General features: G+C 72.0%; 48 protein-coding genes, 3 tRNA genes and 1 pseudogene (2 of these 52 running past the window's edge). 29 read left to right on the top strand and 23 right to left on the bottom strand.

Annotated elements, in window-relative coordinates:
- The 4 genes from ACH45E_RS14325 to ACH45E_RS14310 form a co-directional block, all read left to right on the top strand.
- On the top strand, positions 1 to 374 hold the 3' portion of the coding sequence (locus ACH45E_RS14325; protein WP_361438167.1) for an ATP-binding protein. The gene continues 70 nt to the left of window position 1, outside the view; the window shows 374 of its 444 coding nt (coding positions 71-444); its start codon lies beyond the left edge, outside the window; it ends in the stop codon at positions 372 to 374.
- Positions 375 to 702: 328 nt separating this feature from the next.
- The gene (locus ACH45E_RS14320; protein ID WP_361438165.1) at positions 703 to 1,647 is read left to right on the top strand and encodes a tetratricopeptide repeat protein; all 945 of its coding nucleotides are present in this window, start codon (positions 703 to 705) and stop codon (positions 1,645 to 1,647) included.
- Positions 1,648 to 2,424: 777 nt separating this feature from the next.
- Entirely contained in the window at positions 2,425 to 2,700 is a 276-nt protein-coding gene (locus ACH45E_RS14315) for a hypothetical protein (protein ID WP_361438163.1), read from the top strand.
- Positions 2,697 to 2,942 carry a hypothetical protein gene (locus tag ACH45E_RS14310; protein WP_361438161.1) on the top strand — a complete coding sequence of 82 codons (246 nt, stop codon included), beginning with the start codon at positions 2,697 to 2,699 and terminating at the stop codon, positions 2,940 to 2,942. Before ACH45E_RS14315 ends, ACH45E_RS14310 begins: the two co-directional genes overlap by 4 nt.
- 56 nt (positions 2,943 to 2,998) lie before the next feature.
- Here ACH45E_RS14310 and ACH45E_RS14305 read toward each other — a convergent pair whose 3' ends face one another.
- Entirely contained in the window at positions 2,999 to 4,642 is a 1,644-nt protein-coding gene (locus tag ACH45E_RS14305) for a M4 family metallopeptidase (protein WP_361438159.1), read from the bottom strand.
- A 138-nt stretch (positions 4,643 to 4,780) separates the two neighbouring features.
- On the opposite strand from ACH45E_RS14305, the gene ACH45E_RS14300 reads away from it, so the two are divergent.
- Entirely contained in the window at positions 4,781 to 5,119 is a 339-nt protein-coding gene (locus ACH45E_RS14300; protein ID WP_361438157.1) for a gamma-glutamylcyclotransferase family protein, read from the top strand.
- Here ACH45E_RS14300 and ACH45E_RS14295 read toward each other — a convergent pair.
- Both ACH45E_RS14295 and ACH45E_RS14290 read right to left on the bottom strand, forming a co-directional pair.
- Positions 5,009 to 7,171: an alpha-galactosidase gene (locus tag ACH45E_RS14295; protein ID WP_361438155.1), complete on the bottom strand. Its 2,163-nt coding sequence runs from the start codon at positions 7,169 to 7,171 to the stop codon at positions 5,009 to 5,011. The two genes, ACH45E_RS14300 and ACH45E_RS14295, sit on opposite strands and share 111 nt — an antisense overlap.
- 37 nt (positions 7,172 to 7,208) lie before the next feature.
- Positions 7,209 to 9,344, bottom strand: a complete 2,136-nt coding sequence (locus ACH45E_RS14290; protein ID WP_361438153.1) for a molybdopterin oxidoreductase family protein — start codon at positions 9,342 to 9,344, stop codon at positions 7,209 to 7,211.
- 363 nt (positions 9,345 to 9,707) lie between these two features.
- On the opposite strand from ACH45E_RS14290, the gene ACH45E_RS14285 reads away from it, so the two are divergent.
- Genes ACH45E_RS14285 through ACH45E_RS14275 form a run of 3 tightly spaced genes read left to right on the top strand, consistent with a single transcriptional unit; the run spans position 9,708 to position 13,282 of the window.
- Positions 9,708 to 11,249: an amino acid adenylation domain-containing protein gene (locus ACH45E_RS14285; protein WP_361438151.1), complete on the top strand. Its 1,542-nt coding sequence runs from the start codon at positions 9,708 to 9,710 to the stop codon at positions 11,247 to 11,249.
- Positions 11,246 to 12,499, top strand: a complete 1,254-nt coding sequence (locus ACH45E_RS14280; RefSeq protein ID WP_361438149.1) for a hypothetical protein — start codon at positions 11,246 to 11,248, stop codon at positions 12,497 to 12,499. Before ACH45E_RS14285 ends, ACH45E_RS14280 begins: the two co-directional genes overlap by 4 nt.
- A 15-nt stretch (positions 12,500 to 12,514) precedes the next feature.
- Positions 12,515 to 13,282, top strand: coding sequence for an enoyl-CoA hydratase-related protein (locus ACH45E_RS14275; protein WP_361438147.1), 768 nt, complete (start codon positions 12,515 to 12,517; stop codon positions 13,280 to 13,282).
- A 297-nt stretch (positions 13,283 to 13,579) separates the two neighbouring features.
- Here the strand turns inward: ACH45E_RS14275 and ACH45E_RS14270 are convergent, their stop codons facing one another.
- Positions 13,580 to 14,257, bottom strand: coding sequence for an ElyC/SanA/YdcF family protein (locus ACH45E_RS14270; RefSeq protein WP_361438145.1), 678 nt, complete (start codon positions 14,255 to 14,257; stop codon positions 13,580 to 13,582).
- A gap of 181 nt (positions 14,258 to 14,438) precedes the next feature.
- Here ACH45E_RS14270 and ACH45E_RS14265 point away from each other — a divergent pair, with 181 nt between their 5' ends.
- The 4 genes from ACH45E_RS14265 to dnaG all read left to right on the top strand — a co-directional run bounded on the left by ACH45E_RS14265 (position 14,439) and on the right by dnaG (position 20,019).
- Entirely contained in the window at positions 14,439 to 15,245 is an 807-nt protein-coding gene (locus tag ACH45E_RS14265) for a sirohydrochlorin chelatase (RefSeq protein WP_399040700.1), read from the top strand.
- Between the two features lie 147 nt (positions 15,246 to 15,392).
- Complete coding sequence (locus tag ACH45E_RS14260; protein WP_361438141.1) at positions 15,393 to 16,700, top strand: deoxyguanosinetriphosphate triphosphohydrolase; 1,308 nt, start codon at positions 15,393 to 15,395, stop codon at positions 16,698 to 16,700.
- Between the two features lie 104 nt (positions 16,701 to 16,804).
- Positions 16,805 to 18,070: an FAD-dependent oxidoreductase gene (locus ACH45E_RS14255; protein ID WP_361438139.1), complete on the top strand. Its 1,266-nt coding sequence runs from the start codon at positions 16,805 to 16,807 to the stop codon at positions 18,068 to 18,070.
- Between the two features lie 47 nt (positions 18,071 to 18,117).
- Positions 18,118 to 20,019: a DNA primase gene (gene dnaG, locus ACH45E_RS14250; RefSeq protein ID WP_361438137.1), complete on the top strand. Its 1,902-nt coding sequence runs from the start codon at positions 18,118 to 18,120 to the stop codon at positions 20,017 to 20,019.
- A 13-nt stretch (positions 20,020 to 20,032) separates the two neighbouring features.
- Here dnaG and ACH45E_RS14245 read toward each other — a convergent pair whose 3' ends face one another.
- Positions 20,033 to 20,230, bottom strand: a complete 198-nt coding sequence (locus tag ACH45E_RS14245) for a hypothetical protein (RefSeq protein WP_361438135.1) — start codon at positions 20,228 to 20,230, stop codon at positions 20,033 to 20,035.
- A gap of 109 nt (positions 20,231 to 20,339) precedes the next feature.
- On the opposite strand from ACH45E_RS14245, the pseudogene ACH45E_RS14240 reads away from it, so the two are divergent.
- A pseudogene (locus tag ACH45E_RS14240) lies at positions 20,340 to 21,593 on the top strand (RNA polymerase sigma factor).
- A gap of 34 nt (positions 21,594 to 21,627) precedes the next feature.
- Here the strand turns inward: ACH45E_RS14240 and ACH45E_RS14235 are convergent.
- The 4 genes from ACH45E_RS14235 to ACH45E_RS14220 form a co-directional block, all read right to left on the bottom strand.
- The gene (locus ACH45E_RS14235; protein ID WP_361438133.1) at positions 21,628 to 23,556 is read right to left on the bottom strand and encodes an ABC transporter ATP-binding protein; all 1,929 of its coding nucleotides are present in this window, start codon (positions 23,554 to 23,556) and stop codon (positions 21,628 to 21,630) included.
- Positions 23,556 to 25,289 carry an ABC transporter ATP-binding protein gene (locus ACH45E_RS14230; protein WP_361438131.1) on the bottom strand — a complete coding sequence of 578 codons (1,734 nt, stop codon included), beginning with the start codon at positions 25,287 to 25,289 and terminating at the stop codon, positions 23,556 to 23,558. The genes ACH45E_RS14235 and ACH45E_RS14230 overlap by 1 nt, the downstream gene beginning before the upstream one ends.
- 139 nt (positions 25,290 to 25,428) lie before the next feature.
- Complete coding sequence (locus ACH45E_RS14225) at positions 25,429 to 26,883, bottom strand: FGGY family carbohydrate kinase (RefSeq protein ID WP_361438129.1); 1,455 nt, start codon at positions 26,881 to 26,883, stop codon at positions 25,429 to 25,431.
- Positions 26,884 to 26,992: 109 nt separating this feature from the next.
- The gene (locus ACH45E_RS14220; protein WP_361438127.1) at positions 26,993 to 27,301 is read right to left on the bottom strand and encodes a YtxH domain-containing protein; all 309 of its coding nucleotides are present in this window, start codon (positions 27,299 to 27,301) and stop codon (positions 26,993 to 26,995) included.
- Between the two features lie 157 nt (positions 27,302 to 27,458).
- On the opposite strand from ACH45E_RS14220, the gene ACH45E_RS14215 reads away from it, so the two are divergent.
- The 3 genes from ACH45E_RS14215 to ACH45E_RS14205 all read left to right on the top strand — a co-directional run bounded on the left by ACH45E_RS14215 (position 27,459) and on the right by ACH45E_RS14205 (position 27,864).
- Positions 27,459 to 27,531 (top strand) — tRNA-Asn (locus ACH45E_RS14215).
- 5 nt (positions 27,532 to 27,536) lie between these two features.
- A tRNA-Asn gene (locus ACH45E_RS14210) sits at positions 27,537 to 27,609 on the top strand.
- A gap of 178 nt (positions 27,610 to 27,787) precedes the next feature.
- Positions 27,788 to 27,864, top strand: a tRNA-Ile gene (locus ACH45E_RS14205).
- A gap of 133 nt (positions 27,865 to 27,997) precedes the next feature.
- Here ACH45E_RS14205 and ACH45E_RS14200 read toward each other — a convergent pair.
- Positions 27,998 to 28,861: a LysR family transcriptional regulator gene (locus ACH45E_RS14200; RefSeq protein WP_361438125.1), complete on the bottom strand. Its 864-nt coding sequence runs from the start codon at positions 28,859 to 28,861 to the stop codon at positions 27,998 to 28,000.
- A gap of 93 nt (positions 28,862 to 28,954) precedes the next feature.
- Between ACH45E_RS14200 and ACH45E_RS14195 the strand changes: the two genes are divergently transcribed.
- The gene (locus ACH45E_RS14195) at positions 28,955 to 29,692 is read left to right on the top strand and encodes an SDR family oxidoreductase (protein WP_361438123.1); all 738 of its coding nucleotides are present in this window, start codon (positions 28,955 to 28,957) and stop codon (positions 29,690 to 29,692) included.
- A gap of 51 nt (positions 29,693 to 29,743) precedes the next feature.
- Here ACH45E_RS14195 and ACH45E_RS14190 read toward each other — a convergent pair whose 3' ends face one another.
- A complete protein-coding gene (locus tag ACH45E_RS14190) occupies positions 29,744 to 30,247 on the bottom strand; it encodes an RICIN domain-containing protein (protein ID WP_361438121.1) in 504 nt (167 codons plus the stop codon).
- Between the two features lie 203 nt (positions 30,248 to 30,450).
- On the opposite strand from ACH45E_RS14190, the gene ACH45E_RS14185 reads away from it, so the two are divergent.
- Positions 30,451 to 32,925 (top strand): nitrate reductase, encoded by a 2,475-nt coding sequence (locus tag ACH45E_RS14185; protein ID WP_361438119.1) that lies wholly within the window; start codon positions 30,451 to 30,453, stop codon positions 32,923 to 32,925.
- Positions 32,922 to 33,413 (top strand): hypothetical protein, encoded by a 492-nt coding sequence (locus ACH45E_RS14180; protein ID WP_361438118.1) that lies wholly within the window; start codon positions 32,922 to 32,924, stop codon positions 33,411 to 33,413. The genes ACH45E_RS14185 and ACH45E_RS14180 overlap by 4 nt, the downstream gene beginning before the upstream one ends.
- Here ACH45E_RS14180 and ACH45E_RS14175 read toward each other — a convergent pair whose 3' ends face one another.
- A complete protein-coding gene (locus ACH45E_RS14175; RefSeq protein WP_361438116.1) occupies positions 33,414 to 34,067 on the bottom strand; it encodes an ANTAR domain-containing protein in 654 nt (217 codons plus the stop codon).
- A gap of 237 nt (positions 34,068 to 34,304) precedes the next feature.
- On the opposite strand from ACH45E_RS14175, the gene ACH45E_RS14170 reads away from it, so the two are divergent.
- Positions 34,305 to 34,670: an STAS domain-containing protein gene (locus ACH45E_RS14170; protein ID WP_399040698.1), complete on the top strand. Its 366-nt coding sequence runs from the start codon at positions 34,305 to 34,307 to the stop codon at positions 34,668 to 34,670.
- Positions 34,667 to 35,599 carry an anti-sigma factor RsbA family regulatory protein gene (locus ACH45E_RS14165; protein WP_361438114.1) on the top strand — a complete coding sequence of 311 codons (933 nt, stop codon included), beginning with the start codon at positions 34,667 to 34,669 and terminating at the stop codon, positions 35,597 to 35,599. The genes ACH45E_RS14170 and ACH45E_RS14165 overlap by 4 nt, the downstream gene beginning before the upstream one ends.
- A gap of 44 nt (positions 35,600 to 35,643) precedes the next feature.
- Here ACH45E_RS14165 and ACH45E_RS14160 read toward each other — a convergent pair whose 3' ends face one another.
- The 5 genes from ACH45E_RS14160 to ACH45E_RS14140 form a co-directional block, all read right to left on the bottom strand.
- Entirely contained in the window at positions 35,644 to 36,681 is a 1,038-nt protein-coding gene (locus ACH45E_RS14160) for a rod shape-determining protein (protein WP_361438112.1), read from the bottom strand.
- Positions 36,682 to 36,849: 168 nt separating this feature from the next.
- Positions 36,850 to 37,206 (bottom strand): CU044_2847 family protein, encoded by a 357-nt coding sequence (locus tag ACH45E_RS14155; protein ID WP_361438110.1) that lies wholly within the window; start codon positions 37,204 to 37,206, stop codon positions 36,850 to 36,852.
- A 79-nt stretch (positions 37,207 to 37,285) separates the two neighbouring features.
- Positions 37,286 to 38,926 carry a carboxyl transferase domain-containing protein gene (locus ACH45E_RS14150; RefSeq protein WP_361438108.1) on the bottom strand — a complete coding sequence of 547 codons (1,641 nt, stop codon included), beginning with the start codon at positions 38,924 to 38,926 and terminating at the stop codon, positions 37,286 to 37,288.
- Positions 38,919 to 40,367 carry an acyl-CoA synthetase gene (locus tag ACH45E_RS14145; protein WP_361438106.1) on the bottom strand — a complete coding sequence of 483 codons (1,449 nt, stop codon included), beginning with the start codon at positions 40,365 to 40,367 and terminating at the stop codon, positions 38,919 to 38,921. The genes ACH45E_RS14150 and ACH45E_RS14145 overlap by 8 nt, the downstream gene beginning before the upstream one ends.
- Positions 40,368 to 40,437: 70 nt before the next feature.
- Positions 40,438 to 41,544, bottom strand: a complete 1,107-nt coding sequence (locus ACH45E_RS14140; RefSeq protein ID WP_361438104.1) for a MerR family transcriptional regulator — start codon at positions 41,542 to 41,544, stop codon at positions 40,438 to 40,440.
- 148 nt (positions 41,545 to 41,692) lie between these two features.
- Between ACH45E_RS14140 and ACH45E_RS14135 the strand changes: the two genes are divergently transcribed.
- Both ACH45E_RS14135 and ACH45E_RS14130 read left to right on the top strand, forming a co-directional pair.
- On the top strand, positions 41,693 to 42,589 hold the full coding sequence (locus ACH45E_RS14135; RefSeq protein WP_361438102.1) for a hypothetical protein: 897 nt from the start codon (positions 41,693 to 41,695) through the stop codon (positions 42,587 to 42,589).
- A 110-nt stretch (positions 42,590 to 42,699) separates the two neighbouring features.
- A complete protein-coding gene (locus tag ACH45E_RS14130; RefSeq protein ID WP_361438100.1) occupies positions 42,700 to 43,530 on the top strand; it encodes an SDR family NAD(P)-dependent oxidoreductase in 831 nt (276 codons plus the stop codon).
- Between the two features lie 18 nt (positions 43,531 to 43,548).
- On the opposite strand, the gene ACH45E_RS14125 is transcribed toward ACH45E_RS14130, so the two are convergent.
- Entirely contained in the window at positions 43,549 to 44,115 is a 567-nt protein-coding gene (locus tag ACH45E_RS14125; RefSeq protein ID WP_361438098.1) for a hypothetical protein, read from the bottom strand.
- A gap of 131 nt (positions 44,116 to 44,246) precedes the next feature.
- Between ACH45E_RS14125 and ACH45E_RS14120 the strand changes: the two genes are divergently transcribed.
- Both ACH45E_RS14120 and ACH45E_RS14115 read left to right on the top strand, forming a co-directional pair.
- A complete protein-coding gene (locus ACH45E_RS14120) occupies positions 44,247 to 45,020 on the top strand; it encodes an IclR family transcriptional regulator (protein WP_361438097.1) in 774 nt (257 codons plus the stop codon).
- The gene (locus ACH45E_RS14115; RefSeq protein ID WP_361438095.1) at positions 45,017 to 45,862 is read left to right on the top strand and encodes an SMP-30/gluconolactonase/LRE family protein; all 846 of its coding nucleotides are present in this window, start codon (positions 45,017 to 45,019) and stop codon (positions 45,860 to 45,862) included. The genes ACH45E_RS14120 and ACH45E_RS14115 overlap by 4 nt, the downstream gene beginning before the upstream one ends.
- Before the next feature lie 51 nt (positions 45,863 to 45,913).
- On the opposite strand, the gene ACH45E_RS14110 is transcribed toward ACH45E_RS14115, so the two are convergent.
- On the bottom strand, positions 45,914 to 47,143 hold the full coding sequence (locus tag ACH45E_RS14110; RefSeq protein ID WP_361438093.1) for an MAB_1171c family putative transporter: 1,230 nt from the start codon (positions 47,141 to 47,143) through the stop codon (positions 45,914 to 45,916).
- A complete protein-coding gene (locus ACH45E_RS14105; protein ID WP_361438091.1) occupies positions 47,140 to 47,715 on the bottom strand; it encodes a toxin-antitoxin system, toxin component family protein in 576 nt (191 codons plus the stop codon). The genes ACH45E_RS14110 and ACH45E_RS14105 overlap by 4 nt, the downstream gene beginning before the upstream one ends.
- A 235-nt stretch (positions 47,716 to 47,950) precedes the next feature.
- Between ACH45E_RS14105 and ACH45E_RS14100 the strand changes: the two genes are divergently transcribed.
- Complete coding sequence (locus ACH45E_RS14100) at positions 47,951 to 49,471, top strand: alpha-N-arabinofuranosidase (protein ID WP_361438089.1); 1,521 nt, start codon at positions 47,951 to 47,953, stop codon at positions 49,469 to 49,471.
- Between the two features lie 22 nt (positions 49,472 to 49,493).
- Here the strand turns inward: ACH45E_RS14100 and ACH45E_RS14095 are convergent, their stop codons facing one another.
- Positions 49,494 to 52,460 carry a beta-galactosidase gene (locus ACH45E_RS14095; RefSeq protein WP_361438087.1) on the bottom strand — a complete coding sequence of 989 codons (2,967 nt, stop codon included), beginning with the start codon at positions 52,458 to 52,460 and terminating at the stop codon, positions 49,494 to 49,496.
- A 73-nt stretch (positions 52,461 to 52,533) separates the two neighbouring features.
- Between ACH45E_RS14095 and ACH45E_RS14090 the strand changes: the two genes are divergently transcribed.
- Both ACH45E_RS14090 and ACH45E_RS14085 read left to right on the top strand, forming a co-directional pair.
- Entirely contained in the window at positions 52,534 to 52,992 is a 459-nt protein-coding gene (locus tag ACH45E_RS14090; protein WP_361438085.1) for an Rrf2 family transcriptional regulator, read from the top strand.
- Between the two features lie 155 nt (positions 52,993 to 53,147).
- Positions 53,148 to 53,798, top strand: a complete 651-nt coding sequence (locus tag ACH45E_RS14085; RefSeq protein WP_361438083.1) for a DUF4360 domain-containing protein — start codon at positions 53,148 to 53,150, stop codon at positions 53,796 to 53,798.
- Between the two features lie 58 nt (positions 53,799 to 53,856).
- On the opposite strand, the gene ACH45E_RS14080 is transcribed toward ACH45E_RS14085, so the two are convergent.
- The gene (locus ACH45E_RS14080) at positions 53,857 to 54,645 is read right to left on the bottom strand and encodes an intradiol ring-cleavage dioxygenase (protein WP_361438081.1); all 789 of its coding nucleotides are present in this window, start codon (positions 54,643 to 54,645) and stop codon (positions 53,857 to 53,859) included.
- Between the two features lie 213 nt (positions 54,646 to 54,858).
- Between ACH45E_RS14080 and ACH45E_RS14075 the strand changes: the two genes are divergently transcribed.
- Complete coding sequence (locus tag ACH45E_RS14075; RefSeq protein ID WP_361438079.1) at positions 54,859 to 55,818, top strand: arabinan endo-1,5-alpha-L-arabinosidase; 960 nt, start codon at positions 54,859 to 54,861, stop codon at positions 55,816 to 55,818.
- An 18-nt stretch (positions 55,819 to 55,836) separates the two neighbouring features.
- On the opposite strand, the gene ACH45E_RS14070 is transcribed toward ACH45E_RS14075, so the two are convergent.
- Positions 55,837 to 56,831, bottom strand: the 3' portion of a protein-coding gene (locus ACH45E_RS14070; RefSeq protein ID WP_361438077.1) for a histidinol-phosphate transaminase. The gene runs 778 nt beyond the window's last position; only the last 995 of its 1,773 coding nucleotides appear in the window; its start codon lies off the right edge, out of view; it ends in the stop codon at positions 55,837 to 55,839.

Below are 56,831 nucleotides of genomic sequence, written 5' to 3'. Positions count from 1 at the left end.
TCCCCAAGAGCGTCACCCTCGCCCGCCGGCGCGTCCACCGCCTCGTCACCGACTGGGGGCACCCGGAACTGGCAGCCGACATCGCCCTACTCGTTTCCGAGTTGAGTGCCAACGCCGTACTGCACGGATGCCTCCGCGACCGGCTCTTCCGTGTCGAGCTTGGCCTGACCGAACATGCGGTACGCGTGTCTGTGTCCGACCCGAAAGGCGAGTCGCTGCCGAGCCCGCGAGTTGCGTCGCAGGACGAGATGTTCGGCCGAGGTCTGCTCATCGTGCGTGAGGTCGCCGACCGGTGGGGTGTGGAGCAGCTGATCGTCGGCAAGTCGGTGTGGTGCGAGTTGGATGTCGTACCCCGGAGTGGCCTCGCCGGTTAGGTGGCGGCAGCGCCCCCCGGTCGCCAGCGGCCAGGGGCTCCCTGGATGGCTCTCGGTCGGCTCTTCTCCTCACACCGCAGCGCGGTGATCAGCTTTCGGACCTGCCGCGGGCTCAGCCAGGTGAATCGGGCCATCCAGGACGGTCCGACGCCGCAATCGCCCCCCCCCCGCACAACAAGATCACAGCATCGTGTCCAGGGAGCCATGGGGGACGGCCGACAGACGGCCGGACCAGGGATACCCTCGGACGATGTCGAATCGGGCAGTAGCAGCTGGAATAGGTCTCGCGCAAGTGATGGCGCACTGCGGGGGCAGCCCATCAGCAGCCGTGCACTATCTGGCGGGGGCCATCGCCGCCGCACCTGAGAACCCGGAGCCCTATGCGGTTCTCGCCGAGTTGTGGAGGGACAAGCCGTCGGAGCTGGCCGAGGTCGTTCAGGGTGCCGACTCCTTGAGGACGGTACTGGCGCAGTCGTACATCAGCTTTCTTGAGGACGACATGAACGGCGCGGCGCTGGCGATCGGATCGGTCACGGGTGTGCGACCGGACATCGCATGGGCCAAAGCCCCCTGGTTCAGCGACTTACGATTCCTCGGTGGGGTGAGTGCCGAGACGCTGGCCGAGGCCGCGATGCGGACGATGGACTACGGCCATGATCTGAACACCGAAAGCATGCGGGAGCGATTCCGGCCCTGGTTCCAAGCCATCGAGGCGGTCGCTGCCCGCCAGCCGTTGCCGGAGGCGTTGGCCAAGATGGCGATCTTGCTGCGGGCATGCGGTCTCACCGATGCGTCGTTTGCCCTCTGCGACCAGGCGGACTCCGTTGAGCGGATCATGCTGACGGAAGTTGTGCGAGCGGGCACGTGGCGCAAGCTGGGTGATCTTCAGCAGACCGCGGCGGCGTTCGAACGCGCTCTTGCCCTGGACCCGGCCAACTGGTCGCTCTGTCTCGACCTGGCCGATGTGCGTGCTGAGCAGGGCGACTTCACCTCTGCGGTCCGGCTGGTCGATCAGGGGATGAGATACGAGCCGGCCGAACTCTCACTTCGCGCGGCCGGGGCTGCCTACCGTGCACGACTGACCGGCTCGCGCGCCGATCTGAGCGAACTCATCGAACTGGCGCCGAATCTGCCGAACGACTCGTACCGGGACCTGCTGATTGACCACGCGTGTGCCGGTCCCGCGCTGCCTGCCGAACTCGTGGCTACGGCCCGGCGCATCCAGAGCAGCAGCTCTAGCCGGCAAGCGCCCACCGGCACGACCGGAGCCTGAGTTCCGGCGCGGCTGCCACGACAAGGGCCCGACGGCGTCAACGCCTTGATGCTTTGCGCCGTGACCACCACGGAGGGCCGCAGGCCCCACGCCTGCCTGCCGGTTGTCACCGAGAGCGCGAACGGCGGACCGGAGCACCAACCGGCCGGTGACCGTCGGCACTCCCCCCTTGTTCATTCAGCAGAGTTGAGGCCTATGATCACCAGCAAGGCGGGGTCGTAGCACAGAGGTAGTGCGCCGCGACATCATCTCGGAGGACGTCGGTTCGAATCCGACCGCCCCGCCCCTCTCAGGACGACGCCTGCGACTGAACTTGAACTCGTGATGTCGGGCCGGGCTCATGCGTTTTGGGACGGCTGCCCTACGATCCCGTGCTTACCAACTGCGCGGCGACGATCGCCATGAGCTGCTGCAAGACGGCGAACGGCAGCGTTTGTGTCCCGTCGAAGAAAACCTCCGTCGGCTGCTTCTCCCCGGGGGCGTAGGTGAGCCGAGACCGCTGGCCCGGCTTGTAGCAGGCCATACCCCCCATCGACACCCTTCCCGAGCCCTGCTCTCTGACCCGAACGACGTGCAGCCGGCAGATCCAGCCCCCAGGTCCTGCACGCGGCGGGTCATTTACCGCCCGGCCTCGTCCCTTCAGCCTCCGAGTGCGTCGGAACCTAGCCGATGAGGATGCTCTCCGGGATGCGGCATGGGCGGTTGCGCGCACGCCAGCGGGGGTGAACCTCTGTTGATCCAGCTGCCCGAGGCCGCGGGCCGTCCTACGCTGCTGGTGTGACCGCTGCATACGACTACGAGGACATGCACCACCTGGTGGACCGGCTCACCCCGACCCAGGTGCGACGCCTGCGCCTGCTCGTCACCCAGGATGAGGAACTGTCCCAGGTTGCCCGGTCGCTGCCGGCAGTCGACGCGAACGAGGGCGAGGAGTCGGTCCCGGCCGGGCTGCTGGCACTGATCGGCAGCGTGAATGGTCCAGAAGATCTGGCTGAACAGCACGACGACTACATCCGCGAGCGGATGCGCGAGCGCTTCGCCGACTCGGTGTGATCGCCACAGTCCTGGACACCGGACCCCTGTCTGCGGCGTTCAATGCGGCCGACCGGCGTCACCCGGAGTGCGCCTCCCTGCTGACGTCGCTGACCGGCCGCCGTCTGTTGCCCAGCCCGGTCATGACCGAGGTCTGCTGGCTGCTGGAGCGCTGGCCCCAGGTCGAAGCGGCGTTCCTCGCCGAGGTCGCACGGGAACATTCGAGCTGGTCCACCTCACTCCTGCCCGCTGCCGGGCTCTGAGTCCACGACGGACAGGCCGGCGCTCCCCGGAACAGGGAACGCCGGCCTGCACCGGCTCAGTTCACGTTGACCGCGCTCCACGCCGCCGCCACCGCGTTGTACTCCGTGCTGCCCGCGCCGTAGAGGTCCTTCGCCGCGTTGAGGGTCGCCGTGCGGGCGCCCGCGTAGTTGGTGGAGGACGTCATGTAGACGGTCAGGGCGCGGTACCAGATCTTGCCGAGTTTGTCTCGGCCGATGCCGGTGACCGTGGAGCCGTTGGAGGTGGGGGAGTCGTAGCTGACGCCGTTGATGGTCTTGGCGCCGCTGCCCTCCGCGAGGAGGTAGGCGAAGTGGTTGGCTACGCCTGAGGAGTAGTGGACGTCCAGGTTGCCGACCGAACTGCTCCAGTAGTCGGCCGAGTTGCCGTCCTTGGACGGCTTGTCCATGAAGCGGAGGGCCGCCTTGCCGAAGCCGGACTTGACGATCTTTTCGCCGATCAGGTAGTCGCCCTTGTCGGTGGGGTTGTTGGCGTACCACTCGACCAGCGTGCCGAGGATGTCGGAGGTGGCCTCGTTCAGGCCGCCGGACTCGCCGGAGTAGGTCAGGGCGGCCGTCTTGGAGGTGACGCCGTGGGTCATCTCGTGGCCGGCGACGTCCAGGGCCACCAGCGGGCCGAAGGTCGTCCCGTCACCGTCGCCGTAGGTCATGCAGAAGCAACTGTCGTCCCAGAAGGCGTTGTTGTAGCTGTTGCCGTAGTGGACGCGGTTGTACGAGCCCTTGCCGTCGCCGGCTATGCCGTTGCGACCGTGGACGTTCTTGTAGTAGTCCCAGGTCTCGTTGGTGCCGTACTGGGCGTCCACCGCCGCCGAGGAGCGGTCGCTCGTGGCCCCCGTGCCCCAGTGGTTGTCGGCGTCCGTGTACAGCGTGGCGGGGGCGCGGCTGAAGCAGATGCCGAAGATGCACAGGTCGGTCTTGTTCTCGGCGTCGCCGGTGTAGGTGTTGCCGCGGGTGGGGTCCTTCAGCTGGTACGAGGACCCGGACTGCGTCGACTCCAGCGGGACCGTACCGCTGTAGAGGGACTGGCCGTCGCCCGTCGCGGTCTCGATGCTGTCCCAGGCGTCGATCTGCGCGCCCGTGAGGGCGTTGGTCAGGACGGTGCGGGCGACCGGGTTGCCGAGCGAGTCCTTGCCGACCGCGTTGGTGCGCCAGGCCAGTCTGGGGGTGCCGTGCAGGGCGTCGACCACCAGCTCCGGCTTGGCCTTCAGCTGGCGGAGTGTTTCGCCCAGGTTGGCGGCGCGCAGCGCGTTCACCGCGAGGTCGGCGGCCTTGGGGGCGGAGACCTTCGGGGTGATGGAGGGGAGGGATATCGCGGCGCGCGTGGCTCGGTCGGCGCTGCGGTATGTGCCGGTCGGGGTGAGGTGGACTACGAAGTCTCCTCCCAGGACGGGGAGTTGGCGGTAGGTGCGGTCGTAGCGGACGTGCTGGGTGCCGTCCTTGTCTACGATCACGTCCCGGACCGCGGTGTCCTGGGTGGAGGTGAGTCCCAGGCCGGTGGCGTGGGCGAGGAGCGCCGACGCCGCGTTCTCGATCGCGGTGGCCCGGGTCGGTCTGCCGTCGGCGTGCGCGGCGGGGGAGAGCGCTGCTGCCAGCAGCGTGGCGGTCGTGGCGGCGATGCCGGCCGTGGCGAGACGGGATCCTCGGTGATGCCGTGTCCGACTCATCGGTCTCCTTGGGAAGGCGCCTGGAAGGCGTGGGGGTGGCGCGCTGTGTCCCTGAGATTTAAGGGCCGTCGACATGTCATGTCCATAGCGCCCACGAGGAGATGTGTGCGGAGTCGGAGGGGGTACAGAATCGTTTCTGTGACCTTGCCGTTCTTCGTCTACGGAACCCTGCGCCCCGGCGAGGGCAACCATGACCTGTACCTTCGCGGCCGCACCCGCTCGGAGGAGCCCGGCCGCCTCCCCGATGCGGTGCCCGAGGAGTACGGGCGGCTCCTGCGCGAACCGGACCGGCTGGAGGAGTACGCCCCGGGCGACCCGCGGAACCTCTACGAAGGGGTCGGCCGGAACGTCCTACGCGCCGACGGCTCAACCGTCCGCGCCTGGATCTACCTCGCCGCGCCCCCCGTCGCCGCCCGCCTCCGCGCCCGCGGCCGGCTCATCGCGGGCGGGGACTGGCTGGCCCGCGACATGCGTTAGGCGTGCCAGGAGCATTCCCGGCGCCTCCGGCAGCCGTACCCGCAGCCCCGCCCCGTCCCAGGCGGCCGACGCGCCCGCCCCGGCCGCGTGCAGTACCTCCACCCGCACACCGTCATCAGCCAAGTCGCTCAGCGGCAGCGCGAGTTCCTCAGCCTCGCCCCTGCGCCACACCGACACGTACGTCGCCCCCGTCGCCCCCGTAGTCCGCAGCCCCAGCGCCACCCACTCGTCCCCCCACCCCGGCAACCCCAGTGGCCAGAAGGGGACCGCGCCCGGCAGATCACTCCGGATCGCCTTGTAGGCCCCCACCGCCCGGCGCACGAGCTCCAGTTGACGAGGCGTCATACGGTCCAGGTGGCCGGAGAGATGGACCCGCCCCAGCAGCGCCGTGCCCATCGTGAAGCCGATCTGCCCATCCGTGAACTCCGGCTGCGGGTACGCCCACACCGCCCCCTGCTCCGGCGGTACCGCCGTCGGCGCGGCGGCCGCGATCGGCGGGTAGCGGAGGGGGTCCTGCTGGTCGGAGGTGGACTGGAGCTGGGTGACGGACAGGGACGCGCCGTCCATGCGCATTCCGCCGGACGCGCAGTTCTCGATGACCAGGCCCGGGTGGCGGTCCAGGAGGGCGGACACCCAGTCGCGCCAGGCACGGGTGTGGCCGAGCAGGCCCGGGGCCGAGGTGGTGATGTTGTAGTCGAGTTTGAGGTAGCCGACGCCCCACGCGCCGACGATGCGGTCCACGGCCTCGTCCAGGTGCGCGCGGGCGGCCGGGTGGGTCAGATCCAGCTGGTGGCGGCCCTGTTCGGTGACCCGGGTGCCGTCGTCGTGGCGCAGGAACGCCGCGTCCGGCAGCTCGGCGGCGACCGGGCTGCGTACCCCGACCACCTCCGGCTCCAGCCACAGCCCCGGCACCATCCCGCGCGCCCGGATCCGCCCCAGCACCTCCTCGATCCCGCCGGGGAAGCGCCGCGGGGCCGCCTGCCACGCCCCGACGCTGTCCCACCAGCCGCCGTCCTCGTCGTCGTACCAGCCGGCGTCCACGCAGAAGTACTCGGCACCCGCCTTGGCCGCCGCGTCGACCAGCGGCAGCAGCTTCTCGGTCGTCGGGTCGCCCATGAGCGTGTTCATGTAGTCGTTGAAGATCACCGGGAGCCGCTCGTGGTCCGGGTGCGGGCGGCGGACCCGGCGGCGGTACGACGTCAGCGCGGCCAGCGCCCCGTCGAAGCCGTCACCGAGGGCCAGGGCGGCGTACTCGGACGCGAACTCCTCGCCGGGCGCGAGGACTTGGCGCCAGCCGTGGTCGTCGTACGACGGGCCGCCCATCCCGATGTACGTCCGCCCGGCCGACTCCCCGGCGTCCCAGGACCAGCCCCCCGCCGACTCGACCTGCCACAGCCAGGTCCGGCCGTCCGTACGGTCGGTGAGCGCGCCCATCGCCAGGTGGCCGTCGGTCGGCCAGCTGCCCCGGCCGGTCAGCCGCAGGGCCGCGCGGGCGTCGTGCTCGTGCACCGCCCGGCCGAAGTCGGGTACGGCGGCCCGCAGCGGCTGGGCGGACCAGCGGCACTCGGCGAGCCAGTCGTTGCGGGCGAGATGGGCGTCGAGCACGTCGGGGGAGGGGAGCCCGCCCAGTAGCAGGCTGCCGGCGGCGCGGACGGTGACGGGGACGCGGCCGTCGTTGCGCAGCCGTACCCGGGAGCGCAGGACCGGGACGCCGTCGGGGGAGGAGTACTCGGCGAGCACCGTCAACCCGCTCTCCAGGTCGTGGAGTTCGACCGTGAGGCGGTGCCATCCGTCGTCGCCGTAGGTCGCGTGGTGCGCGCGGTGACGCAGCCGCGCGCCGAGCGCCGTCCCCGTGAAACGCGGCCCGGACCAGCCGGTGCCCGCGCCGAGCAACGTCACGTCGGCGAGCGGCAGGCCCTCATAACCCTCGTACGGGACGTCCGGATCGCCCGGTCGCGCCACGCGCAGCAGCCGGGGCGGGCGGTCGCCGCCCAGGCCGACGTCGACGGTGAGCGCGGAGTGGCCCCAGCGGAGGGCATCGCCATGGATCATGGCGGACCCCTACCCACCTGGCCTCCGACAGCACCGCCTACGGCCGCACAGCCTCCACCGTCCGCACAGCCTCCACCGTCCGCACAGCCTCCACCCGCACCGCGCACGACTTGAACTCGGGCATCCGCGAGGTCGGGTCGAGCGCGGGGTTGGTGAGGGTGTTGGCGCGGCCCTCGCCCGGCCAGTGGAAGGGCATGAACACGGTGTCGGGGCGGATGCCGGTGGTGATGCGGGCCGGCGCCACCGCACGGCCGCGCCGCGAGACCACGGCCACCGGGTCGCCCTCGGCGGCCCCGAGCCGGGCCGCCAGCCTCGGGTGCAGCTCCACGAACGGGCCGGGAGCGGCGGCGTTCAGCTCGGGCACCCGGCGGGTCTGGGCGCCCGACTGGTACTGGGACACCACCCGGCCGGTGGTCAGCAGCAGCGGGTACTCGTCGTCCGGTTCCTCGGCCGCCGCCCGGTGCGTCACGGCGGCGAACCGCGCGCGGCCGTCCTCGGTGGCGAACCGGTCGAGGAAGAGGCGGGGGGTGCCGGGGTGCGCGGCCCCCTCCGCCGCGGGATCCACAGCCCCCTCCGGGCAAGGCCAGAACACCCCGTTCTCCTCCGCCAGCCGCCCGTAGGTGATCCCCGAGTAGTCCGCGGGACCGCCCGCGCTCGCCCGGCGCAGCTCGCCGAAGACCTCCTCGGGGTCGGTCGGGAAGCCCTTCTCCACGCCCAGCCGGGCGGCGAGCCCGTGCAGCACCGAGAGGTCGCTGCGGACCCCGTCGGGCGGGGTGACCGCCTGCCGCCGCAGCAGCACCCGGCCCTCCAGACTGGTGGTCGTGCCGGTCTCCTCGGCCCACTGGGTGACGGGGAGTACGACGTCCGCGAGCGCCGCCGTCTCCGACAGCACGACGTCCGCCACCGCGAGGAAGTCCAGCGACCGCAGCCGCTCCTCCACATGTGCGGCGCGCGGCGCGGACACCACCGGGTTGGAGGCCATCAGCAGCAGGGCCTTGATGTCCGTGCCCAGCGCGTCCAGCAGCTCGTAGGCGCTGCGGCCCGGGCCCGGCAGGCTGTCGGGGTCCACGCCCCACACCTCGGCGACGTGCCGCCGCGCGGCCGGGTCGGTCAGCTTGCGGTAGCCGGGCAACTGGTCGGCTTTCTGGCCGTGTTCGCGCCCGCCCTGCCCGTTGCCCTGCCCGGTGAGGCAGCCGTACCCGGACAGCGGGCGGCCCGCGCGGCCGGTCGCCAGGCACAGGTTGATCCAGGCGCCCACCGTGTCGGTGCCCTTGGACTGCTGTTCCGGCCCGCGCGCGGTCAGTACCATCGCGGTCTCCGGCTCGCAGAACAGCCGTACTGCTTGCCGGAGTTGTGGAACGGACACCCCCGTGATCCGCTCCACGTACTCCGGCCAGTGCGCCATCGCCGCGGCCCGCGCCTCCTCCCAGCCGGCCGTGCGCTCCCGGATGTACTCCTCGTCGGTGCGGCCCTCGGCGACCACCAGGTGCAGCAGGCCCAGCGCCAGCGCGAGATCGGTGCCGGGGCGGGGCGCGAGGTGCAGGTCGGCCTGCTCGGCGGTCTTCGTGCGGCGCGGGTCGACGACGATCAGCGTGCCGCCGTTGTCGCGGAGTTCACTGAAGAAGCGCAGCGACGGCGGCATGGTCTCCGCGAGGTTGGAGCCGACCAGGATCACGCAGCCCGTCTTCGGGATGTCCTCCAGCGGGAACGGCAGCCCCCGGTCGAGGCCGAACGCCTTCGTGCCCGCCGCGGCGGCCGACGACATGCAGAAGCGGCCGTTGTAGTCGATCTGCGAGGTGCCCAGCACCACCCGCGCGAACTTGCCGAGCGCGTACGCCTTCTCGTTGGTCAGCCCGCCCCCGCCGAACACCCCGCACGCATCGGGACCGTACGCCGTACGCGCCGAGGCGAGACCCGCGGTGATCCGGTCCAGCGCCTCCTCCCACGAGGCGGGCACCAGCTCGCCCCCGGACCGCACCAACGGCGAGGTCAGCCGCACCCCGGGCGACAGCAGCGCCGCGGCCGTCCGCCCCTTGCCGCACAGCGCCCCCCGGTTCACCGGGAAGTCCGGCCGCTCGGTCACCTCGACGCCCCCTCCCGGCGCGGGGGTCACATTCATCCCGCACTGCAGGGCGCAGTACGGGCAGTGGGTGGGCGTCGAGGTGGTCTTCATAGCACCCAGCGTGCTTCGCACGTGTTACGTGCCGTGACGGCTCCCTGTTACACGGCCGGGACGGCGACCTCCCCGCCGCGGCGGGGCCGCGGTGAGGCACACACCCGCCCACCCCTGAGTCGTCGCGGAGGGTACAGAAGTTGCCGTCGTGACAGAAGACGTCACATCTGTCGCATTCCGTATCATAGTTGGCCGATCGCACCTGGTTGAGAGTTGAAGAATCGCGGCTACAGTCGTCCCCTGCGCACGACCCCGCACGGCTTTTCTCGGCACATGGGCCGGCTCCGATCCTGCCGCCGTCACCCGGACGGTCACCCGGACCCGGCTCTCTCCCCTCGAAACAGCCAGGAGGTCTCCCGAGCCATGCCTCTGCGCCACCTCACCCCCCGCGACCAGCAGCTCTTCTGGCAGTACGGCCGCGGCCCCGCCGTATCCGTCCCCGACCCGCTCGTCCACCGCGCCATCGAACGGCAGGCGGCCGTCCGCCCCGACGCCCTCGCCGCCGAGCACCAGGGCGCGGTCATCACCTACGGCGAGCTCGACCGCGCGGCCGACGCCCTCGCCGCCCGTCTCGTCCGCGAAGGCGTACGTCCCGGCGACCACGTCGGTCTCTTCGTCCGCCGCTCCATCCCGATGCTCGTCGGCCTGCTCGCCACCCTGAAGGCGGGCGCCGCCTACGTCCCCCAGGACATCGGCCTCACCCCCCGTCCCCAGCTCGCCCACGTCGTCCGGACGGCACGGACCCGGGTGATGCTCACCCACCGGCGACACGCCTCCCGCGTCCCGGTGCCGCCCGGCCATCGTCTGATCACCCTGGACGAACCGGAACCGGAACCGGAACCGTACGCACCTGGACCCCTGGTCCGCGCGGCCCCGCCCGCCCCCGACGACGGCTGCTACGTCCTGTTCACCTCCGGCACCACCGGACACCCCAACGGCGTGAAGGTCACCCACCGCAACGTCGCCAACCTCCTGCTCACCGAGCCCGGCGGCCTCGGCGTCCGCCCCGGCGACCGGGTCCCCCAGCTGCTCAACATCGCCTTCGACATGGCCGCCTGGGAGATCCTCGGCTGCCTCACCCACGGGGGCACCCTCGTCATCCGCGGCAAGGACATCGCCGCCGCGGCCCGCACCGCCGACGTGCTGATCGCCACGCCCACCGTGCTGTCCGGCATCGACCCCGAGGCCTGCCCGCGGGTGCGTACGGTCGCCGTCGCCGGGGAACCGTGCCCGCGCCCCCTGGCCGACCTGTGGGCGGGCCGCGCCGCCTTCCACAACTGCTGCGGCCCCACCGAGGTGACCATCGTCAACACCATGCGCCGCCACGACCCGGCCGCCGCCCTGCTGACCATCGGCACCCCCACCCCGAACAACACCGTGTACGTCCTGGACGCCGACCGCAGACCGCTCCCCATCGGCGAGGCGGGCGAGATGTGGGCGGGCGGCACTTGCGTCTCCGCCGGCTACCTCGGCAACGACGAGCTGACCGCCGAGCGGTACGCCCCCGATCCCTTCCTCGGCGGGGGCACACGGATGTTCCGCACCCGGGACCTCGGCCGCTGGACCGCGGACGGCGAGCTGGAGCACCTCGGCCGCACGGACGACCAGGTCAAGGTGCGCGGTTTCCGCGTCGAGCTCGACTCCGTCTCCTCGGTGCTGGAGTCGGTGGAGGGGTGTCTGCGGGCGGTGACGCTGAAGCGGGACGCGCGCAGCCTGGTGGCGTTCGTCTGCCCGGCCGGCATCGATCCCGAGCGGGCCCGGCGCGCGGTGGCGGACGCCCTCCCGTACTACTGCGTCCCCTCGGACGTCTTCCCGCTGGCCTCGCTGCCCGAGACCGACCGCGGCAAGATCGACAAACAGGCTCTGCTCCTACTGGCCGAGGAGCGCCAGGGGGTGCTCCGATGACCACGGCACCCGTGGCCGGGGTGCGGGACGTCCCGCTGCCGCCGGTCACCCCGGGACCCAGGCGGCTCCTCAAGCACCCGCTCCTGATGCACTACAACCGGCTGGCGGCACTCGTCGTCGCCGTCAACCTGGCCTGGGCGGCCGCGCGGTGGCCGTTGCCCGCCTCGTCGCTCGGTCACGCGGCCCTGGCGAACCTCGCGCTCGCCGTCCTCGTGCGCCAGCAGTACGTCGTCAACCTCATGTTCCGGCTGGCGACCCGGCCGCCGACCAGCTGGCCGCTGAAGGTGCGCTGGACGCTGGGCAAGGTCTACCACTTCGGCGGACTGCACGTGGGCGGGGCACTGGCGGGTACGGCGTGGTTCCTGGCCTCGGTGCTCGCGGAGCCCGACGGGCCCGCAAGGGCCGTGGCCCTGGCACTGACCGGCCTGCTGGCCCTCGTCGTCGCGACCGCGGTGCCCGCCTTCCGCTCCCGGCACCACGACCTCTTCGAGAAGGTGCACCGCTTCGGCGGCTGGACCGCCCTGCTGCTGTTCTGGGCGCACACCCTGCTGTCCGGCGCCGGACCGGTCCCCGTGGCGGTGCTCGCCGTGGTCACCTTCAGTGTCGCCCTGCCCTGGCTGCGGCTGCGCAAGGTCGATGTACGGATCGAGCGCCCCTCCCCGCACGTCGTACTGGCTCGCTTCGACCACGGTGAGACGCCCTTCGCGGGCTCCTCGACCGCGATCAGCCGCAGCCCGCTGAAGGAGTGGCACTCGTTCGCCAACGTGCCGTCCCCCGCGGAGCCCGGATTCCGGCTCACCATCTCCCGCGCGGGCGACTGGACGGGCTCCTTCATCGACGACATGCCCTCACAGGTGTGGGTGAAGGGCATCACGACGGCCGGGGTCGCCAACATCGAGACGCTGTTCAGAAAGGTCGTGTACGTGGCCACGGGCAGCGGCATCGGCCCCTGCCTGCCGCACCTCCTGGCCGCCGAGGTCCCGTCCCGCCTGGTCTGGGCGACCCGCGATCCCCGGGCGACCTACGGCGACGCGCTCGTCGACGAGATCCTGGCCGTCCAGCCGCACGCACTCGTCTGGGACACCTCCCGGCACGGTAAGCCCGACATGGTGCGGCTCGCCTACGCGGCGTACCGGGACTTCGGGGCCGAGGCGGTCATCTGCATCTCGAACAAGAAGCTCACCTGGCAGGTCGTGCACGGTCTGGAGCGGCGTGGGATTCCGGCGTACGGCGCGATCTGGGACTCGTAGAGGAGACCGGTGGAGATGGACAGTCTGAAAGTGGAACACCACGGCCGTGTGGTGACCGTACGGTTGCACCGCCCGCACGTCCGCAACGCGCTGAACTCCGCACTGCTCACCGAACTCCTGGGCGTCCTGCGCCCGTTGGACAAGGACCCGGCCGTCGGCTGTGTGCTCCTCACCGGTTCGGGCGAAGTGTTCAGTGCGGGTGCCGACATCAGGGAGATGGCCGGGAGGACGGCCGTGGAACTGGCCGCGGAGGACTACTTCGGGGCATGGGAAAAGTTCGCGGACCTCCGTACACCGAAGATCGCGGCTGTGGGCGGGCTCGCCCTGGGCGGTGGTTGCGAGCTGGCGATGATGTGCGACCTGGTGATCGCCGGGGAGTCGGCCGTCTTCGGCCAGCCGGAGATCAGGCTCGGTGTGATCCCGGGCATCGGCGGCACCCAGCGCCTGACCCGGCTGGTCGGCCGCGCCAAGGCCATGGACCTCGTCCTCACCGGCCGCTCGATGGACGCCCGCGAGGCGGAGAGCTGCGGCCTGGTCTCCCGCGTGGTCCCCGACGACCAGGTCCTGACCGAGGCCCTGGAGGCCGCCGCCACCATCGCCTCGTACTCCCGCACGGCCGTCACCGCGGCCCGCGACTGTGTCGACCGGGCTCTGGAGACCGGCCTGCGCGACGGCATCCGCTACGAACGCCGCGTGTTCCACGCCCTGTTCGCCACGGAGGACCAGAAGGAGGGCATGACGGCGTTCCTGGAGAAACGCCCGCCGCACTTCACGGGGCGCTGAAACCCGTCGGCGGGGTCGGGTTCACGTGCCGCCTGGCGGGGTCCCGGCGTCGCTCCGGGGCCGGGACGGCGCGGGCCGCACGAACGGCAGGCCAGGACGGTCGAGGTCCGCATCCGGTCAGCGTGCGGGACGAGGCACGATCCAGGGGGCGCCCGGAGTGAGCCGGGTGCACCGCCAGGGCCTGTCGTCACATTCCCGTCGTCGCCGAAGGGCGGCCCCGCGGCGTCGTGGGGGCAGACGGGAATGTGACGACACCCCCTAGTGCTCCGCGAGCGCTCCGCCTGGCCCGCCGCCGCCTCACCGCCCGCTCGCCAGTGCCCGCTCCACCCCCTGCTCCTTCGGGCCGAGGAAGCGGGGGTCCGGCTTGAAGATCGCGTCCAGGGCCGCCTTGCCGGCGGCGAAGATCTCGCGGGTGCCGCCGTAGTACCAGGTGACGTCGTGCCTGGCGTCGACGCCGACGCCGTAGGAGTCGATGCCCGCCGCCTCGCAGAGGGCGACCGCGCGGCGGATGTGGAAGCCCTGGCTGATCAGGACGGCCCGGTCGACGCCGAAGATCCTCTTCGCGCGGACGCAGGAGTCCCACGTGTCGAAACCGGCGTAGTCGCTGACCACGCGGGAGCCGGGAACACCCCGCTCGGTCAGGTACGCGCGCATGGCGTCCGGCTCGTCGTAATCGTCCCGGCTGTTGTCGCCGGTGACCAGCACCACCTTCACCCGCCCCGCCCGGTACAGCTTCACCGCCGCGTCCAGCCGGTGCGCGAGGTACGGCGACGGCTCCCCGTCCCACAGGCCCGCCCCGAACACGACGGCGACATCGGCGCGCGGCACGTCCCCCGTAGCGCGCAGCCGGTCCGCCGTCGACACGAACAGCCAGGTCACCGGAAGCAGCGCCAGCACGCACCCGGCCATCACGGCCTGCACCAGCCGCCGCCGTCCGGCACGGGTCCGCGGCAGGCGCGGTCTACGGATCTTCACGCGGGTCCCCCTTGTCCGTCCCGACGAGGAGGACGCGTCGAACAGTGATCCGGTTCGCCTCACACGGTCCGGGCGCACGCGGTGAACCCACGGAAAATACCCGTGACGGCCGTGCAACGAGGGCGCAACCTCCTGCCGTCAGGATCGTTCCATGACGGACCTCGACAGCACGGCGGACATCATGGCGGGCATCAGCAGCCGGCTCGCCGGCCAGCTCAGCCTCGTCTCCCTGGACGGCAGGCGCCGCCCCGGCCCGCCCGCCCTCGTCCTGGTGGGACACGGCAGCCGCGACCCGCGCGCGCTGCGGACGGTCCTCGCCCTGATGGAGCGGGTACGGGACCTGCGCCCCGGCCTGTCGGTGCGCCTCGGCCACATCGAGCTGAACGAGCCCCTGCTCCCGGACACCCTCGCCGCCCTCGGCGACGCCCCGGCCGTGCTCGTACCGCTGCTGCTCAGCCGCGGCTACCACGTCAAGCAGGACATCCCCGAGATGGCCGCCGCCACCGCACGCACGCGCGTGGCCGCACCGCTCGGCCCCCACCCGCTCCTCGTGGAGACCCTGTACGACCGCCTGCTGGAAGCCGGCTGGCACACCGGCCCCGACGACACCACCCGCCGTTCGAGCGGAGTCGTACTCGCCGCCGCCGGCTCCCGAGACCCCGACTCCGCGGCCGACACCCGCCGCACGGCCCGCCTCCTCGCCGACCGCCTCGGCGTACCCGTCGTCCCCGCCTACGCCTCCGCCGCGACCCCGACCGTCCCCGCCGCCGTACGCGCCCTCGCCGCCCGAGGCCGCCCCCGAGTCGCGATCGCCTCCTGCTTCACGGCCCCCGGCCGCTTCGCCACCCAGTGCGCGGAGGCGGCCCCCTGGATCACCTCGGCCCCCCTCGGCGCCCACGAGGCAATGGCCCGCCTGGTCCTGCACCGCTACGACCAGGCACTGTCCACCCCGGCGACCCTGACCAATCCGGCACTGGCGTCAGCTTGAAAGCGGGGGCCAGGCTCGCCCACCTAGGGGCGCGGGGAACTGCGCGACAAGCCACGAACAACCCGCACCCGCCACACAACAAGACTCGGCAGACGCCTGGGCACCCGGAACCCCCCGATTGTCACCACCGCCCCGTACTGTCGAACCATGGAAGGCACCGCAAGCAGAGGCACCGCAGGTAACGGCACCGCACCCCTCGACGGCTACGACCCGGCGTCAGCCGACCGCTGGGCCCCCGAGCCCGACAAACGCCCCGGCCGCACCGCCTTCCAGCGAGACCGCGCCCGCATCCTGCACAGCGCAGCGCTCCGGCGGCTGGCCGGCAAGACCCAGGTCGTCACCCCGGGCGCGCCCAACCACCCGGCCTGGGACGCCAGCCCCCGCACCCGTCTCACCCACTCCCTGGAGTGCGCCCAGGTCGGCCGCGAGCTCGGCGCGGCCCTCGGCTGCGACCCCGACCTGGTCGAGGCGGCCTGCCTCTCCCACGACCTGGGCCACCCTCCCTTCGGCCACAACGGCGAACAGGCGCTGAACGAGTTCGCGGACGACTGCGGCGGCTTCGAGGGCAACGCCCAGTCCCTCAGGCTCCTCACCCGCATCGAGCCCAAGCGGTTCACCCCCGAGGGCTCCGTCGGCCTCAACCTCACCCGCGCCGCCCTCGACGCCGCCACCAAGTACCCCTGGCCGCGCGGCGCCCACCCCACCGACCCGGCGTCGGGGAAGTTCGGGGTGTACGAGGACGACCGGCCGGTCTTCGACTGGGTACGCAAGGACGCCCCCGGCACGCTCACCTGCTTCGAGGCCCAGGTCATGGACTGGGCGGACGACGTGGCGTACTCGGTGCACGACGTCGAGGACGGCCTGCACGCCGGCCACATCGACCCGGCCAGCCTGCGCGCCGAACCGGAACGGCAGGCGGTCTTCGCCGTCGCCGTCGGCAGGTACGTGCCCGCCGGCACCGACCCCGCCGAACTCGCCGACGCCCTCGACCGCCTCCTGGCCCAGGAGTGGTGGCCGCACGGCTACGACGGCACGGCGGTCGCCCAGGCCCGTCTGAAGGACGCCACCAGCCAGCTCATCGGCCGCTTCTGCCTGGCCGCCGAGGGCGCCACGCGCCGGACGTACGGCACCGGCCGCCTCACCCGGTACGGCGCCGAACTCGTGGTGCCGCGCTCCGCACGCATGGAGTGCGCGGTCCTCAAGGCGGTCGCCGACCAGTACGTGATGCGCCGCGCCGAGCAGGAGCGGCTCCGCGCCGACCAGCGGATCGTCGTCGCCGAACTCGCCGAGGCACTCACCGCCCGCGCCCCCGAAGGGCTGGACCCGCAGTTCCGCTCGCTCTTCGACGCGGCGGACGGCGATCACGCCCGTAAACGCGTGATCGTCGATCAGATCGCTTCCCTGACCGACGCGTCGGCCCGCTCGTTGCACGCGAGACTGACGGGGCGCCCGTGAGAAGAATGTGACCCTCCGTGGCCTGATCGGGCCACTCCCCCTTCCCGCATCACGCTCAGTGCGGGAGGCTCCCATGTGGCGGCATCTTTACGAGGAGGCATCAAGTGGTCGACGCGGACCAGACGTTCGTCATCGTCGGAGGAGGGCTGGCCGGCGCCAAGGCGGCCGAAACGCTCCGGACGGAGGGCTTCACCGGCCGGGTGATACTGATCTGCGACGAACGCGACCACCCCTACGAACGCCCGCCGCTGTCCAAGGGCTACCTGCTGGGCAAGGAGGAACGCGACAGCGTCTTCGTGCACGAACTCGCCTGGTACGCGCAGAACGACATCGAACTGCACCTCGGCCAGACCGTCGACGCCATCGACCGTACGGCGAAGACGGTCCGGTTCGGTGACGACGGCACCCTCGTGCACTACGACAAGCTGCTTCTCGCCACCGGCGCGGAGCCCCGCCGCCTCGACATCCCCGGCACCGACCTCGCGGGCGTCCACCATCTGCGCCGCCTCGCCCACGCCGAGCGGCTCAAGGGCGTACTCGGCTCGCTCGGCCGGGACAACGGGCACCTCGTGATCGCGGGCGCGGGCTGGATCGGCCTGGAGGTGGCGGCGGCGGCCCGGGAGTACGGCGCCGAGGTCACCGTCATCGAACACAACCCGACCCCGCTGCACGGCGTGCTCGGCCCCGAGCTCGGCAACCTCTTCGCCGAGCTGCACCGCGAGCGCGGGGTCCGGTTCCACTTCGGGGCCCGGCTCACCGAGATCGTCGGCCAGGACGGCATGGTGCTGGCCGCCCGTACCGACGACGGCGAGGAGCACCCCGCGCACGACGTCCTCGCGGCCATCGGCGCCGCGCCGCGCACCGGGCTGGCCGAGGCGGCGGGGCTGGAGATCGCCGACCGCGCGCACGGCGGCGGCATCGTGGTGGACGGGCGGCTGCGCACCACCGACCCCGACATCTTCGCGGCCGGCGACGTCGCCGCCTTCCCGCACGCCCTCTTCGACACCCGGCTGCGGGTCGAGCACTGGGCCAACGCCCTCAACGGCGGCCCGGCGGCGGCCCGCGCGATGCTCGGCCAGGACGTCATCTACGACCGCGTCCCCTACTTCTTCACCGACCAGTACGACCTGGGGATGGAGTACAGCGGCTGGGCGCCGCCGGGGTCGTACGACCAGGTGGTGATCCGGGGGGACGCGGGCAAGCGGGAGTTCATCGCGTTCTGGGTGAAGGAGGGCCGGGTGCTGGCCGGAATGAACGTGAACGTGTGGGATGTCACAGAGCCGATCCAGAAGCTGATCCGTTCCACGGCCCCGGTGGACACGGAGGCGCTGGCCGACCCGCACGTACCTCTCGACAGCCTCGCCCCCTGACCCCTCACGGGGCCGGAACTGTCACACACCCCACGTAGAATTCACGCGTGGCAGGACGGATCAACGACGAGGACGTGAAGGCGGTACGGGACGCGGTCCCGATCGACTCCGTCGTGTCCGAGTACCTCCAGCTGCGCAACGCGGGCGGCGGCAACCTCAAGGGCCTCTGCCCGTTCCACGACGAGAAGTCGCCGTCCTTCCAGGTCAGCCCGAGCAAGGGACTCTTCCACTGCTTCGGCTGCCAGGAGGGCGGCGACACCCTCACGTTCGTGATGAAGGTCGACCACCTCTCCTTCTCGGAGGCGGTCGAGCGCCTCGCCGCGCAGGCCGGCATCACCCTGCGCTACGAGGAGGGCGGGTACAACCCGTCCCACCAGCGCGGCGAGCGGATCCGCCTGGTCGAGGCCCACAAGATCGCCGCGCAGTGGTACGCGGAGCAGCTCGCCACCAGCCCCGAGGCCGAGACCGGCCGCGTCTTCCTGGCCGACCGCGGCTTCGACCAGGCCGCCGCCGTCCACTTCGGCGTGGGCTACAGCCCCCAGGGCTGGGACCACCTCACCCGCTATCTGCGCGGCAAGGGCTTCACCGACAAGGAGCTGCTCCTCTCCGGCCTCTCCCAGGAGGGCCGCCGCGGCCCCATCGACCGCTTCCGGGGCCGGCTGATGTGGCCCATCCGGGACATCGGCGGCGAGGTGGTCGGCTTCGGCGCGCGCAAGCTGTACGAGGCGGACAACGGCCCCAAGTACCTCAACACGCCCGAGACGGCGATCTACAAGAAGAGCCAGGTCCTGTACGGCATCGACCTGGCGAAGAAGGACATCGCGAAGGCCAGCCGCGCGGTCGTCGTCGAGGGCTACACGGACGTCATGGCCTGCCATCTCGCCGGAGTGACCACCGCCATCGCGACCTGCGGCACGGCCTTCGGCGGCGAGCACATCAAGATCCTGCGCCGGCTGCTGATGGACAACGGCAGCGCACGCGTGATCTTCACCTTCGACGGCGACGCGGCCGGGCAGAAGGCGGCCCTGCGCGCCTTCGAGGACGACCAGAAGTTCGCCGCCGAGACGTACATCGCGATCGCTCCGGACGGCATGGACCCCTGCGACCTGCGCCTGGCCAAGGGCGACGAGGCGGTGGCCGACCTGGCCGAACCGCGTACCCCGCTCTTCGAGTTCGCGCTGCGCCAGATCGTGAGCCGCTACGACCTGAACACCCCGGCGGGGCGGGCCGCCGCCCTGGACGAGGCGGCCCCGATCGTGGCCCGCATCAAGAACAGCGGCGCCCAGCACGAGGTCGCCGTCGAGCTGGCCGGGATGCTCGGCATCCTCGACACCCAGTTCGTGGTCAAGCGGGTCGCCCAGCTCGCCCGTTGGGCCCGCGACCGCGGCGGCCGGGGCCCGGCGCCGGCGGCCCCCCAGCGTCCCCCGCAGGAGTACGCGGCCGTACGGGCCCCTTCCGGCCCCGCGCTGAACCTCCGCAACCCGGTGTACGCCACGGAACGCGAGCTGCTGAAACTCGCCCTCCAGCGGCCGGAGCTGGTCTCCCCGGCCTTCGACGCGTACGGGATCGACGAGTTCACCGCCCCGCCCTACGCGGCCGTACGCCAGGCCATCATGGACGCGGGCGGCGTCGAGTACGGCACGCAAGACTCCCAGGAGTACCTGGTCCGCGTCCGCGAGGCGGCCCCCGACGACGCGGTCCGCGCGATGGTGACCGAGCTGGCAGTGGAAGCGATCATGCGCCGCACGGTCGACGAGCCCTACGCCGGCGAACAACTCGTCTGGGTCCGCCGCCGCGCCGTCGACCGCCGCATCCACGACATCCAGAGCACCCTCGCCCGCCTCGGCACCGGCGGCGACCCGGCCCACCTGGCGGCCGTACAGAACGAGTTGTGGGTCCTCCAGCAGTACGGCCAGACACTGCGGGTGCAGGGCGCGGCGGCGCTGTAGCGACAGCTCGCGGCTACTGCTCGGTGCGCGTGATCCCCAAGCGCTCGAGCAACTGCCGCTGCCCGGCGACGAGGGAGCGAAGCAGCCCGCCGTGCTGGAGCTGCGTCTCGCGCATCGCCCGGACGAACTCCATGTCGTGGCGGCGGGTCACCACCTGCTGCTCCTCCACCTGGCCGACCAGCCCCTCCAGCCGCTGCCGCAGCTCGCCCATGCCGCCCCTCCCATCCCACCACGCCCGGTATTCACCGGGGAAACGACCTGGATAACCATCCCGTCACGACCCGGATGCAAAAAGTCACCGCACGCCCCTCGTGGCGGTGATGTGTCTTACCCCACACTGGGGTGCGGTGCCTGAGTCCTCGGAGCGCGGCTGATCCGTCCCCCACGGATCGCGCTCCCCGCGGTTCCACTCAGCAGCGATCACCCTGGAGGTCGCCCCCGTGCAGACCCAGACCCTCACACAGACCGACAGCACCGACAGCACCGCGACGGACGAGCCGCCGGACGCCGAGAGCGAGGTCTTCGCGGTGGTGCCGCCGCAGAGCCGTGCCGCGCACCACCCGGAGACGGAGCCCGAGCCCGAGCACGAGCCGGAGGGCGCGGCCGAGCCGGCGGAGGCGCCCGTCGAGGCCCCGGCGGCGGCCGCCCGCGCGGACACCAGCGCTCCCTCCTCGGACCTGTTCCGCCAGTACCTGCGCGAGATCGGCCGGATCCCGCTGCTCACCGCGGCCGAGGAGGTCGAGCTGGCCCGCCGGGTCGAGGCCGGGCTGTTCGCCGAGGAGAAGCTGGGCAGCACCCCCGGCCTGGACGACCGGCTCGCCCTCGACCTGGACCGGCTGGTCGTGATGGGCCGCATGGCCAAGCGCCGGCTCATCGAGGCCAACCTGCGGCTCGTCGTGTCCGTCGCCAAGCGGTACGTCGGACGCGGCCTGACCATGCTGGACCTGGTGCAGGAGGGCAACCTCGGGCTCATCCGGGCCGTGGAGAAGTTCGACTACGCCCGCGGCTACAAGTTCTCCACGTACGCCACCTGGTGGATCCGCCAGGCCATGTCCCGCGCCCTCGCCGACCAGGCCCGCACCATCCGCGTCCCCGTGCATGTCGTCGAGCTCATCAACCGGGTCGTACGGGTGCAGCGGCGGATGCTCCAGGAGCGCGGGTACGAGCCGACCCCCGAAGAGGTCGCCGCCCACCTCGACCTGCCGCCCGAGCGGGTCGGCGAGGTGCTCCGCCTCGCCCAGGAGCCGGTGTCGCTGCACGCGCCCGTGGGGGAGGAGGACGATGTCGCGCTCGGTGACCTGATCGAGGACGGCGACGCGGCCTCACCCGTGGAGTCGGCGGCGTTCCTGCTGCTCAGGGAGCACCTGGAGGCCGTACTGTCCACCCTCGGCGAGCGCGAGCGCAAGGTCGTACAGCTGCGCTACGGCCTCGCCGACGGCCGCCCCCGCACCCTCGAGGAGATAGGGCGCATCTTCGGCGTGACCCGGGAACGCATCCGGCAGATCGAGTCCAAGACCCTGAACAAGCTGCGGGACCACGCCTTCGCCGACCAGCTGCGGGGCTACCTGGACTGAACGGGGCCGCCCGCGAAGGCGGCCCCCGGTGCGCTCAGTCGACCTCGGCCACGGCCTCCGCGAACTGCGCCTTGTACAGCCGTGCGTAGGCACCGTCCGCGGCGAGCAGCTCCGCGTGGGCGCCCTGTTCGACGATCGAGCCGTTCTCCATGACGAGGATCGTGTCCGCGTCCCGGATCGTCGACAGCCGGTGCGCGATCACGAAGGACGTCCTGCCGTGCGCCAGCTTGGCCATGGCCTTCTGGATCAGCACCTCGGTACGGGTGTCGACGGAGCTCGTCGCCTCGTCGAGGACCAGGATCACCGGGTCGGACAGGAACGCCCGCGCGATGGTGATCAGCTGCTTCTCACCGGCGCTGACCCCCGTGCCCTCGTCGTCGATCACGGTGTCGTAGCCGTCGGGCAGGGTGCGCACGAACCGGTCCGCGTGGGCCGCCCGCGCCGCCTCCTCGATCTCCCCGCGGGTGACCTCGCGCGACGCGCCGTACGCGATGTTCTCCGCGATGGTGCCGCCGAACAGCCAGGTGTCCTGGAGCACCATGCCGATCCCGGAGCGCAGTTCGTCGCGGGACATCTTCCGGATGTCCACACCGTCGAGGGTGATGCGCCCGCCGGTGACGTCGTAGAACCGCATGAGCAGGTTGACCAGGGTGGTCTTGCCCGCTCCGGTCGGGCCGACGATCGCGACCGTGTGCCCGGGCTCCACCTTCAGCGACAGGTCCTCGATCAGCGGCTTCTCGGGGTCGTACCGGAACGCCACGTGCTCCAGCGCCACCCGCCCGCGCAGCTCCGCGGGCTTCTCGGCCGCCACCGGATCCGGCTCCTGCTCCTCCGCGTCCAGGAGTTCGAAGATCCGCTCGGCCGAGGCGACGCCCGACTGCACCAGGTTGGCCATCGAGGCGACCTGGGTCAGCGGCATCGAGAACTGCCGGGAGTACTGGATGAAGGCCTGCACATCGCCGATGGACAGCGAGCCGGACGCCACCCGCAGACCGCCGACCACGGCGACGAGCACATAGTTCAGGTTCGACACGAACATCATCAGCGGCTGCATGACCCCGCTGTTGAACTGCGCCTTGAACGAGGCCTCGTACAGCGCGTCGTTCTCCTCGGCGAACTGCTTCGCCGACTCGTCCTGCCGTCCGAACACCTTCACCAGGGTGTGCCCGGTGTACATCTCCTCGATGTGCGCGTTCAGCTTGCCGGTGGTGCGCCACTGCTGCACGAAGTGCGGCTGCGACCGCTTGCCGACCCGGGTGGCGACGACGAACGACAGCGGCACCGTGACCAGGGCGACCAGGGCGAGCAGCCAGGACACCCAGAACATCATCACGAGCACGCCGATGATGGTCAGCAGCGAGTTGATCAGCTGGCCCATCGACTGCTGGAGCGTCTGGCCGATGTTGTCGATGTCGTTGGTGGCCCGGGAGAGCACCTCGCCGCGCTGGCGCCGGTCGAAGTACGACAGCGGCAGCCGGGACAGCTTCGTCTGCACGTCCTCGCGCATCCGGTACATCGTGCGGTTGACGGCCCGGTTGACCAGCCGCGTCGCCACCGCCATCAGCAGACCCGCCACGAGGAACGTACCGAGCGCGAGCAGCAGGACCTGGCCGACGGCGTCGAAGTCGATGCCCTTGCCCGGGGTGAAGTCGGTGCTCTTCAGCATGTCCGCGACGGAGCCCTGGCCCCGGGCGCGCATGCGGTCGAGCACCTGCTCCTTGGTGGCCCCGGCCGGCATCTGGCGCCCGATGATGCCCGAGAAGACCAGGTCGGTGGCCTTGCCGAGGATCTTCGGGCCGATCACGCTGAGGCCGACGCTGACCACCACGCACAGCAGCAGCGCGTAGATGGTGAGCCGTTCCGGCCCGAACCGGGCGACGAGCCGCTTGCCCGAGCCCTTGAAGTCCATCGAGCGCTGGTCCGGGCCGCCCCCGGCCATCATGCGTCCCATGGGCCCTGCCATCAGGCGGCCTCCGCTTCCGTCAGCTGGGAGAGCACGATCTCCCGGTAGGTCTCGTTGTCCGCCATGAGCTCGTGGTGCCGGCCCGTGCCGACCACCCGGCCCTCGTCCAGGACCACGATCCGGTCGGCTTCCCGGATGGTCGCCACGCGCTGGGCGACGATCACGACGGTCGCCTCGGCGGTCTCCCGGGCCAGAGCCTTGCGCAGCGCCGCGTCGGTGGCGTAGTCGAGCGCGGAGAAGGAGTCGTCGAAGAGGTAGATCTCGGGGCGCTGCACGAGCGTACGGGCGATGGCGAGCCGCTGGCGCTGGCCGCCGGAGACGTTCGTACCGCCCTGCGCGATGGGCGCGTTCAGCCCGCCCTCCAGCTTCGAGACGAACTCCTTGGCCTGCGCGACCTCCAGCGCGTGCCACAGTTCCTCGTCGGTGGCGTCCGGGTTGCCGTACCGCAGGTTGGTGGCCACCGTGCCCGCGAACAGGTACGGCTTCTGCGGGACCAGGCCCACCGTCTTCGCCAGCAGCCTCGGCTCGACCTCCTGGACGTCGACGCCGTCGACGAGCACCGCGCCCTCGGTCGCGTCGAACAGCCGCGGGACCAGCCCGAGCAGTGTCGACTTGCCGCTGCCGGTGGAGCCGATCACGGCGGTGGTCTCGCCCGGCCGGGCCACCAGTTCGACCGCCTTGAGCACCGGCTCCTCGGCACCCGGATAGCGGAAGCCCGCCCCCCGGATCTCCAGATGGCCGTGCCGGCGCAGCTCCGTGACGGGAGCCGTCGGCGGCACCACGCTGGAGTCGGTGTCGAGGATCTCCTGGATGCGCTCGGCGCACACCTCCGCGCGGGGCACCATCATGAACATGAAGGTGGCCATCATCACGGACATGACGATCTGCATCAGATAGGCGAGGAACGCGGTCAGGTCGCCGATCGCCATTCCGCCGCTGTCGATGCGGTGCGCGCCGAACCACACGACCGCGATCGACGACACATTGACGACCGTCATCACGATCGGGAACATCAGTGCGAGCATCCGCCCGGTGGCCAGCTGCATCTCGGTGAGATCGCCGTTCGACTTCCGGAAGCGGTCCGCCTCGTACTCGTCCCGGACGAAGGCGCGGATGACGCGGTTGCCGGTGATCTGCTCGCGCAGCACCCGGTTCACCGTGTCCAGGCGCACCTGCATCGACCGGAACAGCGGGCGCAGCCGCCGCACGATCAGGGTGACGCTGATGCCCAGCACCGGCACGACCGCCACCAGCACCCCGGACAGTGGCACATCCAGCCCGAGCGCCAGCACGATACCGCCGACACACATGATGGGCGCCGACACCATCAGGGTGAACGTCATCAGGGCCAGCATCTGGACCTGCTGTACGTCGTTGGTCGTACGCGTGATGAGGGAGGGCGCGCCGAAGTGACCCACCTCACGCGAGGAGAAGGACTGCACGCGGTCGAAGACGGCGGCCCGTACGTCCCGGCCGAGCGCCGCCGCGGTCCGGGCGCCGTAGTACACGGCCCCCATGTTGCACACGACCTGTGCCAGCGAGATGCCGATCATCAGGGCGCCGAAGGAGAGGATGTAACCGGTGTCACCCTTCACGACACCGTTGTCGATGATGTCGGCGTTCAGGGTGGGCAGGTAGAGGGTGGCGCAGGTCTGCAGGAACTGCAGCAGCACCAGCACGGCGATGGGTTTCTTGTAAGGCCTGAGACAGGCCCGAAGAAGTCGTATGAGCACGCTAGGTCTCTCGGGGTCGGCGAAGGGGGCGTTCGGTTGCCCTTGGCCCCCATCGTCGAACACTCCACCCGCGTTACCTCAACCGATTAAGCCAACAGCGGTCCTCAAGCGACCCTGAAAATGTGGCGCGTTGTCACCCTTATGGGCGAAATGCCCCGGGGTGGGTCTGTTCCCGTACCGACACGAACTGCTGTCGTACGGCCTGCCCCACCGCCAGTTCCTCACCCGGGTCCAGCACTTGCGCCGCCGCGCCCTGCCAGGCCGGCGGGGTGCGCGGGTCGAGGGTGCCCTGCGACACGCCGAGCGCCCACGCGGCCTGCCGGGCGGCACCGATCGCCGCGTAGTCGGCGGGCTGCGGTACGACGACCTGCGCGCCGAACAACGAGGGCGCGGCGGCCTGCACGGCGGGCAGTTCGGCGGCCCCGCCGAGCAGGAAGATCCGCCGTACGTCCACGCCCCGGCCGCGCAGTACGTCGAGCGCGTCCGCGAGCCCGCACAGCATGCCCTCGAACGCGGCCCGCGCCAGATGCTCGGGCTTCATCGACTCGCGCCGCAGCCCGGCCAGCGTGCCGGCGGTGTGCGGGAGGCTGGGCGTCCGCTCGCCCTCCAGATAGGGCAGCAGCACCAGGCCGTGGGACCCCGGCGTGGACTTCATCGCCAGATCGGACAGGCTCTCCAGGTCCGGCACGCCGAGGAGTTCGGCGGTTCCGCGCAGCGTCCGTACCGCGTTCAGGGTGGTCACGACCGGCAGGTGCATGCCGGTGGCGTCGGCGAGCGAGGTGATCATCCCGCTCTGGTCGACGAGCGCCTCCGGGTGGACGGCCATCACCGACCCCGAAGCCCCCAGGGACACCACGGCGTCCCCGAGGCCCAGCCCGAGACCGAAGGCGGCGGCCATCGTCTCGCCGGTCCCGGCGGAGATCAGCAGCCCCTCCGGCGTCGTACCGGCCGCGTCGGACGGGCCGATCACCTCCGGCAGCATCGCCTGGTGACCGAGCGCCAACTCGACCAGATCCGGCCGGTAGCCGCCGGTGGCCGCGGACCAGTACCCGGTGCCTGAGGCCCCGCCGCGGTCGGTGGTCCGGCGCACCGGCCGCCCGAGCAGCTGCCACACCAGCCAGTCGTGGGCCTGGAGCAGGACGGCGGTCCGACGCGCGTTCTCCGGCTCGCTCTTGGCGAGCCAGCGCAGCTTGGTGACGGGCTGCGCGGCCTGCGGAACGCACCCCACCGCCTGCGCCCACGCCTCGCGTCCGCCCAGCGCGTCGATCAGATCGGCCGCCGCGACCTGCGCCCGCTTGTCGCCGCCGACCATCGCCGGGCGCACGGTGGCGCCCTGCGCGTCCAGGGGGACCAGCGCGTTCTGCTGGGCCGACACGCCGATGGCCTGCACGCCTTCGAGCAGCCCGCCGCCCGCCGCCTCCCCGAGGGAGAGCAGCCAGGCCTGCGGGTCCACGTCGCTGGTCCGCGGCCCGCCTTCCGGCATGTCGAGCGGATGCGGCGCGTATCCCTGGCGCAGCACAGCGCCCGTGTCCGTGTCGCAGACCACGATGCGAGTGAAATCGGGCGAGCTGTCCAACCCGGCGACTATCCCCATGCCTTCAATTTTGCCGTAGCGCTGCGCCTGCTTTGGCCGTGGGCGGGTTCTCGCCGTGGGGTTGACGGTCGCCGCGCCCGGCGCTCGGGGCGGCGGCCAGGAGAAACCGCTAGGTGTCGCTGGTGCCCCAGTCGTCTTCCGGGGTGGCGGTGTGGCCGTTGTGGTGGCGCAGGGAGCGGACTCGTTGGGCCACCGACTCCGGGACGCGGTCGCCGACCTTGTCGCTGACCGAGTGCAGGGCCTTGCCCGCGAACTGGCGGCCTTGCTGGGCGGCGGTCTCGGCGGTGTTGCGGACGGCGGGGTTCTGGGCGATCTGCCGAGCGGACTTCTTCAGCGTCTCGTAGCGTTCGCGTCCGGCCCTCGTGCCCAGGACGTAACCCAGGGCGAGTCCGACGACGAACGTCAGCCGGTAGCGCATACGACCACCCTTCCCATGCGTAGCTCTCTCGTGCGGCGACGGCGCCGGGGAGTACCGATTGGCGGAGCACCCCCCTGCTTGCGCTAATGTATGTGTCGCAGCGAGCGGGCGCCTCCTGGCGAATACCCAGGCCGGTACGTTCGATGCAACGAGGCATTCCTCCGTAGCTCAATTGGCAGAGCAGCCGGCTGTTAACCGGCAGGTTACTGGTTCGAGTCCAGTCGGGGGAGCTCGGTCCTCCGTAGCTCAATTGGCAGAGCAGCCGGCTGTTAACCGGCAGGTTACTGGTTCGAGTCCAGTCGGGGGAGCATGCTGAACGAGGACCCCTCAGGGGTCCTTTTTCATGTCCGGGGGAACCGCCGCGCCCGTGCCCGAGTCCTCAAGGTCATGAAGGGCCGCAGGAAGCCGCCCCTCCGAGGCAGGAGATCGTATGAGCGGCTATGCTGCGGCAGACGGCGCGCACACATGTACGCGACACGCCGCTATGGGGCGGTAGCTCAGCCGGTTAGAGCAGCGGACTCATAATCCGCCGGCCGTGGGTTCGAGTCCCACCCGCCCCACCACCGCGAGTCGGCGCAGGAACGTTTTCACCTGCGCCGACTTTGCGCTTTCCGGGGGCCGGACGCGGGGAGCGACACGCCGGAACGTATCCGCCACGCGCGAGCTGGAGGCCTTCTCGGGTCGGGGTGCTGATGGTCACAGCCGTGTGGCCGTGCGGATCAGCCCGGCGAGGGCGAGCGAGCGGCTGTGCGCGGGCCAGGCGATGTGGGTGACCACGGGGGGCGCGTCGGTCAGGGGGACGGCTGCGTGCTCGGCCCACAGCCAGGCGCGGGCGGAGTCGGGCATGACGGCCATGGTGCGTCCGAGAGCGATCAGTTGGGCCAGTTGCGTCTGGTCGTGGACTTCCGGGCCCGGGCCGGGTGGGTAGGTGCCGTGGCGGGGCCAGCGGGCGGGCGGAAGACCGGGGACGTCGCTGACGTCGGCCAGGGACAGAGCTTTGTGCGCGGCGAGGGGGTGCCCGGCGGGCAGGACGGCGATCTGCCCCTCGGTCATCAGTTCCTCGCTGTCGAACCCGGCGAGGGAGTTGAACGGCGTGTGCATGAGCGCCACATCGGCGCGGCCGTCGCGCAGCATCTCCTCCTGCTCGCACATGCCGCTCGGCAGCACCTCGATCTCGGCGGCGTCGGGCTCGGCCGCGTAGGAGCCGAGGAGCTTCTGCAGCAGCTCGTGGGCCGCGGCGGCCTTCACCGCCAGCACCAGGCGGCTGCGGGGGCCGCCCGGGCTGTCGGCCCCACCGGCGCGACGGGTGCGGCGGGCGGCTGAGATGGTCGCGTCGAGGGCTGCGCGGCCCTCGTGCAGCAGTACCTCTCCGGCGCCGGTCAGCAGGACGCCGCGGCGGTTACGTGTCAGCAGCGAGACACCGAGGCGCCGCTCGAGCTGCTGGATCGCCCGGGACAGCGGTGGCTGGGCCATGCCGAGGCGTTCGGCGGCGCGGCCGAAGTGCAGTTCCTCCGCGACGGCCAGGAAGTACCTCAGCTCGCGGGTCTCCAAGGTGTCCACAGCCACAGCGTACGTCGGTGATACCCGCCGGGTATGACAGAGCACCGTATCGGTGTTGGCTGCACCGCTCCGCCGCGGGCGAACATCAACGGCATGAGCGAAACGAGGACCGCGCTGGTGACCGGCGCGAACAAGGGAATCGGGTACGAGATCGCGACCGGGCTGGGCGCCCTCGGGTACCGCGTGGCCGTGGGGGCCCGCGACGAGGCCCGGCGCGAGTCGGCCGTCGAGAAGTTGCGCGCCGCCGGGGTGGACGCGTTCGGGGTGCCGCTGGACGTGACCAGCGACCGGAGCGCCACCGATGCCGCGCAGCTGATCGAACGGCGGGCCGGGCGCCTGGATGTCCTGGTCAACAACGCCGGCATCTCAGGAGAAATGGGTCCGGGGTGGGAGCAGGATCCGACCGCGCTCGACCTCGACGTGGTGCGCACGGTTGTGGAGACCAACGTCATCGGTGTCATCCGGGTGACCAACGCGGTGCTGCCGCTGCTGCGGCGCTCGACGTCGCCCCGCATCGTCAACGTCTCCAGTTCCGTCGGCTCCCTCACCCGGCAGGCGGACCCGGACATCGAGATCGGCCCCGTCATGGCGGCCTACGCGCCGTCGAAGTCGTTCCTCAACGCCGTCACCGTGCAGTACGCCCGGCAGTTCGCCGGAACGAACATCCTGGTCAACGCCGCCTGCCCGGGCCTGGTCGCGACCGACTTCACCGGCTTCCACGGGTCCCGCACTCCGGAGCAGGGCGCAGTCACGGCGATCCGGCTCGCCACGCTGCCCGACGGCGGCCCGACCGGTTCGTTCTTCGAGGACGACGGCGTCGTCCCCTGGTGACACGCTCAGCGCGAGGCGGCGGTGCGGCTCGCCGCACCCAGGCGCGACTCGTCAGTAGTAGAGCGTCGACCAGCTCTGCTGCGGTTGGTTGTTGCAGTCCCATAGCTGCACCTTGGTGCCGTTGGTGCCGATCGTGTTGAGATCCGCGTCGACACAGCGGTTGCTGTACCGGCTGACGACCTGGTGCGTCGCGCTTGTGGTTCCCCCGGTGATGGTCCACTTCTGCTGCAACTGATTGTTGCAGTCCCACAGTTGAACCTTGGTGCCGTTCGCGCCGATCGTGTTGAGGTCCGCGTCGAGGCATTTCCCGTTCTTGGAGCTGCGAATGGTCCCGTCGCCGTACAGAACCCAGTTCTGTTGCGCGCTGTTGTTGCAGTCCCACAGTTGAACCTTGGTGCCGTTGGTGCCGATCGTGTTGAGGTCCGCGTCTACGCAGCGCCCGTTCTTCGCACTCCTCCAGGTGAAGATCGGGTGACTGGCCGCCTGGGCGGGCCCGGTTCCGGAAGCAGCCAGCAGCGCGGCCAGGCCGCACGCGAGTGCGAGTTTTCTGATCATGATTCCCCCCAGAATCGGCCTTGGATCGCGAGATCCGAGTTATCGCAAGGTTATGCGCGCATCAGCGCGACTTGGGTGGAATGATCGAATAATTATGTTTTTCTACTTTTGATGAATTACTGTCTCCGGACAAGACCAGCTGTTGACACCGGCGATCAGCCGGGTACTCGGGGGTCGCCCGCAGGAGGCTCCGGAGGTGCGCGATGGACGGGTCCGTGGACCGGATCGCCGAGCCCTGGGGTGTGCGTACGCCGTACGGGCCGGGCGCGGGCTGGCCGGTGCGCACCGACACGCACCTGGCCGCCGGGGTCGGCGAGGACGATGTGGAGCGGTGGGTGCAGGCCGCCTCGCTGCTGCACTCCGGTGGGGACGCCATGGACATCGCGGTGCGCGGCGGGCGGATCGTCGGGGTGCGGGGGCGGGCCGTGGACCGGGTCAACAAGGGGCGGCTCGGGCCCGTGGACCTGTTCGGGTGGCAGGCGGGCGCCTCCCCGGACCGGCTCACCCGGCCGCTGGTGCGGGAGGGCGGGCGGCTGGTGGAGAGCGACTGGGACCATGCCATGGGGCGGGTGGTGAGCCGCAGCAAGGAACTGCTCGACGGGCGCGGACCCGGGTCCATCGGCTTCTACACCACCGGGCAGCTGTTCCTGGAGGAGTACTACACCCTCGCCGTCATCGCCCGGGCGGGCATCGGTACCCAGCACCTGGACGGCAACACCCGGCTGTGCACCGCGACCGCCGCCGAGGCGCTGAAGGAGACGTTCGGCTGCGACGGGCAGCCCGGGTCCTACACGGACGTGGACCACGCCGACGTCCTCGCCCTCTTCGGGCACAACGCCGCCGAATCACAGGCCGTGCTGTGGATGCGGATGCTGGACCGGCTGGACGGGCCCGAGCCGCCCCGGCTGGTCTGCGTGGACCCACGGCCCACACCCGTGGCCCGCCGCGCCACCGTGCACCTCGCGCCCCGGCCCGGCACGAACGTCGCCCTGCTCAACGCCCTGCTGCACGAGATCATCCGGACCGACCGGATCGACCACGAGTTCGTACGGGCCCACACCGTCGGATACGAGGAGCTCGCCGCCCGCCTGCGGGACTGCACCCCGGGGTGGGCCGCACGGATCTGCGACGTACCCGCCACGGCGATCGAGGAGGCCGCCGAGATCCTCGGCGGTGCCGAGCGGCTGCTGTCCACCGTGCTCCAGGGCGTCTACCAGTCCCACCAGGCCACCGCCGCGGCCGTCCAGGTCAACAACCTGCACCTGATCCGCGGCATGCTGGGCCGCCCCGGCGCCGGGCTGCTCCAGATGAACGGGCAGCCCACCGCCCAGAACACCCGCGAGTGCGGCGCCGGCGGAGACCTGCCGGGCTTCAGGAACTGGCAGAACGACGAGCACGTCGCCGAACTCGCCCGGCTGTGGAACGTCACACCCGAGTCCGTCCCGCACTACGCCCCGCCCACCCACGCCATGCAGATCTTCCGCTACGCCGAGCAGGGCTCCGTGCGCATGCTGTGGATCACCGGTACCAACCCGGCCGTGTCCCTCCCCACCCTGTCCCGCATCCGGTCCGTCCTCGAACAGGAGCGTCTGTTCACCGTCGTTCAGGACCTGTACCTCACGGAGACGGCCCAGCTCGCCGACGTCGTGCTGCCCGCCGCCACCTGGGGGGAGAAGACCGGCACCTTCACCAGCACCGACCGCACCGTGCACCTGACGGAGAAGGCGGTCGAACCGCCCGGCGAGGCCCGCCCCGACCTCGACATCCTCCTCGACTACGCCGCCAGGATGGGCTTTCGCGACCAGGACGGCGGCCCGCTGATCACCTGGAAGGACCCTCAGTCGGCGTTCGAGGCCTGGCAGCGGTGCAGTGCCGGACGGCCCTGCGACTACACCGGCCTGAGCTACGACCGCCTGCGCGGCGCGTCCGGCATCCAGTGGCCCTGCACCCCCGCCGCCCCCGACGGCACCGAACGCCTCTACACCGACGGCATCACCTGGGCCCACCCGGACCACTGCGAGAGCTACGGCAAGGACCTGGTCACCGGAGCCCCCGCCGAACCGGCGGAGTACCGCGACCTCAACCCCGACGGCAAGGCGGTCCTCAAGGCCGCCGAGTACCTCCCCCCGCACGAGGTCGTCACGCACGACTACCCGCTCCAGCTCACCACCGGACGCACGCTCTACCACTTCCACACCCGCACCAAGACCGGCCGCGTCCCCCAACTCAACACCGCCGCACCCGAGATGTGGGCCGAACTGTCCACCGCGGAAGCCGCCGCCCGAGGGCTCGCGGAAGGCGACCTGGTCGAGGTCACCACTCCCCGCGGCGCGGTCCGCGCCCGGCTGCGCGTCACCGCCATCCGCGACGGCACGGTGTTCCTGCCCTTCCACTACGGCTACTGGGACACCCCGGCGGGGCACCGGCCGCCGGACCGCGTCACCGGCCGGGCCGCCAACGAGACCACGGTCACCGACTGGGACCCGGTCTCCAAGCAGCCGCTGTTCAAGACCGCCGCCGCCCGCGTCCGCCTGTTCGCGCACGGCGACGGCACACCCGCACCCGCCCCCACCACCACCGCCTCCGCACCGGCCCACCCGGACGGCGTCCCGCCGACCGAGGGCGGACCCCAGGCACACGCCACCCACACCGGGGACCGGCGGGAGGACCGGCCATGAACGGCATCACCCTCACCCTGCGCGCCCTGCACCACGGCGAGCGCAAGCTGGAGAAGGACCTGCTGGCCGCCGCCGAACGGCACCACACCGAGCACGAGTTCCACCACGTCGCGATCGACCTCGCCGACTGGTCCCACCAGCACCGGGCCCGGATCGCCGAGACCGGCCACCACTACGGCCTGGACATGTCGAACACACCCGGCCAGCCGGCGTACGGCATCATGGCCACCCTCCGCGAAGTGGCCGCCGACACCCTCACGCGCCGCCCCGAGACCGGACTGCTGCTCCTGCACGACCTGCACGACCTCTGCCTGACCGCCTCCGGCAACTCCCTCTACTGGGAGATGCTCGCCCAGGCCGCACAGGCCACCAAGGACACCCGTCTCCTCGGACTCGTCGCCGCCTGCCACCCCCGGACCCTCAGGCAGATCCGCTGGGCCGACTCCATGATCAAGACCCTGTCACCGCAGCTGCTCACCAGCCAGTGATCACCGGTCGGCGAGGTGGTGGGTGAGCGCCGCGCGCAGGGCCCCGCGCAGGCCCTCCGGGAACGGCGGGCCGTCGGCCGTGGTGCTGGCCGTCACCGCCTCCGCCACCGTGTGCAGCTTGGTGTTGGACAGCTGGGAGGTCTCCCGCAGGATGTCCCACGCCTGGTCGGACGTGCAGGCGTGGGTGGCCATGAGAACGCCCCGGGCCTGGTCGATCAGCGGACGGGACGCGATCGCCCGGCGCAACTGGCCTATCTCCTCCTCCAGGAGGTGCATCCGCTCCGCACGCTCCCGCGACACCGCCGAGGAACCGGGAGCCTCCGAGGTGTCCAGTCCCGCCAGTTCCAGGATCCGGCGCGGCTGGCCGTTCCAGGCGGTGGCCGAGACCGGGACGCCGTGGCGCCGGCCGTACCCGTTCAGGACCTCCAGGAACTCCAGCCCGGCCGTGTCCATGAAATCCACCGCAGACATGTCCAGCTCCACCCCGTCGACACCCGTCGGCAAGGCCGCCAGCGCCGTGGCGAGGATGTCGGCGCAGCCGTGCACGAGTTCCCCGCGGGGAGTCAGCAGTGCTGCCCCGCCCGTCTCCGTACGGGAATCGATGACCAGTGTGGCCGGCCGCCGGGAAAGAGGCGCGCGTGCCGCTGTGCTCATGTCTCCGCCCTAGTTCGTCCCGGACAGTGGTCACGCGGATGCACCGCGTGTGCGCCATGCCAAGGCGCAACTCAGAGTGCGCGTGCCCCCAGTGGGTCCGGGGTACACCTGGTGCGGAGTGAAGAAAGAGAAGATGCGGGTGGAACCGGCGATTTCCAGCGGTGCGGGGGATCGGGGCGGTGGCGACGGCGCATACTGGGAACTCGTGGTCCTGAGCACCGAGGAGACGGCGTGAGCATCCCCGAGCCCGCGCGACACGGCCCGCCCGGCAGACCCGCGCCGCCCGCACAGGTGCCGCAGCTGCGGGTCCGTCCACTGTCCGGACGGATCGGCGTACAGGCGGTGGGCGAGGTCAGCCTGACCACGCGCGGGATCTGGGAACGCGCACTGGAGCAGGCTGTTCGCGAGGACGAGGACGTGTACTACTTGGAACTTTCCGCGGTGACGTTCGTGGACGTCGCGGGTGTCGACGCGCTCGCGGGCGCCGCCCAGCGGCTCCGCGACGGCCGCCGGATCGTCGTCGACCGGCCGCCGCCCGCCCTGCCGCGCCTCCTGGAACTGTTCTGGCCCGGCCTCCGGACGATCGAGGTGTCGAAGTCATGACCGCCGTGGCCGAACCCTTCGTGCACCCCGCGCTGTTCTACGCGGACGAGCGGCAGTACCTCGCGGGCACGGTCCCCTTCATCCGGGACGGGCTCGCCGGCGGCGAACCGGTCGCGGTGGCCGTCCCCGGCGAGAACCTGCGGCTCATCCAGGACGAACTGGGCGCCGACGCCGCGTCCGTGCGGTTCCTGGACATGCGCGAGGCCGGGCGCAACCCCGGCCGCATCATCCCCGGCGTGCTGCGCGCCTTCGCCGACAGCCAGCCGCCCGGGCGGCGGGTCCGGATCATCGGCGAGCCGATCTGGGCGGGCCGCAGCGCCACCGAGTACCCCGCCTGCGTCCAGCACGAGGCGCTGATCAACGCGGCGTTCCAGGACCGCGCGGTCACCATCCTGTGCCCGTACGACACCGTGCGCCTCGACGAACAGGTCCTCGCGGACGCGTACGCCACCCACCCGACCGTCATCACGGCCGGCGCCACCGGCGGCCGGGACAGCGACACGTACGCCCCCGACGCCGTCGTCGCCCGCTACAACGAGCCGCTGCCGAACGCCCCCGACGGACTGTCCTTCGACTTCCGCGAGGAGACCCTCTCCGAGGCCCGGCACACCGCCACCGCCGAGGGCGCCCGGCTCGGTCTCACCGGCGTACGCCTGGAGGACCTGGCGCTGATCACGGCCGAGCTGACCACCAACAGCGTGGTGCACGGCGGCGGTTCGGGCCGGCTGCGGGTCTGGGCCGAGGACGCGTACGTCGTCTGCGAGGTACGCGACAAGGGCCGGCTGACCGACCCGCTGGCCGGCCGCCGGCCCGCGAGCCGCGATCAGCGCGGCGGCCGCGGCCTGCTGCTGGTCAACCTGGTGGCCGACCTGGTACGGCTGCACACCGGGGCGGACGGCACCACGATCCGCTGCTACCTGACGCGGTAGGCGGCACGCCCGGCGACCTCCTCGGCGGCATCCCGGCGGCACTCTCAGGCGGCCAGCGGATCCAGCACCAGCGGCTCGATGCTGCCCTCCAGCATGGCGCCGATGCCCTGGATGGCGCACATGTCGGGCCGCTCGGCGATGTGCACCGGCATGCCGGTCGCCTCGATCAGCATCCGGTCGAAGCCGGGGAGCAGCGCGGAGCCGCCGACCATCATGATCCCGCGGTCGCCCAGGTCGGCGACCAGGTCGGGCGGGCAGTCCCGCAGCACCTTGCCGATGCCGTCGAGCACGGCGGTCAGCGGCGTCTGGATGGCGTTGCGCACGGCGGCGGTGTCCACCCGCACACTGCGGGCGAGGCCCGTGACCACGTCCCGCCCGTGGATCTCGGTGGACGCCGGGCCGCGCTCGGTCAGGCCGCTGCCGGACAGGGCGAGCTGCAGCGGCCGTACGGACTGGCTGGGCAGCATCAGCGCGTGCGCGTGCCGCAGGTGCTGCACGATCGCGTGGTCGACGGCCTCACCGCCCACCGGGATCCGCTGGGCCGTGACGATCGACCCCAGGGACAGCACGGCCACCTGCGTCGCCGCGGCCCCGCACACCATGACCATGGTCGCCTCGGGCCGCTCCACCGGCAGCCCGCACCCCACGGCCGCGGCGATCAGCGTGTCCACCAGCTCCACGCGCCGCGCACCCAGCCCGACCAGCGTCTCGATCGTCGCCCGCTGGGCCAGCGGATCGGCGTCGTGCGGGGTGCAGGCCGCCGCCCGCAACCGGGGCCTGCGGCGCAGACTGCGGCGCATCTTGTCGCCGAGCAGATGGCGCAGCATGCGCTGGGCCATCTCGACGTCGACGACCGTACCGCCGGACACGGGCCGTACCACCCGGATGTAGTCCGGCGTCCGCCCCGTCATCTGCTCCGCGAACTCGCCCACCGCGATCAGGGAGCCGCTACGGGTGTTCACGGCGGCCACGGACGGCTCGTCCACGACGAGCCCCGGGCCCTTGACGTACACACGGGTGCGGGCCGCTCCCATGTCCACGGCGAAATGGCAGCGGCGCAACTGCTCCAGACTGACGATCACGGCAGATCCTTCCGAGCGCGCGGGCTTCCTCAGTGCATCCTGCGCGGGCACGGGGGGCGGGCGCCTTTTGGAGGGGGCCGGGTGGGGGTGCGGCCGAACGGGGGGTTGTGGGCGTCCGCCCGGCGTGTCGGCGGGACCGGGCCGCCGGGCGTGCCCGGCGGCCCGGGCTCATGACCGGTCGGTGGGCTCCGCCGATCCCTGTGCTTCCTGGCCCGGCGTCCAGCTCAGCCGGACCACCAGCTGCGCCTCCGCCGCGCCCTTGGCGATCACCGCCCCGGCCTCCGCGCTCAGCTTCACGCCGAACTCCAGTTCCACGGAGTCGGGCCGCAGCGCGCCGTCCCGGAAGACCCGCAGCGCGGACTGGGCCGCCGCGCGCACACCGTCCAGGGCACTCTCGAAGGTGCGGGCGGTCTGCGCGGCCGGTCCCTCACCGCGGGACACGAGCCGGGACCCGGTCGCCGCCTCCGCGGTCTCCACGACGACGACGGCGCCGTCCTCGGTCCTGAACTCCACCAGCCTGTTCATGGCGTCGCTCGCCCCCCCCCGGTGCGCTGATCCCACGTCAACTCCATTGTGGCGGAAGGAGCCCGGCGGCGTCCCCGGTTCAGGGGTGATCCACGATGCCCCGGATCACCCCCAGCTCCAGCAGGTCCTGCGGCCGGATGCGCAACTGCTCGGCGGTCGCCTCCACCTCCTCCGGCGGGCGCTTGAGGATCGCGGCCGCCAGCTCCGGGGCGATGACGGAGAAGTAACTGTCCGGGGTGGCCCAGGTGTTGCCGGGCGCGGCCAGCGCGAGCGCACCGCCCGAGCCGCCCTCGCCGACGACCAGGGTGGTGACCGGGACCCGGGCGGCGGCCACCGCGCCGAACAGGTCCGCGATCGCCGCGCCCGCGCCCTGCCGCTCGGCCTCGGCGTCGTTCGCCGCGCCCGGTGTGTCCACCAGCGTCAGCACCGGGATGCCCAGCCGGTCCGCCAGCCGCACCAGCCGGGCGGCCGTGCGGTATCCGGCGGGGCGGGTGGCCGTGCCGGTCTGGGCGGCGTAGGCGACGGTCCGGCCGTCCCGCTCCCCGAAGCCGCACAGCATGCCGTCCGGGTCGGCCCCGCCGCAGCGGTCGCCGGAGAGGGCGGCCCGGCGCGTGAAGTGGGCGTCCAGATAGGCCTGGGCACGGGGCCGCTCGGGAGAGCGGGCCCGCTGCACGGCGGCCCAGCCCGTGCGGGGGAGACCCGTGATGCCGAGCGCGGAGGGGACGGAGGCCGGCTGCGCGTGGGCGGGGGGAGGCGGGGGCGCGGTCTCGGGGACCGGCTCGGCGTGGGCCGGTATGGCCGGGGCCGGCGGTCGCGTGGCACGGGGTTCACCCTCGGCTCCCGCCGCGGATACGCCGGAAGTCCCCGCGATACCGGGGGAGTCGGGCGTACGTGCGGCGCTGGGCGTGCCCTGGACGTGGGGAGCATCCGGCGCGCCGTGGGCACCGGAAGAGCCGGGTCCACCGGAAGCGCCTGGTGCGCCGGAGCCCCCGGGCTGTCCGGGCGGCCCGGGCTGCGTCCTCCGCGTCGCCGGTCCGCCGGTCAGCAGCCGCAGCCACAGGCCCAGTACCCCCCGCAGCTCCGCCGGAGGCACCACCGCGTCCGCGGCTCCCGCCGCCACCTGGGCCTCGGCCGTGTATGCGGTCGGGTCGGTGTCGGGTGGGCGGACGCGGGAGCCGGCGAAGCCGATCTGGGCGCCGGGGAGGGCGAGGATCACGTCGGCGCCGGCGCCGAGGGTGGCCCAGCCGCCGCCGGTGGTCGGGTCCCGCAGCACGGCGATCTGCGGCAGGCCCGCCTCGCGGGTGAGCACGGACTGGCGGGCCACGCGCTGGAGTTGGGTGAGGGCGAGCATGCCTTCCTGCATCCGGCTGCCACCCGTCGCGACCAGCGGTACGACCGGGAGCCGGTGCTCGCGGGCGTGGGTGTACGCCGCCTCCAGCCGGTCGCCGGTGCGTACGCCGAGCGAGCCGCCGAGAAAGCCGAACTCGAACGCGATCAGCACGGCCCGGGCGCCCTCGACGCTCCCGGTGCCGCACACCACGGACTCCCGCTCGCCGGTGCGTGCGGCGGCGCGGGCGCGCGAGGCGTCGTACCCCTGCCAGGAGAGGGGGCCGTCCGGCTCGGACCCCCGTATCGGGGGTATCGGATACGGGAGTTCGGTGAAGGTGCCCTCGTCGGTGACCAGGTCGAGCACCGCCCGTGCCGACAGGCGTTCAGACATCGCCCAGCGCCCGCTTCATGATCTTCCCCATGTCGTTGCGGGGCAGCGCGTCCAGATGGCGGACCACCCGGGGACGCTTGTGCGGAGCCAGGCGGCGGGCCACGTGATCGGCCAACTCCTCCGTGGACGGCGGCTGTCGCGGGTCCGCCGGTACGATCCACGCCACGATCCGCTCGCCCAGGTCGGGGTCCGGCTCCCCGGTGACCGCCGCCTCGCGTACCCCGGGATGCTCCAGCAGGGCGTTCTCGATCTCGCCCGCGCCGATCTTGTAACCGCCGCTCTTGATCAGGTCGGTGGCCTTGCGGCCGACGATCCGCACGTACCCGTCGGGCTCGCGCACCGCGACGTCCCCGGTGCGGAACCAGCCGTCGGCGGTGAAGGCGGCGGCGGTGGCGTCGGGCCGGTTCAGGTACCCGGTGAACAGGTTCGGGCCGCGCACCTGGATCTCGCCGACGGTCTCCCCGTCGTACGCGCCCACCTCCGTACCGTCCTCCTCCACCAGCCGCAGCTCCACGCCCGGCAGCGGCACGCCGACCGTCCCGGCGCGCGGCTCGCCGTCGGCCCGCACGCTGGTGTTCATCAGGGTCTCGGTCATGCCGTAGCGCTCGATCACCCGCCGCCCGGTCGCCGCCGCGATCCGCTCGTGGTCGTGCACCGGCAGCGCGGCCGAGCCCGACACCAGCAGCCGGGCCCGGCCGAGCGCCTTGGCCAGCTCCGGGTCGGCCGGGAGGGCCTCGGCGATGCGGTGGTACATCGTCGGCACCCCGAACAGCATGGTCGCGCCCTCGTTCAGCTCCCGGGTCACGCCCTCGGTGCCGAACCGCCCCAGGTGCCGTACCGAGCCGCCGCGCCTGAGCGGGCCCAGGATGCCCAGCACCAGCCCGTGCACATGGAACAGCGGCAGCCCGTGCACCAGCACGTCGTCCCCGGTCCACTGCCAGGCGTCGGCCAGCGCGTCCAGGGTCGTGGCGATCGCCCGGCGGGGGATGACCGCGCCCTTGGGCGGGCCGGTGGTGCCGGAGGTGTACACGATCAGCGCCGGGTCGCCCTCGGGCGTACGGTCCTCGGGGACGGCCGCGCTGCCGTGCACGTCGATGTCCACCCGTTCCAAGGCGGCGACGGCGGCCGGGAGTTCGGCGCCCGGCGCGGCCAGTACGAGCGCGGGCGCGCTGTCGGAGAGGATGTGCGCGAGCTCCTTCTCACCCGACTTCGGGTTCAGCGGCACCGCGGCCACCCCGGCGAGCAGCGCGCCCACCACCCCGACCGCCGTCTCCAGTTCCGGCGTCGCCCAGACCGCGACCCGGCGGCCCGCGTCCCGGACCCGCTCGGCCACGGCCCCCGCCGCGGCACCCAGTGCCCCGTACGTCAACGCCCGGTCGCCGAACCGCAGGGCGACACGCTCGCCCGGACCGCCCACCAGGGCCGGAAAGAGGGAGGACACGCGGGACACTCCTTAAGCGTCGGGGGCTTTCGGCACCAACACCCCCTTCCTACACCAGGCCCCTCGCGTCCTACACCAGGCTTCCCGCCTCCGCCTCCACCACGTCGGCCACCACGCAGCTCACGTTGTCCGGGCCGCCGGCGGCGTTCGCCGCGTCGATCAGGGCGTGCGCGGCGCGCTCCGGGTCCGGGCCGTCGGTCAGCAGGCGCCGTATCCCGTCGTCCGGTACGACACCGGACAGGCCGTCGGAGCACAGCAGGTAGCGGTCGCCGGGCCGGACGTCGTGCAGCCGGAGATCCGGGGTGGCCGGGGACGCGCCGCCGTTCAGGGACTTCGCGAGGAGGGCGCGCTGCGGGTGGCTGGCGGCCTCCGCCGGGGTCAGCCGGCCCTCGTCGATCAGGGACTGCACCACGCTGTGGTCGTGGGTGATGCGGAACAGCTCCCCGTCCCGCAGCAGGTAGGCGCGGGAGTCGCCGATGTGCACCAGGGCCAGCCGGGAGCCCGTCCACAGCAGCGCGGTCAGGGTGGTGCCGACCTCCTCGGCCGCGCCCGGGGAGCTGCCCGCCGCCAGGTCCTGGAGCGCCTGGTTCGCGCCCTGCACGGCGTCCTCCAGCAGGTTCAGCACCCCGCCCGCCGACAGGTCCGCGCCCTCCAGGGACTTCAGCGCGTCCACGGCCGCGCCGCTCGCCGGCCCGCCCGCCGGGCCGTAGCCGTCGGCCACCGCGAGCAGCCGCCGGCCCGCGTACACGGTGTCCTGGTTGGCGGGCCGGACGTGACCGGTGTCCGTGCGGGCGCTGTAGCGCAGTTCGAGCATGGTTGTGTCCTTCCTCGGTTCCGTCTTCGACAGGCCGACCGACAGGTGGTCGACCAGGAACGCGGCGAGGTCCCGCCGTACCGCCGTCTCCGCCTCGACCCGGGCCCAGTAGGCCCGGATCTCCCGCGCGGCCTCTTCCGGAGGCAGGGCGCACACCTCGCGGATCCCGGCCAGCGGCATCCCCAGCCGCCGCAGCCAGGCCACGAGCCGGGCCCGCTGGAGCTGTTCGGCCGCGTAGTAGCGGTAGCCGGTGCCGGGGTCGACCCGGGCGGGCCGCAGCAGCTCCAGCTCGTCGTACAGCCGCAGCGCCTTGGGCGACAGCCGGGACGCCCTGGCGAAGGCGCCGATCGTCAGCATCTCCATGTGCACCTCGAAGTCCTCCGGGTCCTCCGGTTCCCGCCACCGATGCTGGGGCTTACCCGAAGGGGAAGGTCAACGGCCTGTTTCGGTCGCGGCGGAGATTGTTAGCCTGCGGGGGCCGCTGTCCCCCTCCGCCCCGAAGGAGCCCGCCGTGTCCCGCATCGCACTCGCCACCTACGACCCCGGAGCGGAGCCCAGCAAGGACCGTGATCTGCCGGGGCTGGTGCGGGCCCTGCGCGCGGCCGGGGCCGACGCGGTGGCCGCCCCCTGGGACGACCCCGACACGGACTGGGGCGGCTTCGACCTGGTCGTCATACGGTCGACCTGGGACTACAGCTGGCGGGCCGAGGAGTTCACGGCCTGGGCCGAGCGGTGCGCCAAGGTGACCCGCCTGGCCAATCCGGTCCCCGTCGTGCGCTGGAACACCGACAAGCGCTACCTCGGCGACCTCGCGGCGGCCGGCGTGCCCGTGGTCCCCACCCGTTACCTCGCACCCGGCGACGCGGTCACCGCGGACAGCCTTCCCGCCGACCACGACTTCGTCGTGAAGCCCACCTTCGGCGCGGGCGCCCGGTTCGCCGCCCGGTACACGCCCGCCGAACGGGAGACGGCCCTGCGGCAGCTCGCCCGGATGCACGCGGAGGGGCTGACCGCGATGGTGCAGCCGTACCTGACCCACATCGACGTCAGCGGCGAGCGGGCGCTCCAGTTCTTCGGCGGCCGGCTGCTGCACGCCAGCCGCAAGCGGGCGGTGCTGGCGGCCGGCACGGCCTACGACGCGGACAAGGTGGCCCACCCCGACCTGGAGCCGTGGACCCCGACCCCGGCCGAACTCTCCGTCGCCGAGCGGGCGCTGGCCTCCGTACCGGACGCGCCGGAGTTGCTGTACGCGCGCGTGGACCTGGCCGACGGGGCGGACGGGAAGCCCCGGGTGATGGAGCTGGAGCTCGTCGAGCCGAACCTGTTCCTGTTCCTGCACCCCGGATCGCTGCCCCGCGTGACGGAGGCGATCCTGGCGGCGGCCGGCGCGGACTCCGTGCAGGGGTAGCCGGCGACCGCGTCCTCCGCCCGGGCGAGCCAGGTGGCGCGGGTCCCGGGCATGCGCGTCCATGGTGTCGAGAGGCAGGACGCGAAAGGCAGGACGCACGAGGAGCCGCCGTGAACAGGGTGTGGCTGGTGACCGGGGCGAACAGCGGCCTCGGGCGGGCGATCGCCGAGGCGGCGGCCGGCGCCGGTGACGTGGTGGTCGGCGCGGTGCGGCGCCCGGAGGCGATGGACGACCTGGTCGCGGCTCATCCGGGCCGGGTGGAGGCGCTGCGCCTGGACGTGACCGACGTGGCCGCGGCCGAGACGGCCGTACGGGACGTCGTGGCGCGGCACGGGCGGATCGACGTACTGGTCAACAACGCGGGCCGCGCCCATGTCGGGGCCGTCGAGGAGACCACCGACCGGGAGCTGCGTGACCTGTTCGACCTGCACGTCTTCGGCCCGGCGGCCCTGGTGCGGGCGGCGCTGCCGCACATGCGGGAGCGGCGCTCGGGCGCGATCGTGCAGATGAGCAGCATGGGCGGAAAGGTGGCCTTCGCGGGGGGCGGGGCGTACTGCGGGACCAAGTTCGCGCTGGAGGGCATGTCCGAGGCGCTCGCCGACGAGGTGCGGGAGTTCGGCATCAAGGTGCTGATCGTGGAGCCGGGGGTGTTCCGGACCTCGATCTTCGAGACCGGGCGGGTCGGGGTCAGCGCGGACAGCGGGGTGTACGCGAAGGCGAGCGAGATCCGCGGCTTCTTCGCCGCCGCCGACGCCACCCGGCCCGGCGACCCGGCCAAGGCGGCGGCCGTCGTCCTGGCCGCGCTGGAGGCCGAGCCCACCCCGCTGCGGCTGCCGCTCGGGGAGGACGCGGTGAGTACCGTCCTGGCCCACCTGGAGCAGGTCCGCGAGGACGTCACCGGCTGGGAGAAGCAGGCCAGGGCGACGGCGTTCGACGCCTGACCCGCACGCGGCTCCCGCTCAGCGGTCCGCGCCGGCGACCGCCGTCCGCTGCAGCAGCCCCCAGGTGAACTCGGCGACCACCTCCCTGGGGACGCCGCTTGCGTCGGGGGCCGTGAAGGCCAACCCCCAGCGGGTGGGGGCGGTCCCCTCCAGGGGGCGGGCGGGGGCGAAGGCGCGGGCCGCCTCGTCGACCGTGCAGGACCAGGGGGTGAGGTCCTCGACGGTCCGCAGGGCGGGGGCCTCGGCTCCGGGGGCGCGCACCAGCCACTCGTTCCAGACTGCGCCCTCGGGCGAGACCATCACCTCGAAGCGCAGGCCGGGCCAGAGGGGGAGCGGCCACTGCCAGACCCGGCACTCCAGGTCGCCGACGGTGCGCTTGCCCTCGGACTGCGGGGGGCCGAGGACGGAGCGGTATCGGGAGGCCGCGGAGCGGGACCGGGGGGAGCGGACCATCGCCTGCCAGCGCTTGTTGGTCTCCCGCATATCGGCGACCGAGACGCCCAGTTCGTGGCGGGCGGCTTCGACCAGGTCCGGATTGTGGTCGGCCATGCGGCGCAGCAGCACCAGCTGGAAGTCGAGATCCATGGGATCCATGGTGCCCGTACCGTTCTCGCCCATTGCCCAGGAAACCGTGGATGACTAGCCTGTGTTCGTCATGCCGATCGTCTGTTGAAATCTCGAACGCAGACGCTGAGACCCAAGGGAGGGGGCCGGACATGGGACGCCTCGTACCTGCCGTGACCCGGGCTCTCGACATTCTCGAGCTCTTTCTCGACGGGGACGGGACGCTCTCCGCCCCCGACATAGTGCGCAAGCTGCAGCTGCCGCGCACCACCGTGCACGAGCTGGTCACCACGCTCGCCGCCCGGCAGTACATCGTTCCCGTGACCGGTCAGCCCGGACGCTACCGGCTCGGTGTACGCCCGTACCAGCTCGGCAGCCGCTACGCCGAGCAGCTCGACCTCGCCGCCGAGGGCCAGCAGGTGGCCCGCTCGGTCGCCGAGACCTGCGACGAGACCGTACACGTGGCGATCCTCGAGGCCACCGACGTCATCTACATCGCCAAGGTCGACTCCACGCACGCGGTGCGCATGGTGTCGGCGGCCGGGCGCCGGCTGCCCGCCCACTGCACCTCGGTCGGCAAGATGCTGCTGGCCTCGCTGCCCGAGCCGGAGCTGGGCGCGCGGATCCCGGACGGCACCGAGCTGGCCGGGATGACCCCCAACAGCATCACCGATCCGGTCGCCCTGCGCGAGGCCCTCGCCGAGATCCGGCAGCGGGGGATCGCGGTGGAGAACCGCGAGTCCAACCCGGACGTGTCCTGTGTCGCCGCGCCGGTGCGCGACCGCACCGGGCAGGTGGTGGCCGCCCTGTCCATCTCCGTGCCCATGATCCGCTGGAGCGAGGACCGCCGGGACGAGCTGGAGCAGCTCGCGGCGAAGGGCGCGGCGGAGCTGTCGGAGCGGCTCGGGCACCGGAGCGTGGCATGACGGCGTACGAGGTCGCGATACGGGCCGAGGCGGAGCTCGGTGAAGGACCGACCTGGGACGCGGCCACCGGCCGGCTGCTCTGGATCGACATCCTCCAGTCCCGGGTGCACACCTACGACCCCTCGTCGGGCCGGCGCACGGTCCGTACGACGCCCCAGCACGTGGGCGCGGTCAAGCCCCGGGCGGGCGGCGGCCTGGTCCTCAACCTCCGGGACGGCGTGGGCCTGCTCGACCCCGACGGCGCCTTCGGCTGGCTGCACCACGAACCGGTCCCCGGCCGGCGTGCCAACGACGCGGCGGTCGCGCCCGACGGGTCCCTGTGGGCGGGCACCATGCGCTACGACGAGGCCACGGGCGGCGGCACGCTGGCCCGGTTCGCGGCGGACGGTGCCGTGACGACCGTGCTGCCGGACGTGACCGTGAGCAACGGCACGGGGTGGAGCCCGGACGGCGGCCTCCTGTACTACATCGACACCCCCACGCGGCGGATCGACGTCTTCGACTTCGACGGGGAGCGGGTGTCCGGGCGGCGTCCGCTCGCGGAGATCGAGGAGGGCGCCGGTTTCCCCGACGGGCTGACGGTGGATGCCGACGGGTGCGTGTGGGTGGCGCTGTGGGACGGCGGGGCGGTACGCCGGTACACGCCGGGCGGTGAGCTGGACCGGGTGATCTCGGTGCCGGCCCCCCGTACGACCGCCTGCGCCTTCGGCGGGGCCGACCTGACCGACCTGTACATCACGACCGCCCGGACGGGGCTGGCGGCGCCGGATCCGTTGTCGGGGTCGGTGCTGGTGGTGCCGGGAGCGGGGAAGGGGCTGGCACAGCCGGCGTTCGCGGGCTAGCGGGGTCGCCGCTGCCGCTCGTCGCCCGAGGACGACGGTGCTGGCGAGCGGTCACTCGTGTGCGTGCACGCTCGCTGCCGGGGCCGTGGCTCGCGTGCGGACCGCGTCGAGGGTGTCGGGGTGCCGGAGGGCCCGGGAGACGGCCCCGATCTCCTGGAGCAGGATCGTCGTGTCGGGGAAGTCGGCCGGCTCCGACGGTTCCGGTGTGCGGCCGCGGGCCTCGACGGCGTCCAGGACGACCACCGCGGCGGCCAGTGCCCGGGCCTCGTCCGGCGGGTGGCCGAGGGCGAGCGCGGCGTCGTACGACCGTCTGCCCAGGCAGGTGTCGACGCGCCGGGCCAGCGGCAGCAGCGCGTCCCGGATGAACGTCTCCCGGCGGGTCAGCCGCAGTTCGGGCGTGGCGCGCAGCGTCAACGGCACGCCCTCGCCGCTCACGGTCCGCATCAGGTGGTACAGCGGCCGCAGCTCGCGGTGGGCGAGCCGGACCCGCCAGCGGTCGTGCAGGTACTGGCCGGCGTGCGGCAGGATGAAGCCGACGGCGGTCAGGATGGCGGACAGCGAGGCCACCAGCGGGGCGAAGTTGGTGCTCAGCCAGTCCAGGTCGTGACCGGTCCAGCGGGCGGCGACGGCGACCAGCTTGGACCAGCCGAAGACCAGGTTCAGCACATAGCCGGCGCCGAGCGACTTCAGCCCCCAGCGCAGTCTGGCGTCGAGGCCGTCGGTGTGCGCCCAGTTCCAGATCAGCCGGGATGTGATCAGGCAGGCCACGGAGTGCGCGACGAGGTAGAGGACGATCTCCTCGCGCATGAACGGGGTGTCGGCGTAGTACGTGTCCAGGTCCCGCAGCCGTTCCACGGGCGCGTCGGCGAGCGCGAACAGCACCCAGAGCGCGACGATCACCCCCGAGTAGACGGAGATGACCCAGCGCATCGCGCGCCGGGTCTCCGCCGAGCGGTCGGACAGCCCGTTGCGCCAGGCGATGATCAGCAGCAGGCAGGAGCCGCAGAACGCGGTGATGAGCGAGTAGCACCAGGGTGCCGAGATGTTGGGCACGCCGGCCAGCCGGTTGACCCGGGCGATCGTCGACGGGGTGCAGAAGACGAACACCGCGCAGGCGAGCAGCAGCAGTCCGCCGACCGCGCGCAGCAGCGGGTCCCGCCACAGCCGGATGATGGTGGGCAGTTTGATCGCCAGGGCGGCGGTGAGCACGGCGGTGGGGATCCAGAAGGAGATGTACAGCTCCCCCAGGAGTCGGGAGGGGGCCAGCGAGGGCAGGGTCACCGGGCCGTTCCTCCGCGCCCTCGGTAGCCCAGGGTGCGCTGGACGGGGTCGAGCGGGGCGCCCGGGCCGTCGCCGGAGACGTACGGCCGGAACAGGGTCGCCAGCCGGTGCCCGAAGTCGTCGGCCTCGGCCTCGTCGGCCTGCCGGGAGCCGTTGCGGGCCGCGACCGTGAGAGCGAGGTCGCGCCAGCCCGGGGCGTCGGCCAGGGCGCGGGCCGCCGCCGCCCCCACCCGGTGGTGGTGCCGGTGGCCGGCGTGCAGATGCCACAACTCATGGCCCAGGATGACCAGTTGCTGCACTGCTTCGGCCCGCTCCTCCACGATGACCAGGTCGAAGTCCTGGAACTCCACCCACAGACCGGTGACTTCTATCTCGTCGGGGAAGCGTTCGAAGCGCAGCTCGACGGGGCGCCCGCCCCGCCGCGCGCTCATCTCCTCGCACAGCGCCCGGCACAACTCGCGTACCCCGGAAGGGGCGTCGGGGCGGTCGCGGACCGCGCGGGCGAGGTCGGCGGCGAGGCCGCGCATCGCCGAACCGGGCCGAAAGCGCCGGAGTGCGCCCGCGATGTCCATCGCTCCCCCTTCGCACCGCCGGACGGCGGCTTGTCCGAGATTACGCGTTCGGATGTGTCCGCGTCATGGGCTCGCGCGACCGTGGTTCAACCGGGAACGATCGAAAGCGAACGCCGCCAGATGCTGTCGTACCCATTGACGTGAGGGCGCTTCGATTTTACGGTCCGTTCGAGGTTACGAGCGATATTCGACATTCCGAACAGACCTGAGCAGGTCCGTTCGGCGAAAGGCCCCCATGAGCAACCGCACCGCCCGCTTCACCCTCGATCCCGCCTTCACCGTCGGCGAGGTCGACCCCCGTCTCTTCGGATCCTTCGTCGAACACCTCGGCCGCTGCGTCTACACGGGCATCTACGAGCCGGGACACCCCTCGGCCGACGCCGACGGCATCCGCACGGACGTCCTCGACCTCGTCCGTGAACTCGGCGTCACCGCCATCCGCTACCCCGGCGGCAACTTCGTCTCCGGCTACAAGTGGGAGGACTCGGTGGGCCCGGTCGAGGACCGCCCCCGCCGGCTGGACCTGGCCTGGCACTCCACCGAGACCAACCGCTTCGGCCTGGCCGAGTACATCGCGTTCCTCAGGAAGATCGGCCCGCAGGCCGAGCCCATGATGGCCGTCAACCTCGGCACCCGGGGCGTGGCCGAGGCGCTCGAACTGCAGGAGTACGCCAACCACGCCGAGGGCACCGCCCTGTCAGCCCTCCGTGCCGCGCACGGCGACAAGGACCCCTTCGGCATCAGGCTCTGGTGCCTGGGCAACGAGATGGACGGCCCCTGGCAGACCGGCCACAAGACCGCCGAGGAGTACGGCCGCGTCGCCGCCGAGACGGCCCGCGCCATGCGCCAGCTCGACCCGAAGATCGAACTCGTCGCCTGCGGCTCCTCCAGCCAGTCCATGCCGACGTTCGCCGAGTGGGAGGCGACGGTCCTCACGGAGACGTACGACCTCGTCGACTACATCTCCCTGCACGCCTACTACTGGCCCGAGAACGGCGACATCGACTCCTTCCTGGCCTCCGCCGTCGACATGGAGTCCTTCATCGAGAACGTCGTCGCGACCGCCGACCACGTGGGCGCGAAGCTCAAGTCGAAGAAGAAGATCAACCTCTCCTTCGACGAGTGGAACGTCTGGTACCTGCCCGAGTGGGAGGCGCGCGCGAAGACGTTCGAGCAGGACGACTGGCCCGAGGCCCCGCGCCTGCTGGAGGACAACTACAGCGTCACGGACGCCGTCGTCTTCGGCTCGCTGCTCATCGCCCTGCTCCGGCACGCCGACCGCGTCACCGTCGCCTGCCTCGCCCAGCTGGTCAACGTCATCGCCCCGATCATGACCGAGCCGGGCGGCCCGGCCTGGCGGCAGACGACGTTCTTCCCGTTCGCGCAGGCCGCGCGGTACGGGCGCGGGCAGGTCCTGGACGTCCGCGTGGACTCACCGACGTACGGGACGCAGAAGTACGGCGAGACGGACCTGCTGCACGCCACCGCCGTCCGCGCCGAGGACGGTACGGTCACCGTCTTCGCCGTCAACCGCGACCGCACGCGGGCACTGCCCCTCGACATCGCCCTCAGCGGCCTCGACCTGACCTCGGTCGTCGAGCACAGCGTGCTCGCGGACGCCGACCCCGACGCCCGCAACACGCTCGACGCGCCCGAGAGGGTCGCCCCGCACCCGGCCGAGGGCACCACCCTGGCGGACGGCACCCTCACCGCCGTACTGGAGCCGCTGTCCTGGAACGTGATCCGGCTCGCGTAGGCCAGGACGCAGGGCAGGGGGTTCAGCGGCCGGGGGAGGCCACCGGTGTCACCGGTGCTCCTCCGGCCGCGCTGCCCAGCAGGGTCAGCCGCACCTTCCCCGGGCCCGACAGCGAGGTGAACTCGGACAGGACGGCCAGGGCCAGGGTGTTGGCGCCCCGGGTGCGCAGGATGCCGTTCGGCAGGACGAAGGTGTGCTGCGGGCCCACGTTGTTGATGTACTGGCCCATGTTCCAGCCGTTGAGGAACAGCTGGGCGCGGTAGGCCCGGTACGGGTCGTCCTCCAGGACCAGGCCCACCGAGGCGTCGATGCCGTCGGGGACCGCCAGCTTGAACGTGGTCCGGTACCAGGTCACGCCCTGCCGCCGCTCGGCACGCGGGAACCCCACCGGCTCCCAGTCCCGGTCGGCGAAGCCGGGCAGGTGCCAGCCCTCCCGCTCCCCGAACAGCCCGCCGTTGTTCTGCGGCCCGCGCACCGGATCGGGCGCGGCCTCGCCCTGCAGCCGCCAGCTCACCTTCGGGGCGCCGCCCTCGAAGGTGACCGCGGTCAGGCCGCGCGCCACCTTGTGGGTGTCGAGCCCCTTGCCGTCCTGGTCGTGCTGCATGCGCCGCACCAGGACGGACAGCACGTGCCGGCCCGGCCCGCGCAGCCTCTCCCGGACGGGGAAGACGGCCGTGTCCGCCCAGCTGCCCTGCCGGGCCGTGTCCCGGGTCGGCACCGGCATGCGGTGCGTGCCCAGCGGCTCCCCGTCCAGCCACGCCATCAGCAGGCCCTGCGTGCCGGTGCTGTAGGCGAGCGAGACCTCCTCGATGCCGGTGGCGTCCGTGAACGTACCCCGGTACCAGACGTCGCCGTAGTGGAAGCCGTAGTCGTCGGCGAACAGGACCGGCTGGTCCTTGGGCACCGGCGTGGTGCTGAACGTCGTCGTCCGGTCGGCGGCCCGCCACGTGGAGTCGTCGAAGGCGGGACCGGCCTCCGGGTTCTCCGTGCGCATCCGCCAGCCGCCCAGCTCGGGCAGCCGCACCGCCGGCACGCCGGGCAGCACCTGCGCGGCCACCAGGCTCCCGGACATCGCGACCCGGGTGGCCACCGGCCGCCCGTTCCACGTCACGCTGTCGATCCCGCGCGGCCCCCACACCTCCAGGCCGGTCTCCTGGACGGTGTCGCCGGTGAGGTGGACGGTGGAGCCGCGCAGCTCGGCGTGGCGCAGCAGCGCGGGGCCGTAGACCAGCAGGGTGCCGGACGGGGTGTCGTACGGGAACAGCCGCACCGAGTACGCCTCGTCGGCGAAGAGCAGCAGCAGTGGTGTCTCGCTCTCGCCGCGCTCCACCAGCACCCGGGTCAGCCCGCCCTGGCCGAGGGGCACGGTCACGTGCAGTTCGTCCTGGTCGTACGTCCAGGCCCCCTCGGCGTCCAGCCGGGTGACGTACGGCTCGCTCGGGCACTCCAGCACCAGATGCGCCATCTCGCCGTGGCGGCCCGTGAACAGGGCGACGTCCTGGCGTCCGGCGGTCAGCGTCAGCATCGGCTGGGCCGTGCAGTACTTCAGCTTCCGGTGCCCGAGGGAGAGCCCCGTGGTCAGCATCCGGGCGTCCCGGGCCGGGACGGTGATCTTCAGCTCGCCCGCGGCGGTGGGCAGGGTGGAGGTGACCGCCTTGCCGCCGTCGTTGCGGGCCACGTACACATGGGCGCCGGTGTCCGGATTGGTGAGGTGGTACACCTTCAGCCCGGCCGCCTTCACCTCCGCCGCCCGGTCCAGCTTGGCGAAGTCGGGCACGCGCTGGAGCATGTGGCCGAGCTGGTGCATCGGCACGATCTTGCCGGTGACGTTGCGGGCCTCGTCGAGGGCGGCGCCGTAGTCGTACGACGTGTACACCACCGGCGCGGGCAGCCAGCCCCAGGAGGTGCCCCCGAAGGTCATGTACACGTTGTGCAGGGTGATGCCGTTGGCCAGGTTGGTCAGGTAGAAGCGCCGCTCGTACGCCGCGTCCCGGGTGCGCCGCGACTCGGCGTACCCCTTGCCGCCGAACCAGGCCCCGCCCCACGGATCGAACCAGCCGCCCCCGAACTCGGGCACGAACCCGGGCGTACGAGGGCTCGCGGTCGCCCCGCCCCCCGGCCCGCCCGGACCGAAGTGCCCCCAGTCCGGCGGCACCTGGGACGGTGACGGATACCCGTCGAAGCCGTACAGCCACCGCCCCTTCTCGCCGCCGGTGTCGAACGAGCCGGGGGTCCAGTAGCCGTTGCGCCCCTTGTCGTTGTGGAAGAGGGGTACGTCGATCCCGTCCGCCCGCACCTTCCGGTACAGGTGGGACATGTAGTTCCGGCCGGCCGGCTCGTCGACGTGGGCGTCGTACTCGTTCTCGATCTGGTACAGCAGGACCGTGCCGGTGCCCCGCGTGAACAGATGCCGGCGCGCGATCCGGTTCACCGCGGTCAGCCACTCGTCGACGTGACCCAGATACGTCGGGTCGTCGGTGCGGGCGGCGCCCTTGGTCGCCGTCAGCCAGCCGGGGAAGCCGCCGCCGTCGATCTCGGCGTTGATGTACGGGCCCGGGCGCAGGATCACGTACAGCCCGGTCTCGGTGGCCATGCGCAGGAACAGGTCCAGGTCGCGGACGCCCGTGAAGTCGTACTTCCCCGGGGCGGGGGAGTGGTAGTTCCACGCCACGTAGACACTGACCGCGTTGTAGCCGTGCGCCCGCATCTTCTGGAGCACGTCACGCCACAGGGACGGGCTGGGCAGCCGGAAGGGGTGCATCTCGCCGGACCACAGCACCAGCCGGTGGCCGTCGACGACGAGCGAGTAGTGGTCGTGGTCGACGGTGTGCCGCCGCCCGTCCGCGCCGGGCGGCGCGGGCGCCGGGCCCGTGGGCACGCTGCGCGCCGCGTACGCCGAGGGCGCCCCGGGGCCGCCACTGCCGCCCAGGGCGAAGCCGAGCGCGGCGGAGCCGGCGAGGGCACTGAAGGTACGTCTGCTGAGCGCCAAGGGATCCTCCCGGGCGATCTTACGGGGACCGGGTCCGGCCATTCTCCATGGACCCACGCCCCACAATGGACACATGAGGATCTCGGCACGGGCGGATTACGCGGTACGGGCGGCACTGGAGCTCGCCGTACGGCAGGGTGACGGCCCGGTGAAGGCGGAGGAGATCGCCGCCGTCCAGGACATTCCGCACAAGTTCCTGGAGGGCATCCTCGGGGATCTGCGGCGCGCCGGGATCGTCGAGAGCCGGCGTGGCGGGGGCGGCGGATACCGGCTGGCCCGCCAGGCCTCGGCCATCACCGTGGCCGACCTCATCCGCGCGGTCGACGGCCCGATCGTCTCGGTCCGCGGCGAGCGGCCCACCGGGCTCGCCTACACCGGCACCGCCCAGCCGCTGCTGCCCCTGTGGATCGCGCTGCGCGCCAATGTGCGGCGCATCCTGGAGGGCGTCACGGTCGCCGACCTCGCGGCGGACGCGCTGCCGGAGCCGGTACGCAGGCTGGCGGAGGAGCCGGCGGCCTGGGAGAACCCGTGACCGTGAAATTCCTGTTGTGAATGGCCGGAGTTGACCCTGCCCGGCCCGGGTGGCGTGTCCCTACGATGCGAACGCCCTCCGGCCTTCACAGGTTTCACACAGTTTCTTCTGAGGCCCGGGGCGACCCACCCCCCACTCGAGAACAGGAAGAAACCATGGCTCGAGGCCTCCTCCTGAGCGGCGCGGTGGCCGCGCTGCTCACCAGCGCGATACCCGCGCACGCGGATTCCCCGGTCGTCACCAACCCGCCCCCGGACAAGATCGTCATCGACGTCGCCACGGTGAACGGCTCCGGCTGTCCCCAGGGCACGGCCGCCGTCGCCGTCTCCCCGGACAACACGGCCTTCACGGTGACCTACAGCAGCTACCTCGCCCAGGCCGGCGGCAACTCCGACCCCACGGCGTTCCGCAAGAACTGCCAGCTCAACCTGATCGTCCACGTCCCGCAGGGCTTCACCTACGCCATCGCCAGCGCCGACTACCGCGGCTTCGCCTCGCTCCAGCGCGGTGCGAGCGGCACACAGAAGGCCTCGTACTACTTCCAGGGCTCCCCGGACACCTCGGCCAAGAACCATCCGTTCAGCGGTCCGTACAACGACGACTGGCAGGCCACGGACAGCACCGACGTGGCCCAGCTGGTCTACGCCCCCTGCGGCGTGCTGCGCAACTTCAACATCAACACCGAGATCCGCGTCAACGCGGGTACGGCGTCGCCCGGCAAGGTCAGCTTCATGACCATGGACTCGACCGACGGGGACATCAGTACGACCTACCACATGGCGTGGAAGGCCTGCCCGGCCTCCTGACCCGGGGAACCCTGCCCGCCCGGCGAGGCCGGACGGGCAGGGTCGTCGTGCGGAACCGTCAGCTCGAGACACCCAGCGTGAGCGTGCCGGTGTACCCGGAGGAGGTGGAGCTGCCCAGGGCGGTGAGGGTGAGGAGGCCGGACGAGGCGCCACCGTCGTCGTAGATGCCGTCCTGGGCGAGGGTGGTGCGGGTGACCGTGTTGGTCGAGTACGGCGAGATCTTGGCCACCGCGGCCGTGATCGTCTCGCTGCAGAACAGCTGACCGGTGTGGACGGTCCTGCCGCCGGTGAACGATCCGTCGGAGGTCAGGGTGACGCCCGTGTGCACCTTGACGTGGATGTGGATGCAGCGGCCGCGGTACCAGCCCGGGTAGATCGTCGTGAGGCTGGCGACGCCGCTGGAGTTCGTGAGAACGCCGCCGCGCAGGAAGGTGCCGTCGTCCGACTCGTTGTGGCCGTTGTTGCCGACGTAGCCGGAGTACTCGCCGAGCGCGTCGCAGTGCCAGATCTCCACCAGGGCGTTGCTGATGGGCGTGCAGGCGGAGTTGACCACGGTCAGGGCGAGCTTGAGCGGGATGCCCGCCTTGCCTTCGGTGATGTCGGCGCGGACGAGCGCTCCGTCCAGGTAGTAGGGGCCTTCGGTCATCTCCTTCGTGAGGGTGCAGACGGCCGCGGCGGCGGCCGGAGCGGTGTCCGGTGTCCGCGCGGCGGCGGAGGCCGCCTCGGGGGCGGCAGCGGCGCCTACGGCCAGGGCCGCTGCCGTCGTCCCGGTGGCGATCAACACGGTGCGGCGTCCGACCGAGCGGTCGTCGGAGCCGGCCTCTTGTGTGTGTGGGGTATCTGTCATGGACACGGCAGCGTAGGGAGGCGTGCTGTCCGTAGGCTGTCAGTTCGGCAAAGTGACAGGACGTCAAGGCTCCGGTTGGCCAAGGGCCGCGGGGGAGCCGGTTCGGCGCCGCAACTGTCGAAGAGTTTCGGGTGGGTGCGCGGGCCGTTGACGCGGGGCGGGCCCGAACTTACGTTCCGCCTCGTCCGCCCCCCACCCCCCCCAGGAGCCCGCGTGAGCCGCCGCACCGCTCTTCTCGCCCTGCCCGCCGCCGTCCTGCTCGCCCTCGTCCCGACGACCGCCTCCGCCTACCCCGGTCCGGGCAAGGTCACCGGTGACGTCGTCGTGCACGACCCGACGATGATCCGGTCCTCGTCCGGGCGGTACCTGCTCTACGCCACCGGGGGCGGCCTCGGCTACAGGACCTCCACCGACCGGACCGCCTTCAGCGCGGGCGGCGACGCCTTCGGCAGCAAGCCGGGCTGGTGGTCGTCGTACGCGACGGAAGCCTGGGCGCCCGACATCTCGTACCACGGGGGCAAGTACCTCATGTACTACGCCGTCTCGACCTTCGGCTCCAACAAGTCGGCGATCGGGCTGGCCGGTTCCGCCACCGGGCTGCCCGGCTCCTGGACCGACTACGGCGTCGTGTACACCTCCACCACCTCCAGTGACTACAACGCCATCGACCCGAACCTCTTCGTCGACGACGACGGCACGTGGTGGCTGTCCTTCGGCAGCTGGTGGACGGGCATCAAGATGATCCGGATCGACCCGTCGTCCGGGAAGCAGTACTCGGGCGACACCACCCGTTACTCCATCGCGTCCCGGCCGACGGGCAGCAAGGCCGTGGAGGCCCCGTACGTCGTCGAACGGGGCGGCTACTACTACCTCTTCGCGTCCTACGACGTCTGCTGCCAGGGCACCAGCTCGACGTACAAGGTGAAGGTGGGGCGCGCCACGAGCGTCACCGGGCCGTACTACGACAAGAGCGGCACCGCGATGACCAGCAACGGCGGCACCGCCGTGCTGGAGTCGCACGGCAGCGTCATCGGGCCCGGCGGGCAGTCCGTCATGAGCGACTCCGACGGTGACCTCATCGTCTACCACTACTACGACGGCAACGACAACGGCACGCCCAAGCTCGGCATCAACCTGCTGAACTGGAGCACCGGCTGGCCCGTCGCGTACTAGCCCGGCGGCCCCGGCGGGTTACCCCGTCTGTCCCATGCCGGCCGCGTTCGGCCAGCTCTGTGCGTTGGGCCAGCCGGTGGCCGGGGCCGGGGTCAGGCCGGCGGCGGGGGCCGGGGCGGTCATGCCGCGTACCTGGGCCGCGGTGAGACCGCCGCGGGCGGGGACGCCCGGCGGGGTGGGGCCGGTCGCCGCGGGGGCGGGCACGGGCACGGGTACCGGTGCGGGCGCGGGGACAGGCGTGGGCATGGGGGCGGGGGTGGGGAACGGTGCCGGGACGGGCATGGGCGCGACCGGCTGGGGGGCCTGCTGCGGCATCTGCTGGGGCATCTGCTGAGGAATCTGCTGAGGGATCTGCTGAGGGATCTGCTGAGGGATCTGCTGTGGCACCTGCTGGGGCATCTGCTGAGGGATCGCCTGCGGCACCTGCTGCGGAACGGCCTGAGCTGCCGCCGGCATCGGCATCCCGCCGCCTACCGACGGTGCGGCGGCGGCGGGGAGCGGCATGCCGGTGCCGGCGGCCGGGGCGACTGGCAGCCCCGGGGTGGGGCCGGCGGCGATGGCCTGCGCGGCAAGCCCCATCATTCCGGCCCCGTTGGTCTCGCTGACCAGCCGGTCAACAGCCGCCGTACCCGAGCTGTAGTTGGTCCCTGTACCCAGCTCGGGTACGGCGGCTCCCCTCCTGGTCCCGTAGAGCACCGACTCCAGGCCGGATACCAGGCGACGCACGTCGACCTGGGGGCGCACCACGAGCCGCAGGAAGCGGCTGGACGAACCGATCTTGTTGCCGCACTCGCGGACCAGGATCCGGTGCTCGGTGAGCATCCGGTCCCGGACCACGGTGCCTTCGGCGCCGACGGGAAGGCGCACGAAGAGGAAGTTGCCCTGGGAGGGGTACACGGTCAGCCCGGGCAGTGCGGAGAGCTGGCTGGCCATGTCGAGGCGGTCGCGGCGCACCTGCTGCAGGCTCTGCGCGTACTCGGCGCCGTGCTCCTTCAGCATGAACACCACGTGCT

The organism is Streptomyces sp. NPDC020299, assembly GCF_044387825.1.
Classification (GTDB): Bacteria; Actinomycetota; Actinomycetes; order Streptomycetales; family Streptomycetaceae; genus Streptomyces.
This window is presented reverse-complemented; position numbering and strand designations above follow the sequence as displayed.

Coding starts and splice junctions, on each gene's coding strand:
- ACH45E_RS14175 (WP_361438116.1), bottom strand. CDS start 34,067: ATGAGCACAGCGGCACGCGCGCCTCTTTCCCGGCGGCCGGCCACACTG.
- ACH45E_RS14165 (WP_361438114.1), top strand. CDS start 34,667: ATGACCGCCGTGGCCGAACCCTTCGTGCACCCCGCGCTGTTCTACGCG.
- ACH45E_RS14100 (WP_361438089.1), top strand. CDS start 47,951: ATGAGCAACCGCACCGCCCGCTTCACCCTCGATCCCGCCTTCACCGTC.
- ACH45E_RS14180 (WP_361438118.1), top strand. CDS start 32,922: ATGAACGGCATCACCCTCACCCTGCGCGCCCTGCACCACGGCGAGCGC.
- ACH45E_RS14190 (WP_361438121.1), bottom strand. CDS start 30,247: ATGATCAGAAAACTCGCACTCGCGTGCGGCCTGGCCGCGCTGCTGGCT.
- ACH45E_RS14195 (WP_361438123.1), top strand. CDS start 28,955: ATGAGCGAAACGAGGACCGCGCTGGTGACCGGCGCGAACAAGGGAATC.
- ACH45E_RS14245 (WP_361438135.1), bottom strand. CDS start 20,230: ATGGGCGAGCTGCGGCAGCGGCTGGAGGGGCTGGTCGGCCAGGTGGAG.
- ACH45E_RS14225 (WP_361438129.1), bottom strand. CDS start 26,883: ATGGGGATAGTCGCCGGGTTGGACAGCTCGCCCGATTTCACTCGCATC.
- ACH45E_RS14140 (WP_361438104.1), bottom strand. CDS start 41,544: ATGGAGATGCTGACGATCGGCGCCTTCGCCAGGGCGTCCCGGCTGTCG.
- ACH45E_RS14275 (WP_361438147.1), top strand. CDS start 12,515: ATGGACAGTCTGAAAGTGGAACACCACGGCCGTGTGGTGACCGTACGG.
- ACH45E_RS14280 (WP_361438149.1), top strand. CDS start 11,246: ATGACCACGGCACCCGTGGCCGGGGTGCGGGACGTCCCGCTGCCGCCG.
- ACH45E_RS14290 (WP_361438153.1), bottom strand. CDS start 9,344: ATGAAGACCACCTCGACGCCCACCCACTGCCCGTACTGCGCCCTGCAG.
- ACH45E_RS14125 (WP_361438098.1), bottom strand. CDS start 44,115: ATGGATCTCGACTTCCAGCTGGTGCTGCTGCGCCGCATGGCCGACCAC.
- ACH45E_RS14260 (WP_361438141.1), top strand. CDS start 15,393: ATGGAAGGCACCGCAAGCAGAGGCACCGCAGGTAACGGCACCGCACCC.
- ACH45E_RS14080 (WP_361438081.1), bottom strand. CDS start 54,645: ATGACAGATACCCCACACACACAAGAGGCCGGCTCCGACGACCGCTCG.
- ACH45E_RS14120 (WP_361438097.1), top strand. CDS start 44,247: ATGGGACGCCTCGTACCTGCCGTGACCCGGGCTCTCGACATTCTCGAG.
- ACH45E_RS14155 (WP_361438110.1), bottom strand. CDS start 37,206: ATGAACAGGCTGGTGGAGTTCAGGACCGAGGACGGCGCCGTCGTCGTC.
- ACH45E_RS14085 (WP_361438083.1), top strand. CDS start 53,148: ATGGCTCGAGGCCTCCTCCTGAGCGGCGCGGTGGCCGCGCTGCTCACC.
- ACH45E_RS14090 (WP_361438085.1), top strand. CDS start 52,534: ATGAGGATCTCGGCACGGGCGGATTACGCGGTACGGGCGGCACTGGAG.
- ACH45E_RS14295 (WP_361438155.1), bottom strand. CDS start 7,171: ATGATCCATGGCGATGCCCTCCGCTGGGGCCACTCCGCGCTCACCGTC.
- ACH45E_RS14285 (WP_361438151.1), top strand. CDS start 9,708: ATGCCTCTGCGCCACCTCACCCCCCGCGACCAGCAGCTCTTCTGGCAG.
- ACH45E_RS14305 (WP_361438159.1), bottom strand. CDS start 4,642: ATGAGTCGGACACGGCATCACCGAGGATCCCGTCTCGCCACGGCCGGC.
- ACH45E_RS14105 (WP_361438091.1), bottom strand. CDS start 47,715: ATGGACATCGCGGGCGCACTCCGGCGCTTTCGGCCCGGTTCGGCGATG.
- ACH45E_RS14220 (WP_361438127.1), bottom strand. CDS start 27,301: ATGCGCTACCGGCTGACGTTCGTCGTCGGACTCGCCCTGGGTTACGTC.
- ACH45E_RS14235 (WP_361438133.1), bottom strand. CDS start 23,556: ATGGCAGGGCCCATGGGACGCATGATGGCCGGGGGCGGCCCGGACCAG.
- ACH45E_RS14150 (WP_361438108.1), bottom strand. CDS start 38,926: ATGTCTGAACGCCTGTCGGCACGGGCGGTGCTCGACCTGGTCACCGAC.
- ACH45E_RS14185 (WP_361438119.1), top strand. CDS start 30,451: ATGGACGGGTCCGTGGACCGGATCGCCGAGCCCTGGGGTGTGCGTACG.
- ACH45E_RS14265 (WP_399040700.1), top strand. CDS start 14,439: ATGGCGGGCATCAGCAGCCGGCTCGCCGGCCAGCTCAGCCTCGTCTCC.
- ACH45E_RS14115 (WP_361438095.1), top strand. CDS start 45,017: ATGACGGCGTACGAGGTCGCGATACGGGCCGAGGCGGAGCTCGGTGAA.